General features: G+C 66.6%; 50 protein-coding genes, 4 tRNA genes, 1 pseudogene and 1 riboswitch. Of the genes and pseudogenes, 39 read left to right on the plus strand and 16 right to left on the minus strand.

Features of this window, described 5'->3' with window-relative positions; all coding sequences use genetic code 11:
* Positions 1-3: 3 nt before the first annotated feature.
* The 13 genes from tuf (B2J86_RS15285) to B2J86_RS15345 all read left to right on the plus strand — a co-directional run bounded on the left by tuf (B2J86_RS15285) (position 4) and on the right by B2J86_RS15345 (position 7,241).
* Positions 4-1,194 carry an elongation factor Tu gene (gene tuf, locus B2J86_RS15285; RefSeq protein WP_169636161.1) on the plus strand — a complete coding sequence of 397 codons (1,191 nt, stop codon included), beginning with the start codon at positions 4-6 and terminating at the stop codon, positions 1,192-1,194.
* Positions 1,195-1,220: 26 nt separating this feature from the next.
* Positions 1,221-1,532 (plus strand): 30S ribosomal protein S10, encoded by a 312-nt coding sequence (gene rpsJ / locus B2J86_RS15290; RefSeq protein WP_005796953.1) that lies wholly within the window; start codon positions 1,221-1,223, stop codon positions 1,530-1,532.
* A gap of 202 nt (positions 1,533-1,734) precedes the next feature.
* Entirely contained in the window at positions 1,735-2,409 is a 675-nt protein-coding gene (rplC, locus tag B2J86_RS15295) for a 50S ribosomal protein L3 (protein WP_169168109.1), read from the plus strand.
* Positions 2,409-3,029: a 50S ribosomal protein L4 gene (gene rplD, locus B2J86_RS15300; RefSeq protein ID WP_169168108.1), complete on the plus strand. Its 621-nt coding sequence runs from the start codon at positions 2,409-2,411 to the stop codon at positions 3,027-3,029. Before rplC ends, rplD begins: the two co-directional genes overlap by 1 nt.
* Positions 3,026-3,340, plus strand: a complete 315-nt coding sequence (gene rplW, locus B2J86_RS15305) for a 50S ribosomal protein L23 (RefSeq protein WP_169168107.1) — start codon at positions 3,026-3,028, stop codon at positions 3,338-3,340. The genes rplD and rplW overlap by 4 nt, the downstream gene beginning before the upstream one ends.
* 2 nt (positions 3,341-3,342) lie before the next feature.
* Positions 3,343-4,167 carry a 50S ribosomal protein L2 gene (gene rplB / locus B2J86_RS15310; protein WP_169168106.1) on the plus strand — a complete coding sequence of 275 codons (825 nt, stop codon included), beginning with the start codon at positions 3,343-3,345 and terminating at the stop codon, positions 4,165-4,167.
* A 10-nt stretch (positions 4,168-4,177) separates the two neighbouring features.
* Positions 4,178-4,456, plus strand: a complete 279-nt coding sequence (gene rpsS, locus B2J86_RS15315) for a 30S ribosomal protein S19 (protein WP_007847809.1) — start codon at positions 4,178-4,180, stop codon at positions 4,454-4,456.
* 9 nt (positions 4,457-4,465) lie between these two features.
* Complete coding sequence (rplV, locus tag B2J86_RS15320; RefSeq protein ID WP_100412086.1) at positions 4,466-4,798, plus strand: 50S ribosomal protein L22; 333 nt, start codon at positions 4,466-4,468, stop codon at positions 4,796-4,798.
* Positions 4,799-4,812: 14 nt separating this feature from the next.
* On the plus strand, positions 4,813-5,706 hold the full coding sequence (rpsC, locus tag B2J86_RS15325) for a 30S ribosomal protein S3 (protein ID WP_169168105.1): 894 nt from the start codon (positions 4,813-4,815) through the stop codon (positions 5,704-5,706).
* Between the two features lie 3 nt (positions 5,707-5,709).
* Complete coding sequence (gene rplP, locus B2J86_RS15330; RefSeq protein WP_169168104.1) at positions 5,710-6,126, plus strand: 50S ribosomal protein L16; 417 nt, start codon at positions 5,710-5,712, stop codon at positions 6,124-6,126.
* Between the two features lie 16 nt (positions 6,127-6,142).
* Positions 6,143-6,337: a 50S ribosomal protein L29 gene (gene rpmC, locus B2J86_RS15335; protein ID WP_169168103.1), complete on the plus strand. Its 195-nt coding sequence runs from the start codon at positions 6,143-6,145 to the stop codon at positions 6,335-6,337.
* A gap of 9 nt (positions 6,338-6,346) precedes the next feature.
* Positions 6,347-6,616, plus strand: a complete 270-nt coding sequence (gene rpsQ / locus B2J86_RS15340) for a 30S ribosomal protein S17 (protein ID WP_169168102.1) — start codon at positions 6,347-6,349, stop codon at positions 6,614-6,616.
* 118 nt (positions 6,617-6,734) lie between these two features.
* A complete protein-coding gene (locus B2J86_RS15345; protein ID WP_169168101.1) occupies positions 6,735-7,241 on the plus strand; it encodes a peroxiredoxin in 507 nt (168 codons plus the stop codon).
* 75 nt (positions 7,242-7,316) lie between these two features.
* On the opposite strand, the gene B2J86_RS15350 is transcribed toward B2J86_RS15345, so the two are convergent.
* Both B2J86_RS15350 and B2J86_RS15355 read right to left on the minus strand, forming a co-directional pair.
* Positions 7,317-7,808 (minus strand): GNAT family N-acetyltransferase, encoded by a 492-nt coding sequence (locus B2J86_RS15350; RefSeq protein ID WP_173026033.1) that lies wholly within the window; start codon positions 7,806-7,808, stop codon positions 7,317-7,319.
* A gap of 73 nt (positions 7,809-7,881) precedes the next feature.
* Positions 7,882-8,547, minus strand: coding sequence for a cytochrome b/b6 domain-containing protein (locus tag B2J86_RS15355; protein ID WP_173026034.1), 666 nt, complete (start codon positions 8,545-8,547; stop codon positions 7,882-7,884).
* A 193-nt stretch (positions 8,548-8,740) separates the two neighbouring features.
* Here B2J86_RS15355 and B2J86_RS15360 point away from each other — a divergent pair, with 193 nt between their 5' ends.
* A complete protein-coding gene (locus B2J86_RS15360; protein ID WP_169168098.1) occupies positions 8,741-9,196 on the plus strand; it encodes a cytochrome c in 456 nt (151 codons plus the stop codon).
* A gap of 125 nt (positions 9,197-9,321) precedes the next feature.
* On the opposite strand, the gene B2J86_RS15365 is transcribed toward B2J86_RS15360, so the two are convergent.
* The 4 genes from B2J86_RS15365 to B2J86_RS15380 all read right to left on the minus strand — a co-directional run bounded on the left by B2J86_RS15365 (position 9,322) and on the right by B2J86_RS15380 (position 13,030).
* Complete coding sequence (locus B2J86_RS15365; RefSeq protein WP_206042698.1) at positions 9,322-10,374, minus strand: tripartite tricarboxylate transporter substrate binding protein; 1,053 nt, start codon at positions 10,372-10,374, stop codon at positions 9,322-9,324.
* A gap of 37 nt (positions 10,375-10,411) precedes the next feature.
* On the minus strand, positions 10,412-11,134 hold the full coding sequence (locus tag B2J86_RS15370) for a fumarylacetoacetate hydrolase family protein (RefSeq protein ID WP_371736585.1): 723 nt from the start codon (positions 11,132-11,134) through the stop codon (positions 10,412-10,414).
* 142 nt (positions 11,135-11,276) lie between these two features.
* Positions 11,277-12,227, minus strand: a complete 951-nt coding sequence (locus B2J86_RS15375; RefSeq protein WP_169168096.1) for an AraC family transcriptional regulator — start codon at positions 12,225-12,227, stop codon at positions 11,277-11,279.
* A gap of 299 nt (positions 12,228-12,526) precedes the next feature.
* Positions 12,527-13,030: a TlpA disulfide reductase family protein gene (locus B2J86_RS15380; protein ID WP_173026036.1), complete on the minus strand. Its 504-nt coding sequence runs from the start codon at positions 13,028-13,030 to the stop codon at positions 12,527-12,529.
* Between the two features lie 176 nt (positions 13,031-13,206).
* On the opposite strand from B2J86_RS15380, the gene B2J86_RS15385 reads away from it, so the two are divergent.
* The 5 genes and pseudogenes from B2J86_RS15385 to ptsP all read left to right on the plus strand — a co-directional run bounded on the left by B2J86_RS15385 (position 13,207) and on the right by ptsP (position 17,473).
* Complete coding sequence (locus B2J86_RS15385; RefSeq protein ID WP_173026037.1) at positions 13,207-13,749, plus strand: hypothetical protein; 543 nt, start codon at positions 13,207-13,209, stop codon at positions 13,747-13,749.
* On the plus strand, positions 13,746-14,990 hold the full coding sequence (locus B2J86_RS15390) for an MFS transporter (RefSeq protein WP_173026038.1): 1,245 nt from the start codon (positions 13,746-13,748) through the stop codon (positions 14,988-14,990). Before B2J86_RS15385 ends, B2J86_RS15390 begins: the two co-directional genes overlap by 4 nt.
* Positions 14,987-15,428: pseudogene (locus tag B2J86_RS15395) on the plus strand (PTS sugar transporter subunit IIA); the annotation flags it as partial. The gene B2J86_RS15390 and the pseudogene B2J86_RS15395, both read left to right, overlap by 4 nt.
* Complete coding sequence (locus B2J86_RS15400) at positions 15,400-15,669, plus strand: HPr family phosphocarrier protein (RefSeq protein WP_173026039.1); 270 nt, start codon at positions 15,400-15,402, stop codon at positions 15,667-15,669. The pseudogene B2J86_RS15395 and the gene B2J86_RS15400, both read left to right, overlap by 29 nt.
* Before the next feature lie 49 nt (positions 15,670-15,718).
* On the plus strand, positions 15,719-17,473 hold the full coding sequence (ptsP, locus tag B2J86_RS15405; protein ID WP_169168090.1) for a phosphoenolpyruvate--protein phosphotransferase: 1,755 nt from the start codon (positions 15,719-15,721) through the stop codon (positions 17,471-17,473).
* A gap of 105 nt (positions 17,474-17,578) precedes the next feature.
* Here the strand turns inward: ptsP and B2J86_RS15410 are convergent, their stop codons facing one another.
* From B2J86_RS15410 to B2J86_RS15435, 6 genes are all read right to left on the minus strand, one after another.
* A complete protein-coding gene (locus B2J86_RS15410) occupies positions 17,579-18,412 on the minus strand; it encodes a DMT family transporter (RefSeq protein ID WP_169636151.1) in 834 nt (277 codons plus the stop codon).
* Positions 18,413-18,552: 140 nt separating this feature from the next.
* Positions 18,553-20,877, minus strand: coding sequence for a penicillin-binding protein 1A (locus B2J86_RS15415; RefSeq protein WP_173026040.1), 2,325 nt, complete (start codon positions 20,875-20,877; stop codon positions 18,553-18,555).
* A gap of 60 nt (positions 20,878-20,937) precedes the next feature.
* The gene (locus B2J86_RS15420) at positions 20,938-21,552 is read right to left on the minus strand and encodes a trimeric intracellular cation channel family protein (RefSeq protein ID WP_169168088.1); all 615 of its coding nucleotides are present in this window, start codon (positions 21,550-21,552) and stop codon (positions 20,938-20,940) included.
* A gap of 223 nt (positions 21,553-21,775) precedes the next feature.
* Positions 21,776-21,866, minus strand: a riboswitch (glycine riboswitch).
* A gap of 167 nt (positions 21,867-22,033) precedes the next feature.
* Entirely contained in the window at positions 22,034-23,014 is a 981-nt protein-coding gene (lipA, locus tag B2J86_RS15425) for a lipoyl synthase (RefSeq protein WP_169168087.1), read from the minus strand.
* Positions 23,015-23,028: 14 nt separating this feature from the next.
* Positions 23,029-23,709: a lipoyl(octanoyl) transferase LipB gene (gene lipB, locus B2J86_RS15430; protein ID WP_173026041.1), complete on the minus strand. Its 681-nt coding sequence runs from the start codon at positions 23,707-23,709 to the stop codon at positions 23,029-23,031.
* 23 nt (positions 23,710-23,732) lie between these two features.
* Positions 23,733-24,041, minus strand: coding sequence for a YbeD family protein (locus B2J86_RS15435; protein ID WP_173026042.1), 309 nt, complete (start codon positions 24,039-24,041; stop codon positions 23,733-23,735).
* A 251-nt stretch (positions 24,042-24,292) separates the two neighbouring features.
* Here B2J86_RS15435 and B2J86_RS15440 point away from each other — a divergent pair, with 251 nt between their 5' ends.
* The 13 genes from B2J86_RS15440 (at position 24,293) to pdeM (ending at position 38,022) form a co-directional block, all read left to right on the plus strand.
* The gene (locus B2J86_RS15440) at positions 24,293-24,760 is read left to right on the plus strand and encodes an ATP synthase subunit I (protein WP_371736586.1); all 468 of its coding nucleotides are present in this window, start codon (positions 24,293-24,295) and stop codon (positions 24,758-24,760) included.
* Positions 24,761-24,779: 19 nt separating this feature from the next.
* The gene (gene atpB / locus B2J86_RS15445) at positions 24,780-25,643 is read left to right on the plus strand and encodes a F0F1 ATP synthase subunit A (RefSeq protein WP_169168083.1); all 864 of its coding nucleotides are present in this window, start codon (positions 24,780-24,782) and stop codon (positions 25,641-25,643) included.
* 50 nt (positions 25,644-25,693) lie between these two features.
* Positions 25,694-25,942: a F0F1 ATP synthase subunit C gene (atpE, locus tag B2J86_RS15450; protein WP_091458130.1), complete on the plus strand. Its 249-nt coding sequence runs from the start codon at positions 25,694-25,696 to the stop codon at positions 25,940-25,942.
* A 34-nt stretch (positions 25,943-25,976) separates the two neighbouring features.
* Positions 25,977-26,447, plus strand: coding sequence for a F0F1 ATP synthase subunit B (locus B2J86_RS15455; RefSeq protein ID WP_169168082.1), 471 nt, complete (start codon positions 25,977-25,979; stop codon positions 26,445-26,447).
* Between the two features lie 10 nt (positions 26,448-26,457).
* A complete protein-coding gene (locus tag B2J86_RS15460; RefSeq protein ID WP_173026043.1) occupies positions 26,458-27,000 on the plus strand; it encodes a F0F1 ATP synthase subunit delta in 543 nt (180 codons plus the stop codon).
* A gap of 46 nt (positions 27,001-27,046) precedes the next feature.
* Complete coding sequence (gene atpA / locus B2J86_RS15465; protein WP_169168080.1) at positions 27,047-28,600, plus strand: F0F1 ATP synthase subunit alpha; 1,554 nt, start codon at positions 27,047-27,049, stop codon at positions 28,598-28,600.
* Between the two features lie 18 nt (positions 28,601-28,618).
* The gene (atpG, locus tag B2J86_RS15470) at positions 28,619-29,485 is read left to right on the plus strand and encodes a F0F1 ATP synthase subunit gamma (RefSeq protein WP_169168079.1); all 867 of its coding nucleotides are present in this window, start codon (positions 28,619-28,621) and stop codon (positions 29,483-29,485) included.
* Positions 29,486-29,518: 33 nt separating this feature from the next.
* A complete protein-coding gene (gene atpD, locus B2J86_RS15475; protein ID WP_169168078.1) occupies positions 29,519-30,925 on the plus strand; it encodes a F0F1 ATP synthase subunit beta in 1,407 nt (468 codons plus the stop codon).
* A 72-nt stretch (positions 30,926-30,997) separates the two neighbouring features.
* Entirely contained in the window at positions 30,998-31,414 is a 417-nt protein-coding gene (locus B2J86_RS15480; protein ID WP_169168077.1) for a F0F1 ATP synthase subunit epsilon, read from the plus strand.
* Between the two features lie 322 nt (positions 31,415-31,736).
* Positions 31,737-32,840, plus strand: a complete 1,104-nt coding sequence (locus B2J86_RS15485) for a ligase-associated DNA damage response exonuclease (protein ID WP_173026044.1) — start codon at positions 31,737-31,739, stop codon at positions 32,838-32,840.
* Positions 32,837-34,522, plus strand: a complete 1,686-nt coding sequence (locus B2J86_RS15490; RefSeq protein ID WP_173026045.1) for an ATP-dependent DNA ligase — start codon at positions 32,837-32,839, stop codon at positions 34,520-34,522. Before B2J86_RS15485 ends, B2J86_RS15490 begins: the two co-directional genes overlap by 4 nt.
* A 30-nt stretch (positions 34,523-34,552) precedes the next feature.
* On the plus strand, positions 34,553-37,315 hold the full coding sequence (locus B2J86_RS15495; RefSeq protein ID WP_173026046.1) for a ligase-associated DNA damage response DEXH box helicase: 2,763 nt from the start codon (positions 34,553-34,555) through the stop codon (positions 37,313-37,315).
* Between the two features lie 17 nt (positions 37,316-37,332).
* Positions 37,333-38,022, plus strand: a complete 690-nt coding sequence (gene pdeM / locus B2J86_RS15500; RefSeq protein ID WP_173026047.1) for a ligase-associated DNA damage response endonuclease PdeM — start codon at positions 37,333-37,335, stop codon at positions 38,020-38,022.
* Between the two features lie 52 nt (positions 38,023-38,074).
* Here the strand turns inward: pdeM and B2J86_RS15505 are convergent, their stop codons facing one another.
* Genes B2J86_RS15505 through B2J86_RS15515 form a run of 3 tightly spaced genes read right to left on the minus strand, consistent with a single transcriptional unit; the run spans position 38,075 to position 40,138 of the window.
* Entirely contained in the window at positions 38,075-38,611 is a 537-nt protein-coding gene (locus B2J86_RS15505) for a TPM domain-containing protein (RefSeq protein WP_169168072.1), read from the minus strand.
* A gap of 2 nt (positions 38,612-38,613) precedes the next feature.
* Positions 38,614-39,516, minus strand: a complete 903-nt coding sequence (locus B2J86_RS15510; RefSeq protein ID WP_173026048.1) for a YgcG family protein — start codon at positions 39,514-39,516, stop codon at positions 38,614-38,616.
* A gap of 16 nt (positions 39,517-39,532) precedes the next feature.
* Positions 39,533-40,138 (minus strand): LemA family protein, encoded by a 606-nt coding sequence (locus B2J86_RS15515; RefSeq protein WP_169168070.1) that lies wholly within the window; start codon positions 40,136-40,138, stop codon positions 39,533-39,535.
* A 216-nt stretch (positions 40,139-40,354) separates the two neighbouring features.
* Here B2J86_RS15515 and B2J86_RS15520 point away from each other — a divergent pair, with 216 nt between their 5' ends.
* Together B2J86_RS15520 and B2J86_RS15525 are read left to right on the plus strand one after the other, a co-directional pair.
* The gene (locus B2J86_RS15520; RefSeq protein WP_169168069.1) at positions 40,355-41,371 is read left to right on the plus strand and encodes a YheT family hydrolase; all 1,017 of its coding nucleotides are present in this window, start codon (positions 40,355-40,357) and stop codon (positions 41,369-41,371) included.
* Entirely contained in the window at positions 41,364-41,903 is a 540-nt protein-coding gene (locus tag B2J86_RS15525) for a DUF2946 family protein (protein ID WP_173026049.1), read from the plus strand. The genes B2J86_RS15520 and B2J86_RS15525 overlap by 8 nt, the downstream gene beginning before the upstream one ends.
* 84 nt (positions 41,904-41,987) lie before the next feature.
* Here B2J86_RS15525 and B2J86_RS15530 read toward each other — a convergent pair whose 3' ends face one another.
* Positions 41,988-42,866, minus strand: a complete 879-nt coding sequence (locus B2J86_RS15530) for a cytochrome c5 family protein (RefSeq protein WP_173026050.1) — start codon at positions 42,864-42,866, stop codon at positions 41,988-41,990.
* A gap of 330 nt (positions 42,867-43,196) precedes the next feature.
* On the opposite strand from B2J86_RS15530, the gene B2J86_RS15535 reads away from it, so the two are divergent.
* The 5 genes from B2J86_RS15535 (at position 43,197) to tuf (B2J86_RS15555) (ending at position 45,011) form a co-directional block, all read left to right on the plus strand.
* Positions 43,197-43,272 (plus strand) — tRNA-Arg (locus B2J86_RS15535).
* 104 nt (positions 43,273-43,376) lie between these two features.
* A tRNA-Tyr gene (locus tag B2J86_RS15540) sits at positions 43,377-43,462 on the plus strand.
* A 74-nt stretch (positions 43,463-43,536) separates the two neighbouring features.
* A tRNA-Gly gene (locus B2J86_RS15545) sits at positions 43,537-43,610 on the plus strand.
* 58 nt (positions 43,611-43,668) lie between these two features.
* A tRNA-Thr gene (locus tag B2J86_RS15550) sits at positions 43,669-43,743 on the plus strand.
* Positions 43,744-43,820: 77 nt separating this feature from the next.
* On the plus strand, positions 43,821-45,011 hold the full coding sequence (gene tuf, locus B2J86_RS15555; protein ID WP_169636161.1) for an elongation factor Tu: 1,191 nt from the start codon (positions 43,821-43,823) through the stop codon (positions 45,009-45,011).

Consider the following 45,011-nt stretch of genomic DNA (forward strand, 5'->3'; position numbering starts at 1 on the left):
AAAATGGCAAAAGGTAAGTTTGAACGCACCAAGCCGCACGTCAACGTGGGCACGATCGGCCACGTCGACCATGGCAAGACGACGCTGACGGCAGCGATTGCCACGGTGCTGTCCAAGAAGTTCGGCGGCGAAGCCAAGGACTACTCGCAGATCGACAACGCGCCCGAAGAAAAGGCCCGCGGCATCACGATCAACACCTCGCACGTCGAGTACGAAACCACCGGCCGCCACTACGCGCACGTGGACTGCCCCGGCCACGCCGACTATGTGAAGAACATGATCACGGGCGCCGCGCAGATGGACGGCGCCATCCTGGTGTGCTCGGCCGCTGACGGCCCCATGCCCCAGACGCGCGAGCACATCCTGCTGGCCCGCCAGGTGGGCGTGCCCTACATCATCGTGTTCCTCAACAAGTGCGACATGGTCGACGACGAGGAGCTGCTTGAGCTCGTCGAGATGGAAGTGCGCGAGCTGCTCGACAAGTACGACTTCCCCGGCGACGACACCCCGATCATCCGCGGCTCTGCCAAGCTCGCCCTCGAAGGCGACACCGGCCCGCTGGGCGAACAGGCCATCCTCAAGCTCGCCGATGCCCTCGACAGCTACATCCCCACGCCTGAGCGCGCGGTGGACGGCGCCTTCCTGATGCCCGTCGAAGACGTGTTCTCGATCTCTGGCCGCGGCACCGTGGTCACGGGCCGCATCGAGCGCGGCATCATCAAGGTCGGCGAAGAAATCGAAATCGTCGGCATCAAGGACACGGTCAAGACCACCTGCACGGGCGTGGAAATGTTCCGCAAGCTGCTCGACCAGGGCCAGGCCGGCGACAACGTGGGCCTGCTGCTGCGCGGCACCAAGCGCGAAGACGTCGAGCGCGGCCAGGTGCTGTGCAAGCCCGGCTCGATCAAGCCGCACACGCACTTCACGGCCGAGGTGTACGTTCTGTCGAAGGACGAAGGCGGCCGCCACACGCCCTTCTTCAACAACTACCGCCCCCAGTTCTACTTCCGCACGACGGACGTGACGGGCGCCATCGAGCTGCCCGAAGGCAAGGAAATGGTCATGCCGGGCGACAACGTGTCGATCACCGTCAAGCTGATCAACCCCATCGCCATGGAAGAGGGCCTGCGCTTTGCCATCCGCGAAGGCGGCCGCACCGTGGGCGCTGGCGTCGTGGCCAAGATCATTGCTTAATTTTTAAGCAGAACAAGGAACTTGCCATGTCCAAGCAAAAAATCCGCATCCGCCTGAAGGCGTTTGACTACAAGCTGATCGACCAGTCCGCTGCCGAGATCGTTGACACCGCCAAGCGCACCGGCGCCATCGTCAAGGGCCCCGTGCCCCTGCCGACGCGCATGAAGCGTTTTGACATCCTGCGCTCGCCGCACGTCAACAAGACCAGCCGCGACCAGCTGGAAATCCGCACGCACCAGCGCCTGATGGATATCGTGGACCCCACCGACAAGACCGTGGACGCGCTGATGAAGCTCGACCTGCCGGCTGGTGTGGACGTCGAAATCAAGCTGCAGTAAAAGCAGCTTTGTCCGGCCGATCTCCAGGCCGGACCCGTGAAAGTGGCGCGAACTTGCTTGAAAAAGCGGTTCGCGTTATACTTTGCGGCTTCGCCTTTTTGCACACGCAAAACGGGCGAAGTTTTATCAACCGCCTTTCATGCACGCAAGTGCAACGCCGTGGCCAATTGAAGTCGCGGCGGTGGAAGTTTTGGAGAAACAAATGAGTCTGAGCAACTCCCTGGGGTTGCTGGGCCGCAAGGTGGGCATGATGCGTCTGTTCACTGATGATGGGGACGCCGTTCCTGTCACAGTGGTGGATGTGTCTAACAACCGCGTGACCCAGGTCAAAACCCAAGAGAACGATGGCTACGTGGCCCTGCAGGTCACGTTCGGTTCGCGCAAAGCATCGCGCGTGACCAAGCCCGAAGCAGGTCACCTGGCAAAAGCTGGCGTCGAAGCCGGTGAAATCATCCAGGAATTTCGCGTCACCGCCGAAACCGCCGCCCAGTATCCTGCTGGCGCCACGGTTCCCGCAGCGGCGCTCTTCGCCGTGGGCCAGAAAGTCGACGTGCAAGGCACCTCGATCGGTAAAGGCTACGCCGGCACCATCAAGCGCCACAACATGGCCTCGCAGCGCGCGTCGCACGGCAACAGCCGTTCGCACAACGTGCCGGGCTCCATCGGTATGGCGCAAGATCCGGGCCGTGTGTTTCCGGGCAAGCGCATGACCGGTCACATGGGTGTCGACACCGTGACCACGCAAAACCTCGACGTGATTCGCATTGACGAAGCACGCCAACTGCTCTTGATCAAGGGCGCTGTTCCGGGCTCCAAGGGTGGCTTCGTGACGGTGCGTCCTGCCATCAAGGCAACCGCATCCAAAGGAGCGAACTAATGCAGCTCGAACTCCTGAATGACCAAGGCCAGGCCGCATCCAAGTTCGATGCGCCCGAGACCGTGTTTGGTCGTGAATACAACGAAGATCTGGTGCACCAGATCGTGGTCGCTTATCGCGCCAACGGCCGCCAGGGCACCCGTGCCCAGAAGGACCGCGAGCAGGTTCGCCACTCCACCAAGAAGCCCTTCAAGCAAAAGGGCACCGGCCGCGCACGCGCCGGTATGACGTCTTCGCCTCTGTGGCGCGGGGGTGGTCGGATTTTCCCGAACATGCCCGACGAAAACTTCACGCAGAAGATCAACAAGAAGATGTACCGCGCTGGTATGGCTTCGATCTTCTCGCAGCTGGCCCGCGAAGGCCGTCTGGCTGTGGTGGACTCGCTCAAGCTCGAATCGCCCAAGACCAAGGTGCTCGCCGACAAGTTCAAGGCGATGAACCTGCAGTCCGTCATGGTGATTGCCGAGGAAGTGGACGAGAACCTGTACCTGGCTTCGCGCAATCTGGTGAACGTGCTCGTCGTTGAGCCCCGTTATGCCGATCCCGTGTCGCTCGTGCATTACAAGAAGGTCATCGTCACCAAGGGCGCGATCGACAAGCTCAAGGAGATGTTCGCATGAATAGCCCCAAGTTTGACGAAGGTCGTCTGATGCAGGTGCTGGTCGCTCCCATCGTGTCCGAGAAGGCCACCATGGTTGCTGAAAAGTCCAACGCTGTGACGTTCAAGGTGCTGCAGACCGCCACCAAGACCGAAATCAAGGCCGCTGTGGAATTGATGTTCAAGGTCGAGGTCAAGGGCGTCTCGGTGCTCAACACCAAAGGCAAGACCAAGCGTTTTGGCAAGACCATGGGCCGCCGTGACAACGTGCGCAAGGCCTATGTGACGCTCAAACCCGGTCAAGAGCTGAACCTCTCCGGGGAGGCTGCGTAATCATGGCTGTCATCAAAATGAAACCGACTTCGCCCGGCCAACGTGCCGTGGTGAAGGTGTCCCGCGATCACCTGTACAAGGGTGAGGGTTACGCGCCGCTGCTGGAGCCCCAGTTCCAGAAGGCCGGCCGCAACAACAACGGCCACATCACGACGCGCCACAAGGGCGGTGGTCACAAGCACCACTACCGCGTGGTGGACTTCAAGCGCAACAAGGATGGCATCGCCGCCAAGGTCGAGCGCATCGAGTACGACCCGAACCGCACGGCCCACATCGCTCTGGTGTGCTACGCCGACGGTGAGCGCCGCTACATCATTGCCCCCCGTGGCCTGGAAGTCGGCAGCACGCTCATGAGCGGCTCCGAAGCCCCGATCCGCGCTGGCAACACGCTGCCGATCCGCAACATCCCCGTGGGTTCGACCATCCACTGCATCGAGCTCAAGCCCGGTGCTGGTGCGCAGATCGCACGCTCGGCCGGTGCCTCGGCCACGCTGCTGGCCCGTGAGACCATGTACGCACAAGTGCGCATGCGCTCGGGCGAAGTGCGCCGCATTCACATCGAGTGCCGCGCCACCATTGGCGAAGTCGCCAACGAAGAGCACAGCCTGCGCCAACTGGGCAAGGCCGGCGTCAAGCGCTGGATGGGCATCCGCCCGACCGTGCGTGGCGTGGCCATGAACCCGGTCGACCACCCACACGGTGGTGGTGAAGGCCGCACTGGTGAAGGCCGTCATGCTGTCGATCCTTGGGGCAATCTGACCAAGGGTTATCGCACCCGCAACAACAAGCGCACACAAGGAATGATTGTGTCGCGTCGCAAGAAGTAAGGGGTAGCAAATGACTCGCTCTCTCAAAAAGGGTCCGTTTGTTGACCATCACTTGCTGGCAAAGGTTGAAAAAGCCGTCGCCACCAAGGACAAGAAGCCAGTGAAGACCTGGTCGCGTCGCTCCATGGTTCTGCCCGATTTCATCGGTCTGACCATCGCCGTGCACAACGGCAAGCAGCACGTACCGGTGTACGTCACCGACCAGATGGTGGGCCACAAGCTGGGCGAATTCGCCCTGACGCGCACCTTCAAGGGTCACCCCGCGGACAAAAAAGTCCAGAAGAAATAAGGAACGACCATGTCTGAAACACGTGCAGTCCTCCGGGGCGTCCGTCTGTCGGTCGACAAAGGCCGTCTGGTCGCTGACCTGATCCGCGGCAAGAAGGTGGACCAGGCCCTGAACATCTTGAGCTTCACGCAGAAAAAAGCTGCGGGCATCGTCAAGAAGGTTCTGGAGTCGGCCATCGCCAACGCCGAACACAACGATGGCGCCGACATCGACGAGCTGAAGGTCAAGACCATCTACGTCGAACAAGGCACCACGCTCAAGCGCTTCACCGCGCGCGCCAAAGGCCGCGGCAACCGCATCAGCAAGCCCACGTGCCATGTGTACGTGACGGTTGGTAACTGAGGCCAAGGAAGACTATGGGACAGAAAATCCATCCTACCGGCTTCCGCCTGGCGGTCAGCCGCAACTGGGCAAGCCGTTGGTACGCCAGCAACCGCGACTTCGCCGGCATGCTGGCCGAAGACATCAAGGTGCGTGAGTACCTCAAGGCCAAGCTCAAGAACGCGGCCGTGTCGCGCATCCTGATCGAGCGTCCTGCCAAGAACGCCCGCATCACCATCTACTCGGCACGTCCGGGCGTGGTGATCGGCAAGAAGGGTGAAGACATCGAGAACCTCAAGCGCGAACTGGCAACCCGCCTGGGCGTGCCAGTGGCCGTGAACATCGAAGAAGTGCGCAAGCCCGAAATCGATGCCAAGCTGATCGCCGACTCGATCACCCAGCAGCTCGAAAAGCGCATCATGTTCCGCCGCGCGATGAAGCGCGCCATGCAGAACGCCATGCGCCTGGGCGCCCTGGGCATCAAGATCATGTCGTCGGGCCGTTTGAACGGCATCGAAATCGCACGTTGCGAGTGGTACCGCGAAGGCCGCGTGCCACTTCACACGCTGCGCGCCGACATCGACTACGGCACCTCGGAAGCCAAGACCACCTACGGCGTCATCGGCGTCAAGGTCTGGGTCTACAAGGGTGACACGCTGGGCCGCAACGATCTGCCCGCAGTGGAAACACCGCGTCCAGACGACGAGCGCCGCCCCCGCGGCCCGCGCCGTGACGGCCGCCCTGGCGACCGCAACGACCGTGGTGCCGGTGCAGGCCGTGGCGGCCCGCGCCGCCCCGTGGGTGCCAATGTGGCACCTGCCGATGGCAGCGACAAGCCCGCCGGCGCCGGTGGCGCCGACGCAACCGCCGTTAAGCGCGTTCGCAAAGTAGACGCGCCCGCTACAGCAGCGGACGGAAAAGGAGAATAAAAGATGCTGCAACCTGCTCGCCGCAAGTTCCGCAAGGAACAAAAAGGCCGCAACACTGGCATCGCTACCCGGGGCAACTCGGTGGCGTTCGGTGATTTCGGTCTGAAGTGCACCGACCGTGGCCGTCTGACGGCCCGCCAGCTCGAAGCTGCGCGCCGTGCCATTTCGCGCCACGTCAAGCGTGGCGGCCGGATCTGGATCCGCGTGTTCCCGGACAAGCCGATCTCGACCAAGCCCGCCGAAGTGCGCATGGGTAACGGTAAGGGCAACCCCGAGTACTACGTGGCTGAAATCCAGCCCGGCAAGATCGTGTTCGAGATCGTCGGCGTGCCCGAAGAACTCGCCCGCGAAGCCTTCCGTCTGGCGGCTGCCAAGCTGCCCCTGCGCACCACGTTCGTGGCGCGCATGGTGGGCCAGTGATTCAGGAGATATGGATATGAAGACTGCTGAATTGCGCCAAAAAGACGTCGCTGGCATCAAGGACGAAATCAAGGCCCTGCAAAAGGCCCATTTCGGACTGCGCATGCAAAAGGCCACGCAACAACTGGGCAACACTGGCACGCTGCGCACCACGCGCCGTGACATCGCCCGCGCCAAGACCATCCTTGCCCAAAAGCAAGCCGCCAAGTAAGGAGCACACATGACGGAAGCTAAAAAATCCCTCAAGCGCACCTTGGTTGGCAAGGTGGTCAGCGACAAGCGTGAGAAGACCGTGACCGTGCTGATCGAGCGCCGTGTGAAGCACGAGCTCTACGGCAAGATCGTCGGCAAGTCGAGCAAGTACCACGCGCACGACGAAAACAACGAGTACAAGACGGGCGACGTGATCGAGATCACCGAAAGCCGTCCGCTCTCGAAGACCAAGAATTGGGTCGCTACGCGCCTGGTGACAAAGGCCACGCTGGTGTAAGCCTTCCCTGGCTGCGCGCTGCAAAGCCCCTCGAAGCGACCCACAATGTGGGTCGCTTTTCTTTTTTGGGGCGCCGTGTTCCGCGCGACACCCTCCACCCAACTTTTCGGAGACTCAGATGATCAAAATTGGCGACACCCTGCCGGCCTGCACCCTGATGGAATATATGGAGGTGGAAGGCAACGGCTGCAGCATCGGCCCCAACCCCGTGAATGTGCAACAGGCGAGCGCCGGAAAGACGATTGCCCTGTTTGCCGTGCCCGGCGCGTTCACGCCCACCTGCTCGGCCAAGCATGTGCCCGGCTTTGTCGAAAAGGCCGCCGAGTTCCAGGCCGCGGGCGTGGACGAGATCTGGTGCTTGGCCGTGAACGACGCCTTCGTCATGGGGGCCTGGGCACGCGACCAGAAAACCGGCGGCAAGCTGCGCATGCTGGCCGACGGCGACGCCGCTTTTGCCAAGGCGACGGGCCTGACGCTGGACCTCCACGGCAAGGGCCTGGGGCTGCGCAGCAACCGCTACTCCATGCTCGTGAAAGACGGCAAGGTCGTGCAGCTGAACAATGAAGCACCGGGCAAGTTCGATGTCAGCGATGCCGCAACGTTGCTGGCCCAGGCCCGCGCCTGAGCGTATCGGGCCCTGGCAAGATATAAAAACAGGAGCTACTGGCGCTTACTGTATAAGCGCTGGAGCCTGTTTTGATCAAACAATATCGACCTTGAGGTAGTGCGATCCTGGCAGCGGGTTGTGGTAATAGGGCGGAATGTCCTCGAAGCCCAGGTCGGTGTACAGGGCACGTGCCGACTCCATGTCGTCGAGCGTGTCGAGCAGCACACAGGCGTAGCCGGCCTGGCGCGCCGCGTCGAGCATGGCTTCGGCGAGCTGCCGGCCCAGGCCGAAGCCGCGGAAGGCCTTGCGCACATACAGGCGCTTCATCTCGCTGGCGTTGGGGTAGTCGGCATTGTCCAGAGGCCGCAGCGCGCAGCAGCCGGCCACGGCGCCGTCGACCCGGGCCAGCAGGAGCTGTCCGCGCGGCGGCGCATATTCGCCGGGCAGCGCGCCCAGCTCGGCGTCAAAATTCTGGAAGTCCAGGTCCACGCCCAGGCTGTCGGCATATTCCCGGAACAGCGTGCGCACGGCATCGAGCTCTTCGGGGTCGGTGGGGGGCATCAGGGTAACGGAAGGGGTGTCCACGGCACTAACGGCTCAACATCGCAGCCACCAGTGTAGCGGCGCAGGGGGGAGCGGGCGGACAGCGCCGCGGGGGTCAGCCGCCCCATTGCACCAGCCACGCCACTGCACCCGCGCTCAGCGCCAGCACCGTGAGCGCCGCCAGGTGCGTGCCGGCGTCGTCGCGCGAGGCCGGCACGGGGACGGGCAGGACCTTGTCGCCGACCAGCATGGGACGCACCAGCTTTCGCTTTTTCACGAACACGTAAAAGGCGATGGCCAGCAGGTGCAGCGCCACCAGCGCCAGCACCAGATACTGGCCGATGTCTTTGTGGTAGGCCGTGGCCTGGCCCACCCAGTCGCTCGAGACAAAGCGCGTGAGCGGACCCGCAAACGCGATCTCATCGTCGCTGAACAGGCCGCTGCCCACCTGCAGGGCCAGCGCGGCGAGCAGCGCAAACACCGAGAGCGCCCCGAGGGGGCTGTGTGCCACGCTGTCTTCGGGGTGGCCCTGGCCGCGCAGGTAGCGCAGCACGCGCGACGGCGCATACAGGAAGCGGGAGAAGCGCGACCAGTGCCCGCCCACGAGGCCCCACACCAGCCGGAACAGCAGCAGCGCCAGCACCACATAGCCCAGGCGCAAGTGCCAGACCATGGCGTTGCCGCCGAGCTTGGCACTGACCACCAGGCCGGTGACGCTGGCAGCCAGTGCCCAATGGAAAATGCGGGTGGGAAGGTCCCAGATGCGAACCGTGTGGGCCATGTGCGTAAGCGCGCGGCGGCGCAAGTGTCGGGGGGCCAAAGTGTTGCATGCTTTGCCTGCAGCGCCGACTGTCTGGTGTTAAGGGAGTGAAATGCTCCGATTTTTGGGGGCTGGCGCTTGCGCGCAGCGGCGCTGGCGACATACTGCACGCGGCCGTTTGGCCTGTCTATTTCCCACCAAAGGACGTTTGCCCATGAAAACCACCGCCGCATTGGCCTTGGCTGCCGCTTGCATCACCCTGTCGGCCCCGGCCGCCGCCCAGTTTGCCAAGGCCGAGGACGCCATCAAATACCGCCAGGGGGCGCTGTTCGTGATGGGCCAGCATTTTGGGCGCATCGGCGCCATGGCCAACGGCAAGGCGCCTTTTGACGCCAAGGCCGCCCAGGAAAATGCCGATGTGGTGGCCAATATGGCCCGGCTGCCGTGGACAGGTTTCGGCCCGGGGACGGACAAGGGGGCACCCACCAAGGCCAAGCCGGACCTCTGGAACGAGCCGGCCAAGTTCAAGGAGCACTCGGAGAAGCTGGAGACCGAAACCGCCAAGCTCGCTGCCGCCGCCAAGACCGGCAACCTCGACAGCCTCAAGGTGGCGTTCGGCGACGCCGCCAAGTCCTGCAAGGCCTGCCACGACGCCTACCGCGCCCGCTGATGGCGCGCCAGCGGATCACGCTGCAAGAAAACCGGCCTCCAGGGAGGCCGGTTTTTTTTAAGGGGTAGGACCGACCGTGGGCAGCGCCTGCGCTTTGCCGCGTTCGGTGGCTGGCGCGGGGCCGCTCAGTCTGCGGTCAAGCCGATCTTTTTCACCACGGCGCCCCACTTGGCGATGTCACTGTGGATCAGCTGGGTCAGCGCCTCGGGCGTGCCTGCCTCGGGCTCGGCGCCCTGGGCGGCCAGCGTGCTGCGCACGGTGGGGTTGTTGAGCGCTTTGATGGTTTCCGCGTTGAGGCGTGCGACCACAGGGGCGGGCGTGCCTGCAGGGGCAAACAGCGCAAACCAGGAACCCGAGTCGAAGCCGGCCACCCCTTGCTCGGCAATGGTGGGCAGATCGGGAAGGGCGCCCGAGCGCTTGGCCGACGTCACGGCAATGGCCTTGACCTTGCCGGCCTTTATCATGGGCAGGGCCGAGTTCACGTTGTCCGCCAGCACCTCCACCTGACCGCCGGTCAACGCCAGCAGCGCGGGGTTGCCGCCCTGGAACGGGACATGCACCATGTCCACCTGGGCCATCATCTTGAACAGCTCCATGCCCAGATGGCCCGGTGTGCCGTTGCCCGCCGAGCTGAAGTTGAGCTTGCCGGGGTGCTTGCGCGCAAAGGCGATCAGCTCCTGCACGTTCGACACGGGAACCGATGGGTGCACCATCAGCACCTGCGGCACATGGGCGACCAGCGTGACCGGGACGAAGTCCTTGAGCGGGTCGTAGCGCAGCTTGCGGTGGATGGTGGCGGCAATCGCGTGCGATGCATTGGTGCCGATCACCAGGGTGTAACCGTCGGGCGTGGCGCGTGCGGCGGATGCGGCGCCCACGGTGCCGCCCGCGCCGGCCCGGTTGTCCACCACGAAGCTCTGGCCCAGGGCCAGCTCCAGTTGCTTGCCCAGCTGGCGGCCCAGCACATCGCTCGCCCCGCCAGCGGCAAAGGGCACGACGATGGTCACGGGGCGCTCCGGGTAGGTGCCCGCAGGCGAGGCAGCATGGGCTGGGCTGCCCAGGGCGCAGAGCACGGTGAGCAGCGGCGCCAGCATCGTGCGCAGCCGCAAGGGGCGTCCGTGCGCACATGCCGGAGCTTGGGGCGGCACTGAGTTCGGGGTGGGGGCAGGTTGCGTCATGTCGGTCTCCTTGGGTTGTTGTGCGGCGCAGAGGCTCTTAGCGGCTTGCGGTGATCGTGACTTCCAGCGGCGGCAGGCCGTCAATGCGGCCCACGAGCGCATCGCCGGGCCCGACGGCGCCCACGCCGGCAGGGGTGCCGGTGTAGATCAGGTCGCCGGGCATCAGCTGGTACTGGCGTGAGAGCTGGACGATGATTTCCGGCACGTTCCAGATCATTTTTTCGAGCACCGACTGCTGGCGCACCGCGCCGTTGACGTGCAATGTCAAGGCACCCGACAGCACATGGCCGGAAACCTCGACCGGCAAGATGGGGCCGCATGGCGCCGAGGCATCGAAGGACTTGCCGGCTTCCCAAGGCCGGCCTTGCTGGAGGCACTCGCGTTGGCGGTCGCGCCGCGTCATGTCCAGGCCCACGGCGTAGCCCAGCACGCAGTCGAGCACGCTGTGCGGCGCGTCCGCGTCGGGTGTGCGGCCCATCGCCACCACCAGCTCCAGCTCATACTGAAAATCGTCGGTGAAACTGGGGTAGGGCACGGCGCCGTCAGTGACCAGCGCATCGGCGGGCTTCTGAAAGAAAAACGGCGGGTCGCGCTCGTCGCCTTCCTTCATCTCACGGATATGGTCCACATAGTTGCGGCCAACGCAGTAGATGCGGCGCACGGGAAAGGGCGCGCTGCGCCCGACGATGGGAACGGTGTTGGGTGCAAGTTCGGGGGTGGCAAGCGCCTGCGGGGCCTGGGCTGCGGAGTCGGTGGTCACGGGGGGTCTTTCTTCGATCGACGACCTGCGGGTGCGGGTCCGTCGTTCGCCCATCTTGCGTGCCGAAGCCCGTGCGGCGTTAGGTCATGGGCTGTCCATTGCCGGTACGATCTTGCGCTGCCGACCGCGTGTCCCGATCGCGCTACACCCGTGCGGTGTTGCGCAGCTCGGCGCGGGTGGACGAAGGGCTTTTGCCGGTCACCAAGCGAAAGCGCTTGCCAAAGTAGGCCTCGTCGGCGAACCCGCAGCGGAACGCGATTTCCTTGATCGAGAGGTTGGTGTGCAGCAGCAGTTCGCGGGCAAAGGCCATGCGCCGGCTGGTCAGGCATTCCAGGAACGTCTGCCCTGTCTCGCGCTTGATCAGGTGCGCCAGGTAGGTGGGCGACAGATGGATGGCCGCGGCCGCGTCGGCCAGTGAGACCGGCAGGTGCAAGCGTTCCTTGAGGTAGGCCTGCAACCGGGCCAGCGTGGGATGGCGCGCCAGCGACGACGCCGGTGCCGAGGCCCAGTGCATCAGCGATTCGCCATAGTGGCGCCACACCAGCCCGATGAGCTGCAGCAGGTAGCCGCGGATCAGGATGGTGGCGCCGGTGGCACGCTGCGCATCTTCTGCGGCCATGGCGTTGCACAGGGCCTCGACCTGCGCCATCTCACGTGGCGTAAGTGCAAAGTCGATCTGCTCCTGGAATCGGAACGGCGCCAGTTCGGGCGCGCGCTCGATGGGCGTGTGCGCCAGATCCTGCAGGTCCACGTCCAGGGAAGGCAGCAGGTAGGCCAGGCTCGCATTGAGGATGAAATAGCGGCTGCCCGGTGCGGTGGGGATGAAGTGGGTGGTGAACGGCAGGATGAAGCACACCGTTCCCGCCTCCACGGGGCGGCACACATCCCCAATGAAGTGCTGGGTGCTTCCCTGCAGCTGCACATGGATCTGGAAATACTCATGGCGGTGCGGTGCCGCATTGGGCAGGGCCGAATGCTCGTCGCGGATGCCGAAGTCGCCATGCAGCGAGCGCTCGGACATGCGGTAGTTGTCCAGCGGTGCCTGGCGGGCCCGCAGCGGCGTGGGCTGGAGGGGGGACGTGGACTGGGTCATCGCGGCCACGGGGGTGGCAAAAGCATGGGGCGGCTCCGGAGCGAGGTCATGGCGGTGCGCGGATGTTAACCAGTCGCCCCCCGTTGTGCTCACGGAGAGACCGGCTGCGCGCCGCACGGGGTGACGGACGCGGTCTTCACCTTGACCAGCGGCGCCCCGGATGCACTTCCCAGGGCACGGTGGGATGAACCGAGCGCTCTCTACGGGGGCGCAGGAACAGTTTCTGCTCAGAGACGCAGAAACTCAGACGGAAGCAGACGGAGAGGGCCGTGCGACAAAGGCTTGCGCGAAGGGAGGTGTCAGGCCTCGGCCAGCAGCTTTTCGATCAGCCGGTGCAGTTCAGGGAAGTTGGGCTGACCGATGAAGCTCTTCACGATCTCGCCGCGCTTGTTGACGATGTAGGTCGTGGGCGTGAGTTGCACATCGCCCCAGGCCCGCGCCACCGCGCCGGTATTGTCGATGGCGACCTTGAAAGGCAGTTTGCGGGTTTCGGCAAAATTGACGACGTAGCTGGGCGGGTCGTAGCTCATGGCCACGGCCAGCGTGTCAAAGCCCTTGGCGTGATACTTGTTGTAAGTACTGATGACCTCGGGCATCTCGGCCACGCAGGTCGTGCAGCTGGTGGCCCAGAAGTTCACCAGCGTGACCTTGCCGCGCAGGTCGGCCGTGCTCTGGCGCGAGCCGTCGAGCAGCACAAAGGTCGATTCGGGCGCCTGGGACTTGCCCGTGCCCCATGCCACCCAGGCCCCTAGGCCCGCCACCACCGCTACCAGCAGCGCCATGGCGCCATGTTTGATACGCATAAAAATCCATCCGAAAAAGCGTCCCAGGTCGCCATTGTGCGGCAGCCGTGCCAGCGCGGCACGTCAAGGCAGCAAAGCAACTGGCCGTGTCAGGGGCTTGGAGCGCAGGCAGCGCGCAGAAGTTCCGCCTTCGGCCCCGGGCACTGCGCGGCACCGACCCTGACCATAATCCCCGCATGGACCGAATTCTTGTTGCCGCGTTGGCCCTGTGCCTGTCTGCCTGCAGTCCCGCGCTGAACTGGCGCAGCGTGGTCCTGCCCGAGATCGGCTTGCGTGCCAGCCTGCCGTGCAAGCCCGAACACCTGGAGCGCCGCATCGAACTGGCGGGCACGGACACCGCGGTGGACATGGCGGGCTGTGCGGCCGATGGTGTGACCTTCGCCGTGGCCTGCGCCGTGCTGTCCAATCCCGCGCAGGCGGGCGCAGCGCTGGCCCATTGGCGCGCGGCGGTGCTGGCAGGCCTGCGCGCGCCCGCCCCGGGGCAGCCCGGCGCTGCGCAAGACAGCCCCTTCGTGCCGGTCGGCGCGCTCGACCTGCCGCAGTCGGTGCGCACCGTGGTGCAGGGACGGCAGCCCGGCGGCGAAGCGGTCCACGCCCAGGCGGTGTGGTTTGCGCGCGTCCAGGGGCCGCAACTGAGCGCCTGCCATGCCGTGGTCTTGAGCGCCGGGCCGCGCGCCGAGGTGGCAGAAGGCTTTTTTTCGGGCCTGGAGCTGCAATGAACCTGCTGCAGCGCCGCACCGCCGTGACCGTTTTCCTCGCGTTTGCCTTCGCCTACTTCCTTTCGGCCCTGCTGCGTGCCGTAACCGCCACGCTTGCGCCCACCCTGGCCGGCGAGTTCGAGATGCATGCCCGCGACCTGGGCCTGCTGTCGGGCGGGTATTTTCTTGGCTTTGCCGCCACGCAGCTGCCGCTGGGCAATTGGCTGGACCGCCATGGCCCCAAGCGGGTGCTGCTGGGTTTTTTGGTTGCGGCCGTGCTGGGCTGCGTGCTGTTTTCGGTGGCGACGGACTTTTCGGGCCTGCTGGCGGGCCGTGTGCTGTGCGGCGCTGGCGTTAGCGCCTGCCTGATGGCGCCGCTGACGGGTTATCGGCGCTGGTACACGCCCACGGCGCAGTTGCGCGCCAACTCCTGGATGCTCATGACCGGATCGCTGGGCATGGTCGCCTCCACGCTGCCCGTGCAGTGGCTGCTGCCGCTGGCGGGGTGGCGGCCGCTGTTCTGGGGTCTGGCGGCCCTCATCGTGCTGGCGATGGGGTGGATCTCGTTCAGCGTGCCGGCCTGGGTGGGCGCGCACGACCGGGCGGTGCCCGAGCCGTCCCAGGCGCCGTCCGGCTATGCGGCCGTGTGGCGGCACCCGTACTTCGTGCGCCTGGCGCCGCTGGGGTTCTTCACCTATGGGGGCATGGTGGCCATGCAGACACTGTGGGCCGGCCCGTGGATGCAGCAGGTGGCGTGCTACTCGGCGCTGGAGGCTGCGACCGGCCTGTTCTGGATCAATGTCGCCATGCTGTGCACTTTCTGGGGCTGGGGCATGGCCAGCCACTGGCTGCTGCGCAAGGGGGTGGACGCCAACCGCCTCATGGCCGCAGGCGTGCCCCTGAGCCTGCTGGTAATGGCGGCCCTCATCGTGCTGGGCGAACGCGCCGGTGCCGCGGCCTGGGCGCTGTACTGCGTGGCCTGCACCTTCGTTTCGCTGTCGCTGCCGGCGCTGGCGCTGGCGTTTCCGCAGGCGCTGGCCGGGCGCGCGCTGTCGGCCTACAACCTGGTGATTTTTGTCGGGGTGTTCGCAGTGCAGTGGGGCATTGGTCTGGCGCTGGACGCCTTTGCCGCCGCCGGCGCCACGCCCATGGCGGCGTTTCGCTGGTCCATGGGCCTGTACCTGGCCTGCAATGTCGCCGCCTACGCCTGGTTTGTCGTGCGCGCGCGCGGCCATAATGCGCTGCAACCCACCGCACCATGAGCACGCGCATCTTCCTCATCGCCCACGCGCCGCTGGCCCATGCCCTGCGCGAATGCGCGCTGCATGTGTTCACCGACTGCGCCGATGCCGTGCTCGCGCTCGACGTGTTGCCGCATGCGGCGCCCGCCGACACGCTGGCGCAGGCGCGGCACATGCTGGCGCCTGCGCCCGCAGCGCCCACCCTGGTGCTGACCGATGTCTTTGGCGCCACCCCGTGCAACATCGCGCAGCGCCTGGTGGCGGACCTGCCCGCCAGGCTGGTGACCGGCGTGAACCTGCCGATGCTGCTGCGCGCCGTCAGCTACCGCGCCGAGCCGCTGGACGCCCTGGTGCAGCGCGCCGTGGTGGGCGGCACCCAAGGCGTGATGCAGGTGTGCCTGAGCGCGACCCCTTCAGAACCGACCCGTCCATGATCAAGACCTCCACGACCATCGGCAACAAGCTGGGCCTGCACGCCCGCGCGTCCGCCAAACTCACCCGCCTGGCCGGCACTTTTCCTTGCGATGTCTGGATGAGCCGCGGCGGCCGGCGCGTCAATGCCAAGAGCATCATGGGCGTGATGATGCTGGCCGCGGGCCTGGGCTCCGAGGTCGAGATCGAAACCAGCGGCGACCAGGCCCAGGAAGCCATGGACGCCTTGCTGGCCCTGATCGCCGACAAGTTCGGCGAAGGCAGCTGAGCATGGGCCGCGCCGCCACCGCGTGGCACGGCCTGCCCAGGGGCGGGGCATGACGTTTTCCATTCCCGGCCTGGCGGTGGCGCGCGGCATCGCCATCGGGCGTGCCGTGCTGGTGGGCTCGAGCCGCGTCGATGTGGCGCACTACTTCATCGAGCCGCACCAGGTGCCGTCGGAGATCGAGCGGGTGCGCCACGGGCGCAACGCGGTCATGGAGGAGCTGCAGCGCCTGCAGGACGACATGCCGCACGATGCCCCGCACGAGCTGGCGGCGCTGCTCGACGTGCACCTCTTGCTGCTGCAGGACGAGGCGCTGACCAGCGGCGTCAAGCACTGGATCACCGAGCGCCTGTACAACGCCGAGTGGGCACTGACGACCCAGCTCGAAGCCATTGCGCGCCAGTTCGACGAAATGGAGGACGAGTACCTGCGCGAGCGCAAAGCCGACCTCGAACAGGTGGTCGAGCGCATCCTGCGGTACATGAAGGGCGTCGCCCAGCCGGTGGCGCCGCCCCCGCCGAACGCCCGGCGCAAGACCCCGCAGGACCTGCTGCTCGACGACACCATGGACGTGCCGCTGGTGCTGGTGGCGCACGACCTCTCGCCCGCCGACATGCTGCAGTTCAAGAAGAGCGTGTTCGCCGGCTTCGTCACCGACGTGGGCGGCAAGACCTCGCACACCGCCATCGTGGCGCGCAGCATGGACATCCCGGCGGTGGTCGGCGCGCGCGTGGCCAGCCAGCTGGTGCGCCAGGACGACTGGGTCATCATCGACGGCGATGCCGGCGTGATGATCGTCGACCCGTCCGCCATCATCCTGGCCGAATACGGCTTCCGCCAGCGCCAGATGGTGCTCGAGCGCGAGCGCCTGGCGCGCCTGCGGCACACGCCGTCGGTCACGCTCGACGGCCAGAAGATCGAGCTGCTGGCCAACATCGAGCAGCCCAGCGATGCCGCCACCGCCGTGCGCGCCGGCGCCGTGGGCGTGGGCCTGTTCCGCAGCGAGTTCCTGTTCATGGGCCGCAGCGGCGACCTGCCCGGCGAGGAAGAGCAGTATCGGGCCTACCGCGACGCGATCGACGGCATGCAGGGCCTGCCCGTCACGATCCGCACGGTGGACGTGGGCGCGGACAAGCCCCTGGACAAGAACTACAAGGATGCGCAACTGAACCCGGCTCTGGGCCTGCGCGCGATCCGCTGGAGTCTGGCCGACCCGGCCATGTTCCGCACGCAGCTGCGCGCCGTGCTGCGCGCCGCAGCACACGGGCAGGTCAACCTGCTGTTTCCGATGCTCGCCCATGGCAGCGAGATCCGCCAGACGCTGGCGCAGGTCGACCTGGCGCGCGCCGAGCTCGACGAGCGCGGGCAGGCGTACGGACCGGTGCGCCTGGGGGCCATGGTCGAGGTGCCGGCCGCGGCGCTGATGGTGCGCACCTTCCTGCGCTACTTCGACTTTCTCTCGATCGGCACCAACGACCTGATCCAGTACACCCTGGCCATCGACCGCGCCGACGAGGCGGTGTCGCACCTCTACGACCCGCTGCACCCGGCGGTGCTGCAGCTGGTGGCCCAGGTGATCGCCGAATGCCAGGCCCAGGGAAAGAGCGTGTCGGTGTGCGGCGAAATGGCGGGCGACGTCGCTCTCACGCGCCTGCTGCTGGGCCTGGGGCTGCGCAGCTTCTCGATGCACCCGGCCCAAATCCTCGCGGTCAAGCAGGAAGTGCTACGCGCCGACACGCGCAAGCTGGCCGCATGGGCGCAGCAGGTGCTCGGTGCGGACACGCCGAACGACCTGATCGCTCCTTGAGCCACGTGGCCGGGGCCGTGGGCCCCTGCCTGCCGGGTTGATGCTATTAAAAAACTAGCTGTCAGCGCTTTAATGGTAAGCGTTTGAGGCCTTTTTCATGCCAGTTCAGCGGGTGCGCACCCCGAGCACGGCCGCGCCCAGGATCAGCGCCGTCGCCATGCCGATGCTGGCGTTCACGGGGCGGTCGGTGATGGCCATCAGCAGCGCGGTCGAGGCCAGCGGCGTGATGTAGCTCAGGATGCCGATGTGGCGCGGGTCGCCGAGCTTGAGCGCCCGGTCCCAGAGGTAGAACGACGCGCCCAGGGGCCCCAGGCCCATGGCCGCCAGCAGCGCCCAGTCGCTTGCCTGCAGCGCGGCGGCGGGCTCCAGCAGCGCGTGGCACAGCAGGGAAAGCAGGCCCGACACCAGCCCAAACAGGCCGATGGCGGTGGTGGGGAACGCGGCCATGCGGCGCGTGAGCAGCGAATAGGTCGACCAGACGAAGGCGGCCGCCAGCGCCGGCAGGTAGCCCCAGGCCAGGCGGCCGTCGAGGCCCTGGCCCGCGGTGATGGCCAGGGCCGCGCCGCCAAACCCCAGCAAGGCGGCCACCACATGCGGCCAGCGCAGCGCCACGCCCGGCAGCACCACGGGCGCCAGCACCACGATCAGCAGCGGCCACAGGTAGTTGACCAGGTTGGCCTCGACCGCGGGCGCATGGCGCAGTGCGACGAACAGCAGCAGGTGGTAGGCGAACAGGCCGTACACGCCGAGCGCCAGCGTGCGCAGCGGAATGCGCCACTGTGCGGGGTCGCGCAGCACCAGCGGCCAGGCGGGTACGCTGCCGATGACGAGCGCGATGCCCGTGAGCAGGAAGGGGGGGACGTGGGTCAGCGAGACCCCCAAGGCGGCCAGCGAGGCCCACAGTGCGATCGCGCCGAGCGCGTAGAGATTGGCTTGCATGGGCCAAGCGTAAACGCAAGCCCCGCCGCGCAGGGGTGCCGTGTGGCCGTCTTGCAACCCCTCCACCCGCGGTTCCCGATTGCGCTGCTGCGCGGACCATCCACAGAGTCAGTGCACTGCAGGACCGGTGGAGGCCAGCGTCAGCCGTTCTCGGCCGGAATTTCCCGGACCGCTGGACCGCCGACGATGCGTTCGCACTCGAAAAGGCCCTGCACAAACGGGTTCTGGTCGTCGACACAGCTGCGCGCGAGGTATTCGGGGTAGACAAAATCGTCGCCCAGGCGCGCCAGGCCCACGGGGATGCTGCGTTCCACCTCGGGTCGGTCGGCGATGGCCGTCTTCATGTAATCGGTCCAGACCGGCAGGGCGAGAAGACCGCCTGTGACATTGCCCAGGCTGCGCGGCTGGTCGTAGCCCATCCAGACGACCGAGGCGACGCCCGAGGAATACCCGGCGAACCATACATCGCGCGCGCCGTTGGAGGTCCCTGTCTTGCCCGCCAGGTCCTTGCGGCCGAGCCGAGCCGCGCGCCGAGCGGTCCCGTGCTGGACGACATCGCGCAGCATGCTGTCCATCACGTAGGCATTGCGCTCCGAAATGGCCTGCCTGCGCGGAGACTCCGTGCGGGCTTCATAGAGCACCTGGCCATTGCGTTCACTCACCTTGCTGACCAAGCGGGGCTCGACCAGGGCCCCGCCATTGGCAAACACGGCATAGGCCTGCGTGAGTTGCAAGGGCGTGATCGCTCCCGCTCCCAAGGCCAGCGGCAGGCCAGGAGGGTTGAGTTCAGGCACAAACCCGAAACGGGAGGCGAACTGCTGCACATACTCCGCGCCCGCCGCCTGCATCAGATTGACGGCAACCAGATTCTTGGACCGCACCAAGCCCCGCCGGGCCGAAATGAAGCCTTCATAGTTGCCGCCGTAGTTGCGCGGGCTCCAGGCTTTCTGGCCCCGTGCCGAGGGGGTGACCACCCGCTGGGTATCGTCGACCAGGGTGCCAGGAAAGTAGCCTTTTTCCAGCGCCGCGGAAAACACGAAAGGCTTGAAGGTCGAGCCCGGCTGGCGCACCGCCTGCACTGCATGGTCGAAATTGTTGAACCGGAAGTCGAAGCCGCCCGTCAACGCCAGGATCTCCCCTGACTCGGCATCGATGGACACGAGCGCCCCCTCCATCTTCGGCAGGTGGCTCAAGTGCCACCGTTGCTGCGCATCGGCCAGCACGCGGACCACGGCGCCCGGGCCGATGCGTGTGCGCGCTGGCGCATCCGGCATGAGGGCGCGGCGGGCGCTGGCGCTCAGCGCTTTGCGGGCGATGTGGACCGGTGTGCCGTCGCGCAAGGCCGCCACGATGCCTGCCGTGTCCGAGGCCTCCAGCACGATGGCTGCGCGCAACGCCCCACTGTCGCGGTAGGGCGCGAGCGCCTTCCGGATCGCTGGCAGATCGCCGCCACGGACCGGCGCGCTGGCACGACCTTCCGGCCCGGCATAGCCGCGCTGGCCCTGTGCATCGACCAGGCCCCTGCGCAACGCGCGCGAGGCGGCCTGCTGTTCGGGCAGACTGATCGTGGTGTGCACATCGAGCCCCATCGAATAGGCGCCGTCGCCATATTGCGCGACCATCATCTGGCGCGCTTGCTCGACGGCATACGCGGCGCTGGGCACGATGGAATGGGAGCGGGGCCTCAACACCAAGGCTTCGGCGCGGGCCGCCGCATGGGCAGGGCCGTCCAGGTGGCCGAGTTCCCGCATGCGGTGGAGGATGTGCTGCTGGCGGACGATGGCGCGTTCGCGGTTGGCCACAGGGTTGTAGGCCGAGGGGGCTTTGGGCAGTCCGGCGAGGAGGGCCGACTCGGCAACGCTCAACTGATCGAGGGTCTTGTCGAAATAGATGGACGCGGCCGCAGCGAATCCGTACGCGCGTTCACCCAGATAGACCTGGTTCATGTACAGCTCAAGGATCTTGTCCTTGCTGTAGACCGATTCGAGTTTGTAGGCCAGCAGGATCTCCATGATCTTGCGGCTGTAGGTCTTTTCCCGGCTCAGGAAGAAAACGCGTGCGACCTGCATCGTGATGGTGCTGCCGCCCTGGGCATGCTCGCCCGCCCGGAGATTGCGCCAGGCCGAGCGCGCCAGGCCCGAGAAGTCCACCGCGCCATGTTCGTAGTACCGGGCATCCTCGATCGCCAGCAACGCTTGCCGCATGGTCTGCGGGATGCGCTCGATCGGCACAAATTCGCGCCGCTCCTGGCCATACTCGGCCAGCAAGCTGCCATCCCTGGCATAAATCCGCATCGGCAGCTTGGGGTCGTAGTCGGCGAGGTGGTCGATCGCGGGCAAGCGTTGCCACAGCACGTAGAGGCCGTACGTTGCGCTGAGGGTGGCGCAGAGGAACAACCCGATGACCACACCGGCCACAAAGGGCCATCGCGAACGGGTTTCTGCAGGGGGGGTATTGGGGGTCATGGGAAGGGGTTTGGCCACCGCGTTGGCGATGTGCGCTCCGCCAGGGGCCTGCGCGCTGCGCTATTCCCAGCGCTGCTGAAAGGAAAATGTGGGCAGCTTCCAGCCTTGCCAGATCGCCAGCAGACGCAGTGCCAGGCCCACCCCGAAGCTGATTCCCGTGCTCAGATCGACATCGACGCCGAACTCCAGCAGGGCAAGAAACACGGTGCAGACGATCAGCGAGACGACCGCATACAGCTCACGCCGAAACACCACGGGCACCTGGTTGCACAGGACGTCGCGGACGATGCCGCCAAAAATGCCGGTGATCATCCCGGACATGACGACCACGGGAAAGGCGTAGTCCATCTCGCGCGCGACATTGCAGCCGATCAAGGAAAACGCGATCAGTCCCATGGCGTCGAGCACCAGAAATACCCGCTTCAACTGCTGCATGTGGGACGCCACCACCGTGGTCAGCAGTCCGGCAGAAATCACCAGGTAGATGTATTCCGGGTGCTGGGTCCAGCCGATGGGAAAGTGGCCGAGGATCATGTCGCGCACGGTTCCGCCGCCGAGCGCCGTGACAAAGGCGATCACGGCGACGCCGAACATGTCCATGTTGCGACGGCCGGCCGCAAGGGCGCCCGACATGGCTTCGGCGACGATTGCCACCAGATAGATGGCGGTCAGCACGCCGGCCCCTGGCAAGCAGCAACCGGCCGCTCGACGAGCGTGAAACAAGGGAACGAAAACATCGGGGGACGACACCTCAGAGGCAGGGCGCGCGGTGCCGCGGGCCCTGGAGCGCCTCTCCCTCTGTCCTTTTACCTGAGAGTTTCGGCTGCGCGAGCAGCCTGCCCCTTCGGTGGGTCATCAACGCGCAAAGTGCGGTGTGTGACCTCTCTCCAGTCGGCGAAATGGTTTTGCGGTCCGGTATGCCTGAGCGATGATGGGAGCTTGCGCCTTCGGCGGAGGCGCAAGGCGCCTCTCTCTCCCGCAAAACAAGCCGATTGTAACGGACGCCTGCCAGTGCCGTCGGCCTCCGTCGGCTGCCACCGCATTCGTGCGCTTGCACGGCACGCCGTTCAGGCCGGGAAGCGCGATGGGCCGCTGCACTTGCCGCTCGGTGCGCACCCGCTTCTCATCTGTTCCATCCACCACAGCGGGGTGGCATTCACACACCGGCAGCGTGGGCCTGCTGGTCGGCGTGGTAGCTGCTGCGCACCATGGCGCCCACGGCAGCGTGGGAAAAGCCCATCTTGTAGGCCTCTTCCTCAAACATCTTGAAGGTGTCGGGGTGCACGTAGCGGCGCACCGGCAGGTGGCTGCTGGACGGAGCCAGGTACTGGCCGATGGTCAGCATGTCGATGCCGTGCGCGCGCATGTCGCGCATGACCTGCAGGATCTCCTCGTCGGTCTCGCCGAGGCCGACCATGATGCCGCTCTTGGTCGGCACGTTCGGGTGCAGAGCCTTGAACTTTTTCAGCAGGTTCAGCGAGAACTGGTAGTCCGAGCCCGGGCGCGCTTCCTTGTACAGGCGCGGCGCGGTTTCCAGGTTGTGGTTCATCACATCGGGGGGCGCGGCCTTGAGGATTTCGAGCGCGCGGTCGTCGCGGCCGCGGAAATCGGGCACCAGGATCTCGATCTGCGTGCTCGGCGAGAGTGCGCGGATGTGCTGGATGCATTCGACGAAATGGCCCGAGCCACCGTCGCGCAGGTCGTCGCGGTCCACGCTGGTGATCACCACGTATTGGAGGCGCAGCTTGGCAATCGTTTGGGCCAGCTTGAGCGGCTCGTCCTGGTCGAGCGGATCGGGGCGTCCATGGCCCACGTCGCAGAACGGGCAGCGGCGCGTGCACTTGTCGCCCATGATCATGAAAGTGGCCGTGCCCTTGCCGAAGCATTCGCCGATGTTTGGGCAGCTCGCTTCCTCGCAGACTGTGTGCAGCTTGTTCTCGCGCAGGATGTCCTTGATCTCGTAGAAGCGCGTGGTCGGCGAGCCAGCCCTGACGCGGATCCATGCGGGCTTCTTGAGCACTTCGCCCTGCTCGACCTTGATCGGAATGCGCGAGAGCTTGGCGGCGGCCTTTTGCTTGGCCAGGGGGTTGTAGGCTTCGGTGGACTGCGCTTCGCGGACGACTTCAGGGGGGCTCATGGCGTGTAGGCGGTTCAGGGAGCGAGCCGGGTGCAGAGCTGTTGGCCCAGCACCTGGGCGGCTTCGTCCCAAGTGGTGTGGACCCCGATTGTAGAAAGGTCCACCGTTTGCAAGCCGGCATAACCACAAGGGTTGATGCGCGCAAAGGGTTCGAGGTCCATGGCCACATTGAGCGCGACGCCGTGGTAGCTGCAGTGGCGACTGACCTTGATGCCCAGCGCCGCGATCTTGCCCAGTCCCGCGAAGTCGGGCACGGCGCTGGCGCCATGCTGCGGGCGCTGCGGCAGCAGCGCATGGCTGCGCGGGTCGTCCAAGCGCACGTAGATGCCGGGGGCGTTGGCCACGCGGTGTCCGGTCACGCCGTAGTGCGCGAGCGTGCGGATCACGGCCTCTTCAATGCGGTAGACCAATTCCTTGACGTAATAGCCGGCGCGCCGCAGATCGACGAGCGGGTAGGCCACCACCTGGCCCGGGCCGTGGAAGGTGACCTGGCCGCCGCGGTTGGTGGCCACCACGGGGATGCCGCCGGGCTGCAGCACATGCTCGGCGCGGCCCGCCAGGCCCTGGGTGAAGGTGGCAGGGTGCTCGCACAGCCAGAGCTGGTCGGGTTCGTCCGGGGCGCGCTCGGCGGTAAAGGCCTGCATGGCCTCGTAGGTGGGCAGGTAGGGCACTTGGCCCAGGGTGCGGATCTCCATCGGTATCGGTGCCTCGCCCCGGCTCAGAGCACGACCTTGACCAGCGGGTGCGAGGACAGCGCGCGGTACAGGTCGTCCAGCTGCGCGCGGCTGGTGGCCGTGACGGTCATGGTCACGCCCAGGTAGTTGCCGGCGCTGCTCTGGCGCAGTTCAATGGTCGATGCGTCGAAGTCCGGATCAAAGCGGTGCGCCAGTTCCGTGACGGCGTGCACAAAACCGTCGACCTTGGCGCCCATCACCTTGATCGGAAAGCGCGACGGATACTCGATGAGCGAGTCCCGGCGGGGGTCGGGGACCGGGGCGTCAGCAGGAGAAGGCGGAGATTTCGTCATGTCGATGCTCTTGATTTAATAGCTATTGACGCAAGCCCATTGCGCGCCAAGGGCCCATTTTCCTTGTATTCCGAGTGGCCTGCCAAGGCGGCGGACGAATGCCGCGGCGTTGGATTCGCGCCACAGCTGTTCGGCGCCGTGCGCGGGGCATGGCATTGCGCGCCGCGGGATATTGGCCTGCGCCACGGGTTTTTACTTATAATCAGGGGCTTTGTGGAAGTTGCTGTCTGTAACCTGTGGGGAGTTCCATGGTGAATCCAAGCGCCCCAAGGCCTGAAGCTGAGGATGAAGAACCCGACTTCAAGCCCCTGACGGCGCAAGAGGCGCAGGCATGGCGCAAGCGCCATCCCGCCCTGTCGGTCTGGTGGCTGGTGGGTGCGCAGGCGCTGGTGGGCGTGCTGGTGGCAGTGGCCACGGGCCTGTGGACAGGCAAGGCCTTTCTGGCCTGGTCGGCTGCCTATGGTGCTCTGGCGGTGGTGTTGCCATCGGCCTTGTTTGCGCGTGGCATGGGCCGTGTGCGGGCTTCCGGGGGTGCCGCATTGGCGGGATTCTTTGGGTGGGAGATGGCCAAGATTGCATTGACTGTCGCCATGCTGGCGGCAGCGCCGAAGTTGATTGCACCGCTGAGCTGGCTGGCCTTGCTGGTGGGCATGGTGGTGACAATGAAAACGTACTGGATTGCGCTGTGGGCGCGGCCTGGTGTCCGAAAAACCGATTGATATAGAGAAGAGTTGTCCGATGGCCGCAGAAGCGCACGCTCCGACTGCAAGTGAATACATCGTTCACCACCTGCAGCATCTTCAGAACATCAAGCAGAAATCCATCATCGACATGTCGGTGATCAACTACGACTCCGTCATCGTGAGCGTGTTGGTGGGTTTTCTGGGGCTGTTCGTTTTCTGGCTTGCTGCCCGCAAGGCGACGTCCGGCGTGCCGGGACGCTTCCAGGCGGCGGTCGAGATGATGGTGGAAATGGTGGACAACCAGGCCAAGGCCAACATCCACAACGCGCAAAGCCGCAAATTCATTGCGCCGCTGGCACTCACGGTGTTTGTCTGGATCTTCCTGATGAACGCCATGGACTTGCTGCCCGTGGATCTGCTACCCGTGCTCTGGCAAGGGGCCACAGGCGACAGCCACGCCTACCTGCGCATCGTGCCCACGGCCGACCTCTCCACCACGCTGGGCCTGTCGTCCGCCGTGCTGATCCTGTGCTTCTTCTACAGCATCAAGATCAAGGGCATGGGCGGCTGGGCGCACGAACTGGTGACCGCGCCGTTCGGCACCAGCAAGAATCCCGTCTTCGCCCTGATCCTGGGCGTGGTCAACCTGCTCATGCAGGTCATTGAATACGTTGCCAAGACCGTCTCGCATGGCATGCGACTGTTTGGCAACATGTACGCTGGTGAGTTGGTGTTCATGCTGATTGCCCTGATGGGTGGTGCTGCTGCCATGTCGCTCTCTGGTGTGTTGCTCCCTGTGGGGCACATCATTGCGGGCTCGATCTGGGCGATTTTTCATATTTTGATCATCACCCTGCAAGCCTTCATTTTCATGATGCTGACGCTGATTTACCTCGGCCAGGCGCATGAAGCCCACTGACCATTCCTTTCTTTCTTTTTCAACCTTTCTTTCTTAAATCAGGAGTCATCATGGAAAACATTCTCGGTCTCGTCGCTCTGGCTTGTGGTCTGATCGTTGGTCTGGGCGCTATCGGCGCCTCCATCGGCATCGCTTTGATGGGCGGCAAGTTCCTGGAAGCTTCGGCACGCCAGCCTGAGCTGATCAACGAACTGCAAACCAAGATGTTCATCTTGGCCGGTCTGATCGACGCGGCCTTCCTGATCGGCGTGGCCATCGCCCTGCTGTTCGCTTTCGCCAACCCCTTCGTTCTGGCCTAAGCCCCGATCAACGCCCAACTAGAAAGGTGTTGCCGTGAGTATCAACGCGACCCTGTTCGTTCAGGCCATCGTCTTCTTGATCCTGGTGCTGTTCACGATGAAATTCGTGTGGCCCCCGATCGCGAAGGCGCTGGACGAACGAGCCCAGAAAATCGCCGATGGCCTCGCTGCTGCCGACCGTGCCAAGTCCGAGCTGACCGCTGCCAACCAGCGCGTCGAGCAGGAACTGTCACAGACGCGCAACGAGACGGCTACGCGTCTTGCGGATGCCGACCGTCGTGCACAGGCCATCATCGAAGAGGCCAAGGCCCGTGCCACCGACGAAGGCAACAAGATCGTCGCCGCTGCCCGTGCCGAGGCCCAGCAGCAGAGCATCCAGGCCCGCGAGGCGCTGCGCGAACAGGTCGCCGCGCTGGCGGTCAAGGGCGCCGAGCAGATTCTCCGCAAGGAAGTCAATGCCGGCGTTCACGCCGATCTGCTCAACCGCCTGAAGACCGAGCTGTAAGGGGACAACCATGGCCGAACTCGCCACCATTGCCCGCCCTTACGCCGAAGCCCTGTTCAAGGCCTGCACCGCGCACGCGGATGCCGACCTGGACAGCGCCGTCGTCTGGGTGGATGAATTGGCGGCGATTGCCGCCAACCCCCAGCTGCGCCAGCTGGCCGACAACCCCAAGGTGACCGACAGCGAAGTGTTCGACGTCATCGCCGGGGTGGCACGCTCTGCGCTGCCGGAGATGGCCCGGAACTTCCTGCGCACCGTGATCGACAACGACCGCGTGGACACGCTGCCTGAAGTGGCGGCGCAATTTCGTGCCCTGGTGAACCGCCGCAACGGCTCGTCCGATGCCGTGGTGTACAGCGCTTTTGCGATGGACGGCGCCGCGCTGGCCGGGCTGGGCGCAGTGCTTGAAAAGCGCTTTGGCCGCAAGCTCAATCTCACCGTGCAGCAGGATGAATCGCTGATCGGTGGCATTCGCATCGTGGTGGGTGACGAGGTGCTCGACACCTCGGTCAAAGCCCGTCTGGAACAAATGAAAGCGGCCCTCACCGCGTAATGCGCGGCGTGAGGTATCGGCTAAACAAAGAAAGAAGGAAAGAGTCATGCAACTCAATCCCGCAGAAATTTCTGAACTCATCAAGAGCCGCATCGAAGGGCTGGCAGCCAGCAGCGACATCCGCAACCAGGGCACCGTGGTGTCCGTGTCTGACGGTATCGTGCGCGTCCATGGCCTGTCCGACGTGATGCAGGGCGAAATGCTCGAGTTCCCCGCCACCGCGGACGGCACGCCTTCCTACGGCCTGGCCCTGAACCTTGAGCGCGACTCGGTCGGCGCCGTGATTCTGGGCGAGTACGAGCACATCTCCGAAGGCAACACCGTCAAGTGCACGGGCCGCATTCTGGAAGTGCCCGTCGGCCCCGAGCTGATTGGCCGCGTGGTCAACGCCCTGGGCCAGCCCATCGACGGCAAGGGCCCGGTCAATGCGAAGCTGACCGACGTGATCGAAAAGGTCGCTCCCGGCGTGATCGCCCGCAAGTCGGTGGACCAGCCGCTGCAGACCGGTATGAAGTCGATCGACTCCATGGTGCCCGTCGGCCGTGGCCAGCGCGAGCTGATCATTGGCGACCGCCAGACCGGCAAGACCGCCGTGGCCATCGACGCCATCATCGCCCAGAAGGGCCAGGGCGTGACCTGCATCTATGTGGCGATCGGCCAGAAGGCCTCGTCCATCAAGAACGTGGTGCGTTCGCTGGAACAAGCTGGCGCGATGGAATACACCATCGTCGTGGCCGCTTCGGCCTCCGAGTCCGCCGCCATGCAGTACGTGTCGGCCTACTCGGGCTGCACCATGGGCGAGTACTTCCGCGACCGCGGCGAAGACGCCCTGATCGTGTACGACGACCTGTCCAAGCAGGCCGTGGCCTACCGCCAGGTCTCGCTGCTGCTGCGCCGCCCACCAGGCCGTGAAGCCTACCCCGGCGACGTGTTCTACCTCCACAGCCGCCTGCTCGAGCGCGCTGCCCGCGTGAACGCCGACTATGTCGAAGCTTTCACCAAGGGTGAAGTCAAGGGCAAGACGGGCTCGCTGACCGCACTGCCGATCATCGAAACGCAGGCCGGCGACGTGTCGGCCTTCGTGCCCACGAACGTGATCTCGATCACGGACGGCCAGATCTTCCTGGAAACCAGCCTGTTCAACGCCGGTATCCGCCCCGCCATCAACGCCGGCATCTCGGTGTCGCGCGTCGGTGGTGCAGCCCAGACCAAGCTCATCAAGAGCCTGTCCGGCGGTATCCGTACCGACTTGGCCCAGTACCGTGAGCTGGCGGCGTTTGCGCAGTTCGCCTCCGACCTGGACGAAGCCACCCGCAAGCAGCTCGAGCGCGGTGCCCGCGTGACCGAACTGCTCAAGCAGGCGCAGTACAGCCCGCTGTCCATCTCGCTGATGGGTGCGACGCTGTTCGCGGTGAACAAGGGCTACCTGGACGACATCGACGTCAAGAAGGTCCTCGACTTCGAACACGGCCTGCACCAGTTCCTCAAGACCAGCCATGCCGCCTTGCTGGCCAAGCTGGAGAAGGACCGTGCCATGGACAAGGACGCTGAAGCCGAATTGAACGCCGCAGTCGCTGCGTTCAAGAAGTCGTTCGCTTAAGCCGGACGAGGAGCGATCATGGCAGCAGGCAAGGAAATACGCGGCAAGATCAAATCGGTGGAAAACACCAAGAAGATCACCAAGGCCATGGAAATGGTGGCCGCATCCAAAATGCGCAAGGCGCAGGAACGGATGCGCGCAGCCCGCCCCTACAGCGAGAAGATCCGCAACATCGCGGCCCACCTGGGCCAGGCCAACCCCGAGTACGTGCACCCGTTCATGCAAGTGAATGAGTCCAAGGTGGCCGGTGTCATCGTCGTCACGACCGACAAGGGTCTGTGCGGTGGCATGAACACCAACGTGCTGCGTGTGGTGACGACCAAGTTGCGTGAACTGCAGAGCGCTGGCGTGTCCACCGAGGCTGTGGCCATTGGCAACAAGGGCTTGGGTTTTCTGAACCGCGTGGGCGCCCGCGTGGTGGCGCATGCCACCGGGCTGGGCGACACGCCGCATCTCGACAAGCTGGTCGGTCCCGTGAAGGTGCTGCTCGACGCCTACGCCGAAGGCAAGATCAACGCGGTGTACCTGAGCTACACCAAGTTCATCAACACCATGAGGCAGGAGTCGGTGGTGGAGCAGCTGCTCCCCCTGTCTTCCGAGCACATGCAGGCCGGCAAGACGGCGCATGGTTGGGACTACATCTACGAGCCGGATGCGCAAAGCGTCATTGACGAGCTGCTGGTCCGCTACGTCGAGTCGCTGATCTACCAGGCCGTTGCGGAAAACATGGCGTCCGAGCAGTCGGCGCGCATGGTGGCCATGAAGGCTGCGACCGACAACGCCGGCAGCGTCATTGGCGAGTTGAAGCTGATCTACAACAAGACGCGCCAGGCAGCGATCACGAAAGAACTTTCGGAAATCGTCTCGGGCGCCGCTGCTGTGTAAACAGCTCAACAAACATCTAATTTGGAGCGAAAAATGGCTCAAGTACAAGGCAAGATTGTTCAATGTATCGGTGCTGTGGTGGACGTGGAGTTCCCGCGCAACCAGATGCCCAAGATTTACGACGCTCTGAAGCTCGACGGCTCGGCCCTGACGCTGGAAGTGCAGCAGCAGCTGGGTGACGGCATCGTGCGCACCATTGCGCTGGGCTCGTCCGACGGCCTGCGCCGCGGGCTGATGGTGTCCAACACCGGCAACCCCATCACCGTGCCCGTGGGCAAGGCGACGCTGGGCCGCATCATGGACGTGCTGGGCGCGCCCATCGACGAGCGCGGTCCGGTCAGCCAGGAACTGACGGCCTCCATCCACCGCAAGGCCCCTGCCTACGACGAACTGTCGCCCTCGCAAGAGCTGCTGGAAACCGGCATCAAGGTGATCGACCTGGTGTGCCCGTTCGCCAAGGGCGGCAAGGTGGGCCTGTTCGGTGGCGCCGGCGTGGGCAAGACCGTGAACATGATGGAGCTCATCAACAACATCGCCAAGGCCCACAGCGGTCTGTCGGTGTTCGCTGGGGTGGGCGAGCGTACCCGCGAAGGCAACGACTTCTACCACGAGATGGCCGACTCCGGCGTGGTGAACCTCGAGAAGCTCGAAGAGTCCAAAGTGGCCATGGTCTACGGCCAGATGAACGAGCCCCCGGGCAACCGTCTGCGCGTGGCCCTCACGGGTTTGACCATTGCGGAATCCTTCCGTGACGAAGGCCGCGACGTGCTGTTCTTCGTGGACAACATCTACCGCTACACGCTGGCCGGTACCGAAGTGTCCGCCCTGCTGGGCCGCATGCCTTCCGCCGTGGGTTACCAGCCCACGCTGGCCGAGGAAATGGGCCGTCTGCAAGAGCGCATCACCTCGACCAAGGTCGGTTCGATCACCTCCATCCAGGCCGTGTACGTGCCGGCGGACGACTTGACCGACCCCTCGCCCGCCACGACCTTCGCCCACTTGGACTCGACCGTGGTGCTGTCGCGCGATATCGCTTCGCTCGGTATCTACCCCGCCGTGGACCCGCTCGATTCGACCAGCCGCCAGCTGGATCCGGCCGTGGTCGGTGAAGACCACTACGCCGTGGCCCGTGGCGTGCAGGGCACGCTGCAGCGCTACAAGGAACTGCGCGACATCATCGCGATTCTGGGCATGGACGAGCTGGCCCCCGATGACAAGCTGGCCGTGGCCCGCGCGCGCAAGATCCAGCGTTTCCTGTCGCAGCCGTTCCACGTGGCCGAAGTGTTCACGGGCTCGCCCGGCAAGTACGTTCCGCTGTCTGAAACCATCCGTGGGTTCAAGATGATCGTGAACGGCGAGTGCGATCACCTGCCCGAGCAGGCCTTCTACATGGTCGGCACGATCGACGAAGCCTTCGAGAAGGCCAAGAAGGTGGCCTGATTGCCGAGCGGCTGACCGGCCATGCCGGTCGGCCCCCGCAAGCCAGCCACCCACCTTTTTCTAGGAGCAATGATGAACACCATCCACGTTGATGTGGTCAGCGCAGAAGAGTCCATCTTCTCCGGTGAAGCGCGTTTTGTCGCGCTGCCCGGCGAAGCGGGCGAACTGGGCGTGTACCCGCGTCACACTCCGCTGATCACGCGCATCAAGCCCGGCTCGGTGCGCATCGAAATGGCCGATGGCAGCGAAGAGTTTGTTTTCGTGGCCGGTGGCATTCTCGAAGTGCAGCCCGACTGCGTGACCGTGCTGTCCGACACCGCCATCCGCGGCAAGGACCTCGACGACAAGAAGGCCAACGAAGCCAAGGCGGCGGCCGAAGAGGCGCTGAAAAACGCCAAGAGCGAAATCGACATGGCGCGCGCCCAGTCCGAACTGGCCGTGATGGCCGCCCAGATCGCCGCGCTGCGCAAATTCCGCCAGAAGCGCTGAGGACCTGACCCCCGCGCCTGCTGACAAAGCCGCCTTCGAGCGGCTTTTTTCATGTCCCAGTCCACCGCGGCCCTGGCGCGCACCGCCCTCCGGCCAGCTGTGCAGCGTGGCACCACTCCCACCGCCGAGGGCGCCACGGCGGCGCGGGGCCTGCGTCACGGCGTAGGCGGGCGCTGACATCCGCTGGCGCTGTTCGGCAGCGCCGCGCGCGCGGCATGCGCTTTAGCATGGCGCATGGCCCGTTTCCCTTCCTTGGCTTCCGGTACCTGCGCCAGCGCCCCGAGGGGTGCAGGGACCGGGTGCACGCGCTGATCCGTCCGCCATGGCCGGCTCCGATCTGGTCGTCGCCCGCCCCGAGGGGCTGTACTGCCCTGCCGGCGACTTCTACATCGACCCCTGGCGCCCGGTGGACCGCGCCGTCATCACCCACGGGCATTCGGACCATGCGCGCAGTGGCCATGCGCACTACCTGGCGCACCACGACAGTGCAGGGGTCTTGCGCGCGCGGCTCGGCGCGGACATCACGCTGCAGACACTCGCCTATGGAGAAGCCATCACGCACCATGGGGTGCGTCTGTCGCTGCACCCGGCCGGCCATGTGCTGGGGTCCGCCCAGGTGCGCCTGGAGCACGGGTCGCAGGTCTGGGTGGCCTCGGGCGACTACAAGCTCGAACACGACGGCACCTGCGCTGCGTTCGAGCCGGTGCGCTGCGACACCTTTATCACCGAATCGACCTTCGGGCTGCCGATCTACCGCTGGCCAGCGCAGGCCGACCTGTTCGCCGACGTGAATGCGTGGTGGCGCGGCAACGCGGCGCTGGGCCGGCCCTCGGTGCTGTTCTGCTATGCCTTCGGCAAAGCGCAGCGTATCCTGCACGGCGTGGACGTCAGCATCGGTGCCCTGGTGGTGCATGGCGCGATCGAGCCCCTCAACGCGGTCTACCGCGCCGCGGGTGTGCGGCTGCCCGACACGCTGCGCGCCACCGACCCGCAGGCCACGCCGGCGCTGCTCGCGACCGCGCTGGTGCTCGCGCCGCCGTCGGCGCAGGGTACGCCGTGGATGCGGCGTTTCGGCCGCTGTGCGGATGCGTTTGCGAGCGGCTGGATGCAGCTGCGCGGCACGCGCCGGCGGCGCGGCGTGGACCGGGGCTTTGTGATGTCCGACCATGCCGATTGGCCCGGCCTGCAGCGCGCCATCGCGGGCACGGGGGCCGAGCGCATCTTTGTCACCCACGGCAGCGTGGCGGTGCTGGTGCGCTGGCTGCAGGAGCAGGGCCTGCAGGCGCAGGGGTTCCACACCGAGTACGGCGACGAAGACGCTGGCGCCGAGCCCGCTGCGCCGGCCGCAGCGCACGGCGGCGTTCCGCCCGCAGAGGCGCCTGCAGGGCCGCACGAACGCGGCAGTGAATTCCCCGGTGCGCCATGAAGGATTTTGCTGCGCTCTACCAGGCGCTCGATGCCAGCACCTCGAGTCTGGCCAAGCAGGCGGCGCTGCAGGCCTACCTGAAGCAGGCAGACCCGGCCGACGCGGCCTGGGTGGTCTACTTTCTGGGCGGCGGCAAGCCGCGCCAGCTGGTGCCGACCAAGGTGCTGCGGGCGCTGGCGCGCGAGGCGGCGGGCCTGCCCGAATGGCTGTTCGATGAAAGTTACGAAGCCGTCGGTGACCTGGCCGAAACGATTGCCTTGCTGCTGCCCGAGCCCACCGATGTGCACGCGCTGGGCTTGGCGCAGTGGATGGAGCAGCACCTGCTGCCGTTGCGCGGGCTCGCGCCCGACGCGCTGGCAAGCACTTTGCGGGCGCAGTGGGCGATGCTGGCAGTGCAGGAGCGGCTGGTCTACTTCAAGCTCATCACCGGGTCGTTCCGTGTCGGCGTGTCGCGGCTGCAGGTGACGCAGGCGCTGGCCGCGGTGAGCGCGGTCGATGCCAAGCGGATCGCGCAGCGCCTGATGGGCTACACGCACCTGGGCGCCCGCCCGACCGCGCCCGACTATCTGCGCCTCGTGGCGCCGGCCGAAGAGGCCGCGCAACCCGGGGGCGAAACCAGCGGCCACCCTTTTCCGTTCTTTCTCGCGCACCCGCTGTCGCTGCCGGTGCAGGCATTCGAAGCCGCGCTCGGGACGCCGTCGCAGTGGCTGGTCGAGTGGAAGTGGGACGGCATCCGGGCGCAGCTGGTGCACCGCGCGGGCGGCGTGTGGCTGTGGTCGCGCGGCGAGGAGCTGGTGACCGACCGCTACCCCGAACTCGAAGCGCTCGGCCATGCGTTGCCCGAGGGCACGGTGCTCGATGGCGAAATTGCCGTCTGGGAGCACGCGGCAGCGCAGGGGCTGCAGACCGGCGGGCGCGTGCGCCCGTTCGCCGACCTGCAAAAGCGCATCGGCCGCAAAACGTTGGGACCGAAGCTGCTGCGCGAGCTGCCGGTGGTGCTGATTGCCTACGACCTGCTTGAAGAGGGCGGCCAGGACCTGCGCAGCCTGCCGCAGCACGAGCGCCGCGCGCGGCTCGATGCCTTGCTTGAGTGCACGCCGCACCCGGCGCTGGTCGCGAGCCCGCCGCTGCACGGCCACAGCTGGGACGATCTGGCGCTGCAGCGCGAGCAGGCGCGCGCCCTCGGCGTCGAAGGGCTGATGCTCAAGGCACGCAACGCGCACTATGGCGTCGGCCGCACCAAGGACGTGGGCGTGTGGTGGAAATGGAAAATCGACCCGCTGAGCGTCGACGCGGTGCTGGTCTATGCGCAGCGCGGCCACGGCCGGCGCGCCAGCCTCTACAGCGACTACACCTTTGCGGTGTGGAGCGCGCCGCCCGGGGCGGACGAACGTGTGCTCGTGCCTTTTGCCAAGGCCTATTCGGGGCTGACCGATGCCGAAATGGCGCGCGTCGATGCGGTGGTCCGCAAGACCACGGTGGAATCGTTTGGCCCGGTGCGCAGCGTGCGGCCCACGCTGGTGTTCGAGCTCGGCTTTGAAGGCATTGCGCGCAGCAGCCGCCACAAGAGCGGCATCGCCGTGCGGTTTCCGCGCATGCTGCGCTGGCGCGAGGACAAACCGGTGGACGAGGCCGATTCGCTGCAGACCTTGTCGGCGCTGCTGCCCGGGGCAGGCGCATGAGGCGGGTGGTGCGTGGCGGCGGGACGCCCCATGGCTAAGACGCCTGCCCAGCAGGCCGTCGCCGGCTGGCTGGCCCAGAAGGGTTGGAAGCCGTTTGCGTTTCAGAAGCAGGTCTGGAAGGCGATTGCCGAGGGGCGCTCGGGGCTGCTGCATGCAACCACCGGCGCGGGCAAGACCTATGCCGTGTGGCTCGGCGCCCTGCAGGCGCTGGCCGACGGCGCCCCACAAAAAAACAAGCCAAATCGGCCTTTGGCCCAATCTGGATCAGCGCAGGCAGCTATCAAAAAAGGATCGGATGCGGCGGCGCCCCTGGCGGTGCTGTGGATCACGCCGATGCGCGCCCTGGCGGCCGACACGCTCAAGGCCTTGCAGGCGCCGCTGGCCGCTCTCGCCGCAGAGCATGGGGGCCTGGCGCGCTGGAGCACCGGCGCACGCACGGGCGACACCGCCAGCGCCGAGCGCAGCGCGCAGGCGCGGCGCCTGCCCACCGCGCTGGTGACGACACCCGAGAGCCTCACGCTGCTGCTCGCGCGCGCCGACGCGCGCGAGGCGCTCTCGGGCGTGCAGCTGGTGGTGGCGGACGAGTGGCATGAGCTGATCGGCAACAAGCGTGGCGTGCAGCTGCAGCTGGCGCTGGCGCGGCTGAGCGGCTGGAACCCGGCGCTGCGCATCTGGGGCCTGTCGGCCACGCTGGGCAACCTCGAAGAGGCCATGCGCACACTGCTGGCGGCGCAGGAGGATGGCAGCCGCAGCCTGCTGGTGCAGGGCGCGGTGCCCAAACGGTTGGTGGTGGACACCCTGCTGCCCGAGCGCCCCGAGCGCTTCAGCTGGGCCGGGCACCTCGGGCTGCGCATGTTGCCCCAGGTCGTGCGCGAGCTCGAGGCCACGCGCACGGCGCTGGTGTTCGTCAATGTGCGCTCGCAGGCCGAGCAGTGGTACCAGGCCATTCTGGCGGCGCGGCCCGAATGGGCGGGCGCGTTGGCGATCCACCACGGGTCGCTGGACCGCGGTGTGCGCGAGTGGGTGGAAGAGGGCCTCAAAACCGGCCGGCTGCGCGCGGTGGTCTGCACCTCCAGCCTGGACCTGGGCGTGGATTTTCTGCCGGTCGAGCGCGTGCTGCAAATCGGTTCGGCCAAGGGCATCGCGCGCCTGCTGCAGCGCGCCGGGCGCTCGGGGCATGCGCCCGGGCGCCCCTCGCGCATCACGCTCGTGCCCACGCACAGCCTCGAACTGATCGAAGCGGCCGCGGCGCGGCAGGCCGTGCACGCCGGCCGCGTGGAGGTGCGGCACACGCCGCAGCAACCGGTCGACGTGCTGGTGCAGCACCTGGTCACCGCGGCCCTGGGCGGGGGCTTTGAGCCTGCCGCGCTGTATGCCGAGGTGCGCCGCAGCGCCGCCTACCGCAACCTCTCGCCCGCCGTCTGGCAGTGGTGCCTGGACTTCGTGCAGCGCGGCGGCCCCTCGCTGGTGGCCTACCCCGACTACCACCGCGTGGGCCCCGACGCGCAAGGCCGGTGGCGCATGGCCGACGCGCGCCTGGCACGGCGCCACCGCGCCAACATCGGCACCATCGTGAGCGACGCCAGCATGGCCGTGCAGATGCTGCACGGCGCGCGCCTGGGGCAGATGGAGGAGGGTTTTCTCACGCGCCTGTCGCCGGGCGACTGCTTCCTGTTCGCGGGCCGCGCGCTGGAGCTGGTGCGCATCGCGCAGATGACCGCCTATGTGCGGCGCGCGCCGGCCGGCCGCCCCACGGTGCCGCGCTGGGCGGGCTCGCGCATGGCTTTGTCCACGGTCCTGGCCGGGTTCCTGGTGCGGCAGCTGGCCCAGGCCGCCGAGGGGCATTACGACAGCCCCGAAATGCGCAGCGTGCGGCCGCTGCTCGAGGTGCAGCAGCGCTGGTCCGCGCTCCCGACGCCGGCCACGCTGCTGGTCGAAACGCTGCGCACGCGCGAAGGCTGGCACCTGTTCCTCTACCCGTTCGCGGGCCGCCATGCCCACATCGGCCTGGCCAGCCTGATCGCCTGGCGCGCCGCCCAGCACGCGCCGGGAACGTTCTCGATGGCCGTCAACGACTACGGCCTGGAGCTGGTGAGTGCCACCGCGCGCGACTGGGCCGCGCTGCTGCCCGACCTGCTGCGCCCACCGCACGGCGGCGGTCCTGGCGCCGCGGCCGGCGCCAGCGCAGACACGGCGCGCGCCGCGCTGCTGCACGAGGTCGTCGCAAGCCTCAATGCCACGGAAATGGCCAAGCGCCGCTTTCGCGAGATCGCGCGCATCGCGGGCCTGGTGTTCCAAAGCCACCCGGGCGAGCGGCGCAGCGCGCGGCAGCTGCAGGCGTCTTCGCAGCTCTACTTCGAAGTGTTTCGCCAGTACGACCCCGGCAATCTGCTGCTGCGCCAGGCCGACGCCGAGGTGCTGAGCCAGGAGCTGGACGTGGCGCACATCCTCGCGAGCCTGCAGCGCATGCACACGCAAGAGCGGGTGGTAAAGGCGCTGGCGCGGCCAAGCCCGTTCGCGTTCGCCCTGATGGTGGAGCGCTTTCGCGAAAAGCTCAGCAATGAAAACCTGGCCGAGCGCATCGCCCGCATGCTGGCGCAGCTCGAGCGCGCGGCCGATGCGCCGGCCCCCGCGGCCCAGCGCCGGCCAGCGCCGGGGCAGGCGCCGGCGCCGACTGCCGAGGACGTGCGCCGCATGCTCGAATTCCTCCCGGGCGCGGGCGCGCCGGGGTCTGCCGAGCGTGCCACGCCGCGCAGAAAGCGGCCGCCGTCGCGGCCGCTGCCGTTGCTGTGACGCGCGCTGCCTGCCAGATGGCCCACTCTGCCTTGCCTTCCCCCGGCCCCGGCGCTCTGGGCGTGGAGGTGGCCGCAGAAGCGGTCTGGCTGCTGCCCGAACACGCGCTGTGGTGGCCGGCCGGCGCCTTGCTGCTGGTGGCGGATCTGCACCTGGGCAAGGCGGCCACCTTCCGCGCCCGCGGCCTGCCCGTGCCCGGCGGCACGACAGCGCGCAACCTCGCGCGCCTGTCGCAGCTGGTCACGCGGTGCGCACCGCGGCGCCTGGTGGTGCTGGGCGACTTCCTGCATGCGCAGGAGGCGCACACGCCGGCCGTGCTGCAGCCGCTGGCCCGGTGGCGCGGCCGGCACGCCGATCTGGACGTCGGGCTGGTGCGCGGCAACCACGACAGCCATGCGGGCGATCCGCCGGCCGCCCTGGGCATCGCGGTGGTCGATGAGCCCTGGCTGCTCGGCCCGTTTGCGCTGTGCCACCACCCGCAGCGCCATCCCACGCACCATGTGCTGGCCGGCCACTGGCACCCCGCGGTACACCTGTACGGTGCGGGGCACGACCGGCTGCGCCTGCCCTGCTTCTGCCTCGACGCGGGCATGGCGGTGCTGCCGGCGTTTGGCGAATTCACGGGGGGCATGGCGCTGCCGGCCGCTGCCGGGCGGCGCCGTTTCGCGGTCGGGGGTGGGTCGGTCTGGGCGGTGCCCGGGGGCTGAGCCAGGGTGGCGCCGCCTCTGCGGCCCGCCAGGGCGCAGGCGCGGTGCGGCCTCAGCGGCGCAGCAGCGGGTCGCCGGTCAGCACCGGCGCATCGGGCAGTTCATTGGGTGCGCGCGCGCTGCCGCGCGGCGCGGGGAAGTGTTCTTCGAGCAGCGCGCTCACGCGCGCGAGGGCCTCGGTGAGGCCTTCGTCATAGCGCTGCCCCTGGAACGCCTGGCCCATGCCGGCCACCAGGCCCTCCCAGGTCGCCTGGGGCACGGCGCGCGCGAGCCCCCGGTCGGCCACGACCTCGATCGCGTGGTCGGCCAGCAGCAGGTAGATCAGCACGCCGTTGTTGTGCTCGGTGTCCCACACGCGCAGCTTGCCGAACAGCGAGACGGCGCGTTCACGCGCTGGCGCCCCACGCCAGAGGTAGGCCACGGGCAGGCCGGCTTCGACGCAGATGCGCACCTGGCCAGTGTGGCGCTGCTCGCTGGCGGCGACTTGGCGCGTGAGCTGCTCGATCAGCGGGGGCGGCACGGCCTGGCGCAGGCGGCCTTCGGCCCAGCGGTGGCGCAGCAGGCGCGCGATTCGTTGCATCCAGCCCATGCTCACCACCCCCCGGAGGCGCCGCCGCCCCCAAAACTGCCACCGCCGCCGGAGCTGAACCCGCCGCCCCGGCCGCCGCCCCATCCTCCGCCGCCCCCGCCGCCCCCGCCGCCCCATCCACCGCCGCCGATGAAGGGGCCACCGCCGCGGCCCCGGCCGTTCGACAGCAGCGTGAGCAGCAAGGCCAGCACACCCGCGCCACCGGCGAGCAGCGCACTGGCGGTGAGCAGGTAGGCCAGGGTGCCGGTGCCGCCGCCCATCAGCACCGCACCGAAGCGGTTGCCAAAGATGCGGCGCACGACCGGTCCGATGAGCACCACGCCGAAGAACAGGAAGATCGCCAGTTCGGTCCAGTCGATGCCCTGGCCGCGAGCCTGCGGGGTGCGCGCCGTGGGGGCCGGCAGCGCTTCACCGGCGATGCGCGCGCCGATCTGGTCGAGTGCGGCGCCGATGCCGCCCGCGTAATCGTTCTCGCGAAAGCGCGGCGCCATCGCCTGGTCGATGATGCGCGCGGCCGCCAGATCGGGCACCGCGCCCTCGAGCGCGCGCGCCACTTCGATGCGCATGCGCCGGTCGTTCTTGGCCACGACCACGAGCAAACCGTCGCCGACCTCGCGGCGGCCGATCTTCCACTCGCTGGCCACGCGGTGGGCGTAGGCCGCGATGTCTTCGGGTGCCGTGCTCGGCACCATCAGCACCACCACCTGCGAACCCGATTTTTCTTCGAGGCCCTGCAGCCGCGTTTCCAGCGCCTGGCGTTCGCTGGCGCTCAAGGTCTGGGTCTGGTCGATCACGCGCGCCGTGAGCGCGGGCACCGGGAGCAGCTCTTGTGCGCCTGCGCCCAAGGGCCAGACAGCTACAAAAAAGAGAGCTAATAACGCACGAAAGTAAAGGTCTAGAGCCATATTTGACTCTTGTTTCTTACTTGGCGGTCGCCGGCGCGGGGGCAGAGAAGTCGACCGTGGGCGGCACCGAAATCTGGGCTTCGTTCTGCACCGTGAAGGTGGGTTTGGGCGCGTAGCCCATGACCTTGCCGGTGAGGTTGGTGGGGAAGCTGCGGGCCAGCACGTTGTACTCCTGCACCGTCTTGATGTAGTTGTTGCGCGCCACCGTGATGCGGTTCTCGGTGCCCTCCAGCGTCACGCGCAGATCGCGAAACGCCTGGTTGGCCTGCAGCTGCGGGTAGCGTTCGGAGACCGCCATCAGGCGCGAGAGCGCGCCCGAGAGTTCCCCCTGGGCCTGCTGGAACTTGTTGAACGCCTCGGGGTTGTTGAGCAGCTCGGGCGTCGCCTGGATCGACGTGGCCTTGGCGCGCGCCTCGATCACCTTGGTGAGCGTGTCCTGCTCGAACCGGGCCTCGCCCTTGACCGAGGCGACGATGTTGGGCACCAGGTCGGCGCGGCGCTGGTACTGGTTGAGCACCTCGCTCCAGGCGGATTTCGATTGCTCGTCGAGCCGCTGGAAGTCGTTGTAGCCACAGCCCGACAGGGCGAGCGCGGTGGCGATCAGGGCAAGAAAACGCTTCATGGTGGTGGGCGCCGGGGCAGGAAGAGGGCGGGAGTGCCATGGCCACGGGCGCGCTGAAATTGTGCCGCAAACCCCCGCACACCGGTCGGCGCGCGAAGGTTGACAATGGTCTGGCGCGGAGGGCCGCAGCGGCGCTGCCCGCACCGTCGAGCTGGTGGGCTTCCAAAAAACTGGCTAAAAATGGCTGCAACCCTTTACAGATAAACGCATGCTGCTATGGACTATGTAGCGCCCCGGTGGTTGCCTGGCGGCCAGCTGCAAACCATCTGGCCTGCGGTGGCGGCGCGGCGCGTGTTCGGCGCTCCGCCCCCCTACCGGCGCGAGCGCTGGACGGCGCCCGACGGCGACTTCATCGATGTGGACTTCCTCGACGACGGTGTCGCCGCCGAGGTGCCGCGGCCGCTGCTGGTGCTGTTCCATGGGCTCGAGGGCTCGTCGCGCAGCCATTACGCCGAAGCCTTTGCCGACATGGCGCGCGAGCGTGGCTGGGCCTGCGCGCTGCCGCACTTCCGCGGCTGCAGCGGCGAGGTCAACCTCGCGCCCCGCGCCTACCACTCGGGCGACCACGCCGAAGTGGCCTGGATTCTGCAGCGCTTGCGCGCCGCGCACCGCGGACCGCTGCTGGCCGTGGGCATCTCGCTGGGGGGCAATGTTCTGCTGCGCTGGGCCGGCGAGGCCGGCGCGTGCGCGCGTGTCGGTGCCGATGCCGTGGTGGCGGTCTGCTCGCCGCTGGACCTGGCGGCGGCCGGCCGCGCCATGGGGCGGGGCTTCAACCGGCAGGTCTACACCCGCATGTTCCTGCGCACCATGGTGCCCAAGGCGCTGCAAAAATGGGCCCAGCACCCGGGCCTGTTCGACCGCCGCGCGCTGCTCGCCGCCCAGGATTTGTACGCCTTCGACAATGTGTTCACCGCGCCGCTGCACGGTTTCCGGAACACCGACGACTACTGGCGCCGCGCCTCGGCCAAGCCCTTCCTCAGAGGCATCTGCATTCCCGCGCTGGCGATCAACGCGCTCAACGACCCGTTCGTGCCCGCCGCGAGCCTTCCGGGTCCGGCCGACGTCAGCCCCTGCGTACGCCTGTGGCAGCCCCGGGAAGGCGGCCATGTCGGGTTTGCCCAGGGGCGCCTGCCCGGGCATGTGCGCGCGCTGCCCGACGTGGTGGGCTGCTGGCTGGCGGCCTTGCTGACCGTGGCGGCGGCACCGTCGGGTGCAGAATCGGGCCATGGATGACATCGTTCAACAGGCCATGGCGAAATGGCCCAACGTGCCCCACTGCCATGGCTGGCTCGGCCTGGACGCGCGAGGACGCTGGTACCTGCGCGACGACGCGGTGCAGGCGCGTGGCGCGTTTGCGCAGAGCAAGGGCGCGCTGCTGCAGCACGACAAGCTGATCGCCTTCATCGCGCGCAACTACGAAGCCGACGCCCACGGGCAGTGGTTCTTCCAGAATGGGCCGCAGCGGGTCTATGTCGAGCTGGAGTGCACGCCCTGGATCTGGCGCATCGGGCCCGATGGCCTGGGCCTGATCTCCCACACCGGCCGCGCGGCCCGTACCACGGCCTGCCTGTGGGACGAAGAGGGGCGGGTGTACCTGGCCAGCGAGATGGGCCTGGGCCTGGTGCACACGCTCGATGTGCCGCAGGTGGCGGAGGCCCTGGAGCGCGGCGACTGGCTGGCCGAGCCCGTGCAGTCCAGCCACCTGCCCGCGCGATACGGCTTTGTGCGCAGTCCCGCGGCGCGCGCCGGCAGCCCGCACCCCTGAACGGGCCGCGCGCGCGGCAGGGGCGAAAAAAAGCCGACCTCTGCAGGTCGGCCGGGGTGGGGCGCGAAGCCCCTGGCGGGCGCCTTATTTGGCGGCGGCGGCGGCCATGTAGTCCACGGCGGCGTGGATCTCGGCGTCCGACGCGCTGGTGCCGCCACGCGGGGGCATGGCGCCCTTGCCCTTGAGGGCGATGGCATACATCGTTTCCATACCTTCCTGGATGCGGGGCGCCCAGGCGGCCTTGTCGCCAAACTTGGGGGCGCCGGCCACGCCAGCGGCATGGCAGACCTGGCAGGCCTGCTTGTAGAGGGCTTCGCCCGCAGCGCTGGCGGCAGGGGCGGCTGCCACGGTGGCGGTCGCTGCAACGGGCGCCGCAGCTTGCGGGGCGGGGGCGGCAGCAGCCGCGATGGGCGCAGCGGCAACGGGCGCGGCTGCTGGTGCAGCAGTGGGTGCGGCAGCGGCGCCCGCGGGCGCGGCGGGTTCTGCGAACTTGGCGCCGGCGGCGTTGGCCATGTAGGCCACCGCACGGCCGATTTCGGTGTCGTTGAAGTCCCCGCCACCTTGGGGCGCCATGGCGCCCTTGCCTGCGAGCGCCGAATGCACCAGTGCGTCAAACCCGGTCTGGATGCGCGGGGCCCAGGCCGATGCATCGCCCAGCTTGGGCGCGCCAGCGGCGCCGGTGGTGTGGCAGGCCGCGCACTGGGCCTTGAAGACGTCCTCGCCGTTCTTGAGCGCGCGGTTGGCGTCGCGGATTTCGACCATGCCCACCTTCTGGATGCGCTCGGCCACTGCCTTTTCGGGGTTGGCGGCGCCCAGCGCAGGCTTGTTGGCCGAGGTGACGTAATACACCAGTGCGATGATGGCGAAAATGGGAATCACAAACGCGAAAAGAACGGCCGCGAGCAGTTGCTTGGGATTCTTGATGGGGCCGGTGTGGGCTTCTTCGGAGTGGTGGGCGCTCATGACTTCCTCGGAAATGTCAGTGTGTGGGGCTTGAAATCAGCCAGGAATTATATGGGTCGGATGTAGGGCACGCGCCGCGTGCGCACCGATGGGCCCGGGCAAGTCAAAATCAGCCGCCTGCTGGCGTGCAATAATGGATGGCTGCACCAGCAATGCGCCAATAGCCCGCCAAAGTGGTGGCGCAAAGATGGCCGAATGCGTGTCCGTTCGGCGATAGGTCCCGGTGTTGTAAGAGTTGCGGCTGTAGCTCAGTGGATAGAGTATTGGCCTCCGAAGGCTATAGTCATCCGGGCTGTCAGCGGAATTTTGAGTATTGGTCTTTTAAGAGTTGCGGCTGTAGCTCAGTGGATAGAGTATCGGCCTCCGAAGCCGAGGGTCGTGGGTTCGATCCCCGCCAGCCGCACCAATGATTTTCCGCGCCGCGGGCCTGGCCGCGCGCTTGCGCTGATCGCGATTTTTGATGGAAGTGACGGGGCACGGAAAAAGCTGTGCTAGAATTCGAAATTCTTCGGAGGAGTGCCCGAGTGGCTAAAGGGGGCAGACTGTAAATCTGTTGGCTTACGCCTACGCTGGTTCGAATCCAGCCTCCTCCACCAAATTGCAAAGCGTGAGCGTGGATTGTTCAGGAGGCCCTTGCGGGCTTCGCGTTGAGGTTGTTTTGGCGGCCGATGCGGGAGTAGTTCAATGGTAGAACCCTAGCCTTCCAAGCTAATGACGCGGGTTCGATTCCCGTCTCCCGCTCCATGGCTTGCTTTGCTGGTTTGTGTTGAATGTGAAGTGGCTGCGCAAGCAGTTGCAAGTTGCCCATGTGGCTCAGTGGTAGAGCACTCCCTTGGTAAGGGAGAGGTCGCGGGTCCGATTCCCGCCATGGGCACCACAAATTTCAGGTGCGTCTGCTTGAGATTGCGCCAAAATCCTGTTGTGTTGTAGTAGGTTTTTTTCGGAGTCGGAAAAATGGCAAAAGGTAAGTTTGAACGCACCAAGCCGCACGTCAACGTGGGCACGATCGGCCACGTCGACCATGGCAAGACGACGCTGACGGCAGCGATTGCCACGGTGCTGTCCAAGAAGTTCGGCGGCGAAGCCAAGGACTACTCGCAGATCGACAACGCGCCCGAAGAAAAGGCCCGCGGCATCACGATCAACACCTCGCACGTCGAGTACGAAACCACCGGCCGCCACTACGCGCACGTGGACTGCCCCGGCCACGCCGACTATGTGAAGAACATGATCACGGGCGCCGCGCAGATGGACGGCGCCATCCTGGTGTGCTCGGCCGCTGACGGCCCCATGCCCCAGACGCGCGAGCACATCCTGCTGGCCCGCCAGGTGGGCGTGCCCTACATCATCGTGTTCCTCAACAAGTGCGACATGGTCGACGACGAGGAGCTGCTTGAGCTCGTCGAGATGGAAGTGCGCGAGCTGCTCGACAAGTACGACTTCCCCGGCGACGACACCCCGATCATCCGCGGCTCTGCCAAGCTCGCCCTCGAAGGCGACACCGGCCCGCTGGGCGAACAGGCCATCCTCAAGCTCGCCGATGCCCTCGACAGCTACATCCCCACGCCTGAGCGCGCGGTGGACGGCGCCTTCCTGATGCCCGTCGAAGACGTGTTCTCGATCTCTGGCCGCGGCACCGTGGTCACGGGCCGCATCGAGCGCGGCATCATCAAGGTCGGCGAAGAAATCGAAATCGTCGGCATCAAGGACACGGTCAAGACCACCTGCACGGGCGTGGAAATGTTCCGCAAGCTGCTCGACCAGGGCCAGGCCGGCGACAACGTGGGCCTGCTGCTGCGCGGCACCAAGCGCGAAGACGTCGAGCGCGGCCAGGTGCTGTGCAAGCCCGGCTCGATCAAGCCGCACACGCACTTCACGGCCGAGGTGTACGTTCTGTCGAAGGACGAAGGCGGCCGCCACACGCCCTTCTTCAACAACTACCGCCCCCAGTTCTACTTCCGCACGACGGACGTGACGGGCGCCATCGAGCTGCCCGAAGGCAAGGAAATGGTCATGCCGGGCGACAACGTGTCGATCACCGTCAAGCTGATCAACCCCATCGCCATGGAAGAGGGCCTGCGCTTTGCCATCCGCGAAGGCGGCCGCACCGTGGGCGCTGGCGTCGTGGCCAAGATCATTGCTTAA

Origin of the sequence: Acidovorax sp. SRB_14 (genome assembly GCF_012932145.1) — a bacterium.
In the GTDB taxonomy this organism is placed as follows: domain Bacteria; phylum Pseudomonadota; class Gammaproteobacteria; order Burkholderiales; family Burkholderiaceae_C; genus Simplicispira.

Excerpts from the sequence above, each read along its gene's own strand:
- tuf (WP_169636161.1), top strand. The coding sequence starts at position 4 with ATGGCAAAAGGTAAGTTTGAACGCACCAAGCCGCACGTCAACGTGGGC.
- rpsJ (WP_005796953.1), top strand. The coding sequence starts at position 1,221 with ATGTCCAAGCAAAAAATCCGCATCCGCCTGAAGGCGTTTGACTACAAG.
- rplC (WP_169168109.1), top strand. The coding sequence starts at position 1,735 with ATGAGTCTGAGCAACTCCCTGGGGTTGCTGGGCCGCAAGGTGGGCATG.
- rplD (WP_169168108.1), top strand. The coding sequence starts at position 2,409 with ATGCAGCTCGAACTCCTGAATGACCAAGGCCAGGCCGCATCCAAGTTC.
- rplW (WP_169168107.1), top strand. The coding sequence starts at position 3,026 with ATGAATAGCCCCAAGTTTGACGAAGGTCGTCTGATGCAGGTGCTGGTC.
- rplB (WP_169168106.1), top strand. The coding sequence starts at position 3,343 with ATGGCTGTCATCAAAATGAAACCGACTTCGCCCGGCCAACGTGCCGTG.
- rpsS (WP_007847809.1), top strand. The coding sequence starts at position 4,178 with ATGACTCGCTCTCTCAAAAAGGGTCCGTTTGTTGACCATCACTTGCTG.
- rplV (WP_100412086.1), top strand. The coding sequence starts at position 4,466 with ATGTCTGAAACACGTGCAGTCCTCCGGGGCGTCCGTCTGTCGGTCGAC.
- rpsC (WP_169168105.1), top strand. The coding sequence starts at position 4,813 with ATGGGACAGAAAATCCATCCTACCGGCTTCCGCCTGGCGGTCAGCCGC.
- rplP (WP_169168104.1), top strand. The coding sequence starts at position 5,710 with ATGCTGCAACCTGCTCGCCGCAAGTTCCGCAAGGAACAAAAAGGCCGC.
- rpmC (WP_169168103.1), top strand. The coding sequence starts at position 6,143 with ATGAAGACTGCTGAATTGCGCCAAAAAGACGTCGCTGGCATCAAGGAC.
- rpsQ (WP_169168102.1), top strand. The coding sequence starts at position 6,347 with ATGACGGAAGCTAAAAAATCCCTCAAGCGCACCTTGGTTGGCAAGGTG.
- B2J86_RS15345 (WP_169168101.1), top strand. The coding sequence starts at position 6,735 with ATGATCAAAATTGGCGACACCCTGCCGGCCTGCACCCTGATGGAATAT.
- B2J86_RS15355 (WP_173026034.1), bottom strand. The coding sequence starts at position 8,547 with ATGGCCCACACGGTTCGCATCTGGGACCTTCCCACCCGCATTTTCCAT.
- B2J86_RS15360 (WP_169168098.1), top strand. The coding sequence starts at position 8,741 with ATGAAAACCACCGCCGCATTGGCCTTGGCTGCCGCTTGCATCACCCTG.
- B2J86_RS15365 (WP_206042698.1), bottom strand. The coding sequence starts at position 10,374 with ATGACGCAACCTGCCCCCACCCCGAACTCAGTGCCGCCCCAAGCTCCG.
- B2J86_RS15375 (WP_169168096.1), bottom strand. The coding sequence starts at position 12,227 with ATGACCCAGTCCACGTCCCCCCTCCAGCCCACGCCGCTGCGGGCCCGC.
- B2J86_RS15380 (WP_173026036.1), bottom strand. The coding sequence starts at position 13,030 with ATGCGTATCAAACATGGCGCCATGGCGCTGCTGGTAGCGGTGGTGGCG.
- B2J86_RS15385 (WP_173026037.1), top strand. The coding sequence starts at position 13,207 with ATGGACCGAATTCTTGTTGCCGCGTTGGCCCTGTGCCTGTCTGCCTGC.
- B2J86_RS15390 (WP_173026038.1), top strand. The coding sequence starts at position 13,746 with ATGAACCTGCTGCAGCGCCGCACCGCCGTGACCGTTTTCCTCGCGTTT.
- B2J86_RS15400 (WP_173026039.1), top strand. The coding sequence starts at position 15,400 with ATGATCAAGACCTCCACGACCATCGGCAACAAGCTGGGCCTGCACGCC.
- ptsP (WP_169168090.1), top strand. The coding sequence starts at position 15,719 with ATGACGTTTTCCATTCCCGGCCTGGCGGTGGCGCGCGGCATCGCCATC.
- B2J86_RS15410 (WP_169636151.1), bottom strand. The coding sequence starts at position 18,412 with ATGCAAGCCAATCTCTACGCGCTCGGCGCGATCGCACTGTGGGCCTCG.
- B2J86_RS15415 (WP_173026040.1), bottom strand. The coding sequence starts at position 20,877 with ATGACCCCCAATACCCCCCCTGCAGAAACCCGTTCGCGATGGCCCTTT.
- lipA (WP_169168087.1), bottom strand. The coding sequence starts at position 23,014 with ATGAGCCCCCCTGAAGTCGTCCGCGAAGCGCAGTCCACCGAAGCCTAC.
- lipB (WP_173026041.1), bottom strand. The coding sequence starts at position 23,709 with ATGGAGATCCGCACCCTGGGCCAAGTGCCCTACCTGCCCACCTACGAG.
- B2J86_RS15435 (WP_173026042.1), bottom strand. The coding sequence starts at position 24,041 with ATGACGAAATCTCCGCCTTCTCCTGCTGACGCCCCGGTCCCCGACCCC.
- atpB (WP_169168083.1), top strand. The coding sequence starts at position 24,780 with ATGGCCGCAGAAGCGCACGCTCCGACTGCAAGTGAATACATCGTTCAC.
- atpE (WP_091458130.1), top strand. The coding sequence starts at position 25,694 with ATGGAAAACATTCTCGGTCTCGTCGCTCTGGCTTGTGGTCTGATCGTT.
- B2J86_RS15460 (WP_173026043.1), top strand. The coding sequence starts at position 26,458 with ATGGCCGAACTCGCCACCATTGCCCGCCCTTACGCCGAAGCCCTGTTC.
- atpA (WP_169168080.1), top strand. The coding sequence starts at position 27,047 with ATGCAACTCAATCCCGCAGAAATTTCTGAACTCATCAAGAGCCGCATC.
- atpG (WP_169168079.1), top strand. The coding sequence starts at position 28,619 with ATGGCAGCAGGCAAGGAAATACGCGGCAAGATCAAATCGGTGGAAAAC.
- atpD (WP_169168078.1), top strand. The coding sequence starts at position 29,519 with ATGGCTCAAGTACAAGGCAAGATTGTTCAATGTATCGGTGCTGTGGTG.
- B2J86_RS15480 (WP_169168077.1), top strand. The coding sequence starts at position 30,998 with ATGAACACCATCCACGTTGATGTGGTCAGCGCAGAAGAGTCCATCTTC.
- B2J86_RS15485 (WP_173026044.1), top strand. The coding sequence starts at position 31,737 with ATGGCCGGCTCCGATCTGGTCGTCGCCCGCCCCGAGGGGCTGTACTGC.
- B2J86_RS15490 (WP_173026045.1), top strand. The coding sequence starts at position 32,837 with ATGAAGGATTTTGCTGCGCTCTACCAGGCGCTCGATGCCAGCACCTCG.
- B2J86_RS15495 (WP_173026046.1), top strand. The coding sequence starts at position 34,553 with ATGGCTAAGACGCCTGCCCAGCAGGCCGTCGCCGGCTGGCTGGCCCAG.
- pdeM (WP_173026047.1), top strand. The coding sequence starts at position 37,333 with ATGGCCCACTCTGCCTTGCCTTCCCCCGGCCCCGGCGCTCTGGGCGTG.
- B2J86_RS15505 (WP_169168072.1), bottom strand. The coding sequence starts at position 38,611 with ATGGGCTGGATGCAACGAATCGCGCGCCTGCTGCGCCACCGCTGGGCC.
- B2J86_RS15510 (WP_173026048.1), bottom strand. The coding sequence starts at position 39,516 with ATGGCTCTAGACCTTTACTTTCGTGCGTTATTAGCTCTCTTTTTTGTA.
- B2J86_RS15515 (WP_169168070.1), bottom strand. The coding sequence starts at position 40,138 with ATGAAGCGTTTTCTTGCCCTGATCGCCACCGCGCTCGCCCTGTCGGGC.
- B2J86_RS15520 (WP_169168069.1), top strand. The coding sequence starts at position 40,355 with ATGGACTATGTAGCGCCCCGGTGGTTGCCTGGCGGCCAGCTGCAAACC.
- B2J86_RS15525 (WP_173026049.1), top strand. The coding sequence starts at position 41,364 with ATGGATGACATCGTTCAACAGGCCATGGCGAAATGGCCCAACGTGCCC.
- B2J86_RS15530 (WP_173026050.1), bottom strand. The coding sequence starts at position 42,866 with ATGAGCGCCCACCACTCCGAAGAAGCCCACACCGGCCCCATCAAGAAT.
- tuf (WP_169636161.1), top strand. The coding sequence starts at position 43,821 with ATGGCAAAAGGTAAGTTTGAACGCACCAAGCCGCACGTCAACGTGGGC.